Here is a 56,430-nt window from a genome sequence, read left to right on the forward strand (position 1 = left end):
GCGCCTCACGCGCTGACGCGCCGGCCCGCGCCTACGAGGTCAGCCAGTGGTCGATCCCGGCGAGCAGCTTTTCCTGTACGTCGGCGGGCGCGGCCGAACCGCGCACCGACTGGCGTGCCAGCTCGGCGAGCTCCGCGTCCGTGAAGGCGTGGTGGCGGCGGGCGATCTCGTACTGGGCCGCGAGGCGGGACCCGAACAGCAGCGGGTCGTCCGCGCCGAGGGCCATGGGGACCCCCGCATCGAAGAGGGTGCGCAGCGGGACGTCCTCGGGGCGCTCGTAGACACCGAGGGCGACGTTGGAAGCCGGGCAGACCTCGCAGGTGATCTGCCGGTCGGCGAGGCGCTGCAGCAGGCGGGGGTCCTCGGCGGCCCGCACGCCGTGCCCGATGCGGGCGGCGTGCAGATCGTCGAGGCAGTCGCGTACGGAGGAGGGGCCGGTGAGCTCGCCGCCGTGCGGGGCGGCGAGCAGGCCGCCCTCCCGGGCGATGGCGAAGGCCCGGTCGAAGTCCCGGGCCATGCCGCGGCGCTCGTCGTTGGAGAGGCCGAAACCGACGACGCCCCGGTCGGCGTAGCGGACGGCGAGCCGGGCCAGGGTGCGGGCGTCGAGGGGGTGCTTCATGCGGTTGGCGGCGATGAGGACGCGCATGCCGAGGCCGGTCTCGCGGGAGGCGGCGTCCACGGCGTCGAGGATGATCTCGACGGCCGGGATCATCCCGCCGAGGAGGGGGGCGTAGGAAGTGGGATCCACCTGGATCTCCAGCCAGCCGCTGCCGTCGCGCACGTCCTCCTGCGCGGCCTCGCGGACCAGCCGGTGGATGTCGTCGGGTTCGCGCAGGCAGGAGCGGGCGGCGTCGTAGAGCCGCTGGAAGCGGAACCAGCCGCGTTCGTCGGTGGCGCGGAGCTTGGGCGGCTCGGCGGCGGTCAGCGCGTCCGGCAGCCGGACGCCGTACTTGTCGGCCAGCTCCAGCAGCGTCGACGGCCGCATCGAGCCGGTGAAGTGCAGGTGGAGGTGGGCTTTCGGCAGAAGCGTGAGATCGCGTACGTGCTCCATTGGGTGATCCTGCCGTACCGCCGCCCCCGGCGGGAGGGGGTTTTACCGATCGGGGGCTTGCGCGAACGCATGAGCAGACCCGGAGAACGCCCGAGCGGCGGCCCCCCGAGGGGGAACCGCCGCTCGGAACCGGCTGCCGGGCCGCCCGGGCCTAGGCCTTGGCCTCCGCGAGGAGCTTCTGGATGCGGGAGACGCCCTCGACCAGGTCCTCGTCGCCCAGGGCGTAGGAGAGGCGGAGGTAGCCGGGGGTACCGAAGGCCTCGCCCGGGACGACCGCGACCTCGGCCTCGTCCAGGATCAGGGCGGCGAGCTCGACCGAGGTCTGAGGGCGCTTGCCGCGGATCTCCTTGCCGAGCACGTCCTTGACCGTCGGGTACACGTAGAACGCGCCCTCGGGGGTCGGGCAGAAGACGCCGTCGATCTCGTTCAGCATCCGCACCATCGTCTGACGGCGGCGGTCGAAGGCGGTGCGCATCTCGTGGACGGCTTCCAGGTTGCCGGAGACGGCGGCCAGCGCCGCGACCTGGGCCACGTTGGAGACGTTGGAGGTGGCGTGCGACTGGAGGTTGGTCGCGGCCTTGACGACGTCCTTCGGGCCCACGATCCAGCCCACCCGCCAGCCGGTCATCGCGTACGTCTTCGCGACGCCGTTGACGATGATGCACTTGTCGGCCAGCTCGGGAACGATCGCCGGGAGCGAGACGAACTTCGCGTCTCCGTAGACCAGGTGCTCGTAGATCTCGTCGGTCAGGACCCACAGGCCGTGCTCGACGGCCCAGCGGCCGATCGCCTCGGCGTCGGCCTCGGAGTAGACGGCGCCGGTCGGGTTCGACGGGGAGACGAAGAGGACGACCTTCGTGCGCTCGGTGCGGGCCGCTTCGAGCTGCTCGACGGAGACGCGGTAACCGGTGGTCTCGTCGGCGACGACCTCCACCGGGACGCCGCCGGCGAGACGGATCGACTCCGGGTAGGTGGTCCAGTACGGAGCCGGGACGATGACCTCGTCACCCGGGTCCAGGATCGCCGCGAACGCCTCGTAGATCGCCTGCTTGCCGCCGTTGGTCACCAGGACCTGGGACGCGTCGACCTCGTAGCCCGAGTCGCGCAGCGTCTTCGCGGCGATGGCGGCCTTCAGCTCGGGCAGGCCGCCGGCCGGCGTGTAGCGGTGGTACTTCGGGTTGCGGCAGGCCTCGACGGCGGCGTCGACGATGTAGTCCGGGGTCGGGAAGTCGGGCTCGCCGGCGCCGAAACCGATCACCGGACGCCCGGCGGCCTTGAGGGCCTTGGCCTTGGCGTCGACGGCGAGGGTGGCGGACTCGGAGATGGCACCGATGCGGGCGGACACGCGGCGCTCGGCGGAAGGCGTTTCAGAGGTCATGCGGCCAATCGTCCCAGACGCCAAAGAAGCGCCGCACGCCGTTTCACTTACCGGACGGGGCGCCCGCGGATGACGCTGTTCGACGTCAGGGCCCGGACCACGTACACTCAACCGTCGTTGGCCCTCGTCGGCCGCTGCAGAAGTGAGCACACCGTGCACTCGTCTGGATGCGGTAGGTTGGGGCACGCAAAGGGTCGTAGCTCAATTGGTAGAGCACTGGTCTCCAAAACCAGCGGTTGGGGGTTCGAGTCCCTCCGGCCCTGCTCCACACTCCTTCTCGGATGTGTGCGCAGGTACGTACTTAGATGCAACGCCGTGCGGCGCAACCGGGCGCGGCTACGGCCACGACCCGGATTCAGGTGAGAGACGTGACGGACGCCCTGGGCTCCATCGACATGCCTGACGCCGAGGATGACACTCGCGAGAAGAAGGCCCGCAAGGGCGGCAAGCGCGGCAAGAAGGGCCCTCTGGGTCGGCTCGCGCTGTTCTACCGCCAGATCGTCGCGGAACTCCGCAAGGTTGTATGGCCCACTCGCAACCAGCTCACGACGTACACCACTGTGGTGATTGTCTTCGTCGTCATCATGATCGGTCTGGTGACCGTGATTGACTATGGGTTCCAGGAAGCCATCAAGTTCGTCTTCGGCTGATCCCCGCGGAGGGCGGCGCCTTGATGGGTGCCGCCCGTTTTCGCATGTTCGACCACCTTTTGTATCCAGGAAGAAGCAGCCACCGTGTCTGACCCGAACCTGAACGCGAGCCCCGACTCCGTCGAGTCCGTCGAGGACGCGCTCGACATCGTCGAGGCGGCAGACGCTGTGGACCCCGACGAGGCCGAGCTCGCCGACGCCGAGGCGGGTGTCGCCGCCGAGGAGGCCGCGCTGCACGTCGAGGGCGAGGTCGACGCCGAGGCTGAGGACGACGCCGAGGCCGAAGAAGCCGACGACGACTCCGGCGAGACCGAGGACGAGGCCGTAGAGGCCTCCGACGAGGACCAGGCCGAAGAGGACGACGCCGCCGAGGCCGAGGCCGACGTGGAGGCCGAAGAGGCCGCCGACGCCGAGCCCGCCGAGCCCGTCGACCCCATCCAGGCCCTGCGTGACGAGCTGCGCCTCCTGCCGGGCGAGTGGTACGTCATCCACACCTACGCCGGCTACGAGAAGCGCGTGAAGGCGAACCTCGAGCAGCGCGCCGTCTCGCTCAACGTCGAGGACTTCATCTACCAGGCCGAGGTGCCCGAGGAAGAGATCGTCCAGATCAAGAACGGCGAGCGCAAGAACGTCCGGCAGAACAAGCTGCCCGGTTACGTTCTCGTCCGCATGGATCTGACGAACGAGTCCTGGGGCGTCGTGCGCAACACGCCTGGTGTCACCGGCTTCGTCGGCAACGCCTACGACCCGTACCCGCTGACCCTGGACGAGATCGTCAAGATGCTCGCCCCCGAGGCTCAGGAGAAGGCCGCCAAGCTGGCCGCGGAAGAGGCCGGCCTGCCCGCGCCCTCCGTCAAGCGCACCATCGAGGTCCTGGACTTCGAGGTCGGCGACTCGGTCACCGTCACCGACGGTCCGTTCGCGACGCTGCAGGCGACCATCAACGAGATCAACCCGGACTCGAAGAAGGTCAAGGGTCTCGTCGAGATCTTCGGCCGCGAGACCCCGGTCGAGCTGAGCTTCGACCAGATCCAGAAGAACTGATCCACAGTCTTCGGACCATGCTTCCGGACAGGTCAGATTGCCCGCTTGCGGGCGGTCTGACCTGCTCGGTTTTTAGCCCCGCGCCGATACCCGTTATCGTGGTGCGGTATGCCTCCATCCGGATGACCGGATTGGCGGCGCGAAACTCTCACTAGGACCCGGAGAGAGCAATGCCTCCCAAGAAGAAGAAGATCACGGGGCTTATCAAGCTCCAGATCAAGGCCGGTGCGGCCAACCCGGCTCCGCCGGTCGGCCCCGCGCTCGGTCAGCACGGCGTCAACATCATGGAGTTCTGCAAGGCCTACAACGCCGCGACCGAGTCGCAGCGTGGCATGGTCGTGCCGGTGGAGATCACGGTCTACGACGACCGCTCCTTCACCTTCATCACCAAGACGCCGCCGGCCGCGCGCCTCATCCTGAAGAGCGCGGGCGTGGAGAAGGGCTCTGGCGAGCCGCACAAGACCAAGGTCGCGAAGCTTACGCGCGACCAGGTCCGCGAGATCGCCACGATCAAGCTCCCCGACCTGAACGCCAACGACCTGGACGCCGCCGAGAAGATCATCGCCGGCACCGCCCGTTCCATGGGCATCACGGTCGAAGGCTGATTCAGCCACCCCCCAGCACCATCAGTGGTAGGGCCAAGCGCTGGTCCGCACCACGACTCCACGCCTGAAGTCACAACACAGGAGCAGAAGTGAAGCGCAGCAAGACTCTCCGCGCTGCGGACGCCAAGGTCGACCGGGAGAAGCAGTACGCCCCGCTCGAGGCCGTCCGTCTCGCCAAGGAGACCTCCGCGACCAAGTTCGACAGCACCGTCGAGGTCGCCTTCCGCCTGGGTGTAGACCCGCGCAAGGCCGACCAGATGGTCCGTGGCACCGTGAACCTCCCGCACGGCACCGGCAAGACCGCCCGGGTCCTGGTCTTCGCGACCGGTGACCGTGCTGCGGCCGCGGAAGCCGCCGGCGCCGACATCGTCGGCGACGACGAGCTCATCAACGAGATCGCCAAGGGCAACCGCCTCAACGAGTTCGACGCCGTTGTGGCCACCCCGGACCTCATGGGCAAGGTCGGCCGCCTCGGCCGCGTGCTCGGTCCCCGTGGCCTGATGCCGAACCCGAAGACCGGCACCGTGACCATGGACGTCGCGAAGGCTGTCACCGAGATCAAGGGTGGCAAGATCGAGTTCCGTGTCGACAAGCACTCGAACCTGCACTTCATCATCGGCAAGGTCTCCTTCTCCGATGAGCAGCTGGTCGAGAACTACGGCGCGGCCCTCGACGAGATCCTTCGTCTGAAGCCGTCCGCCGCGAAGGGCCGCTACATCAAGAAGGCCGCCCTGAGCACCACGATGGGCCCCGGCATCCTGCTGGACCAGAACCGCACCCGGAACCTCCTCGTCGAGGAAGACCCGGCCGCGGTCTGATCAGGCTCGGGCCCCAGGGCTCCGAGCTGAGCCCTACGGCTCGCTGATCGACTGAAAGGGCCCCTCGCCACCCCTCACCGGGCGGCGGGGGGCCCTTTCGCGTCACCGGGCCGCCCGTACGCCCGCGGGACCGCCGTGCCTGCCCGTACGCCTACCCGTAGCCCGCTCGGGCGCCCGAGGGGGCTCACGGGGCCTGTCGGGCGGCCCGGGCGGGCTTGAAGAGCGGCGCCCCGCGAGGGGGCTCCAGGGGCCTCCGGTGACCGATTTGCTCTGGACGGCACCGTTCACGTACTCTTCCGAGGAAGCCAAAGACCGCTGGTCGTTGCCGTGCCTGCAAGGGTGCGGTGGCCGAAGGATCCGCTAACTGCGGACGTCCTGCGCAGGTGACTGTGGAAAGTTCCCGGATTTTCGGTAGAGCTACGCCCTGGCGCCTGCGCCGGGGCGTTTTGTATTTATGCCCCTTCTGAGCGGTCCTCATCACCCGGAAGGAGGCCGACGCACTATGCCGACGCCCAACAAGGCTGCCGCGGTAGCCGAGCTCAAGGACGCGTTCCAGAGCTCGAACGCCGCCGTGCTGACCGAGTACCGGGGTCTCACCGTCGCGCAGCTCAAGACGCTGCGTCGTTCTCTCGGTGAGAACGCCCAGTACGCCGTGGTGAAGAACACGCTGACCAAGATTGCGGCCAACCAGGCCGGGATCACCGCGCTGGACGAGCACTTCGCTGGTCCGACCGCGGTCGCCTTCATCACCGGTGACCCGGTGGAGTCGGCGAAGAGCCTGCGTGACTTCGCCAAGGAGAACCCGAACCTCATCATCAAGGCGGGTGTCCTTGATGGTAAGGCGCTCACCGCTGATGAGATCAAGAAGCTTGCGGACCTCGAGTCCCGCGAGGTTCTGCTCAGCAAGCTGGCCGGCGCGTTCAAGGGCAAGCAGTCTCAGGCTGCCTCGCTCTTCCAGGCGCTGCCGTCGAAGTTCGTCCGCACTGCGGAAGCGCTTCGCGTCAAGCTCGCCGAGCAGGGCGGTGCCGAGTAATTCGGCTCGCGCATTGATCCACGCCGCCTAGTGCGTGGGTCGTAGCGGGCCGTTACGCCCGCCTCTATATACATCCGGCACCTGCCGAATTAGTGGAAGGATCGCCCATCATGGCGAAGCTCTCTCAGGACGACCTCCTCGCCCAGTTCGAGGAGATGACCCTCATCGAGCTCTCCGAGTTCGTTAAGGCGTTCGAGGACAAGTTCGACGTCACCGCCGCCGCGGCCGTCGCCGCCGCCCCGGCCGGTGGCGCTGCCGCCCCCGAGGCCGTCGAGGAGCAGGACGAGTTCGACGTCATCCTCACCGGTGCCGGCGACAAGAAGATCCAGGTCATCAAGGTCGTGCGTGAGCTGACCTCCCTGGGCCTCAAGGAGGCCAAGGACCTCGTGGACGGCGCCCCGAAGCCCGTCCTCGAGAAGGTCGCCAAGGAGGTCGCCGACAAGGCGGCCGAGTCCCTCAAGGGCGCCGGTGCGGCCGTCGAGGTCAAGTAACACCTCTGGGGCCCTCTAGGGCCCCAACCAAGGGCGATCACCCGTAAGGGTGGTCGCCCTTTGGCGTACCCGGAGTGCCTGACTTGCCCCTGTCTCGTTGGGGAGTAGGGTGATCTTCGTTGCTCTGGGGCAGGGTCCTTCGATGATCCGCACGGAGCAGGGGGCCTTGACGAACGGCACGCGGCGCGCAATTCTCAGATCCGTCGTGAGATCGGGCCGTTCGATCCGGGATCCGAGGCATGGATCGGGTCGGTATCGGGCATGGATCGACTACGAAGAGGGCAGTACTGTTACGCGCTCTGTATGCGGAGCCGAAGCGTTGGATGCAGTGTTCAAACGACATGGGGAAGGCCTGTTGCCGGTTTCCGGAAACCTGGTCTGGACATCAGTGAGCCAAGTGGCTACACTGACCCTTTGCGCTGCCTGTTAGCTGCCCCCTGCCCGTCGCCAGGGGCATGCCCACGCATGAGCACACTTGATTGTTCGCCCTGACCTGGTCTTTCGACCGGGGTGGAAGCGCCTGTCTTCTGTGTCAGCTGGGACCGGTACGCGCGTAGTGAGTCCGAGCCCTCGGAAGGACCCCCTCTTGGCCGCCTCGCGCAACGCCTCGACCAATACGAACAACGGTGCCAGCACCGCCCCGCTGCGCATCTCCTTTGCAAAGATCAAGGAGCCCCTCGAGGTTCCGAACCTCCTGGCGCTGCAGACCGAGAGCTTTGACTGGCTGCTCGGCAACGCCGCCTGGAAGTCTCGCGTCGAGTCGGCGCTTGAGAGCGGACAGGACGTTCCCACCAAGTCCGGTCTGGAAGAGATCTTCGAGGAGATCTCGCCGATCGAGGACTTCTCCGGGTCGATGTCGCTGACGTTCCGCGACCACCGTTTCGAGCCGGCGAAGAACTCGGTCGACGAGTGCAAGGAGCGCGACTTCACGTTCGCGGCGCCGCTCTTCGTCACCGCCGAGTTCACGAACAACGAGACCGGAGAGATCAAGTCTCAGACGGTCTTCATGGGCGATTTCCCGCTCATGACCAACAAGGGCACCTTCGTCATCAACGGCACCGAGCGTGTCGTGGTGTCGCAGCTGGTCCGTTCCCCCGGTGTCTACTTCGACTCCTCGATCGACAAGACGTCCGACAAGGACATCTTCTCCGCCAAGATCATCCCGTCCCGGGGTGCCTGGCTGGAGATGGAGATCGACAAGCGCGACATGGTCGGTGTCCGCATCGACCGCAAGCGCAAGCAGTCCGTCACCGTCCTCCTGAAGGCTCTCGGCTGGACCACCGAGCAGATCCTCGAGGAGTTCGGCGAGTACGAGTCCATGCGCGCCACCCTGGAGAAGGACCACACCCAGGGCCAGGACGACGCGCTGCTCGACATCTACCGCAAGCTGCGTCCGGGCGAGCCGCCGACCCGCGAGGCCGCTCAGACGCTGCTCGAGAACCTCTACTTCAACCCGAAGCGCTACGACCTCGCGAAGGTCGGCCGCTACAAGGTGAACAAGAAGCTCGGCGCGGACGAGCCGCTGGACGCCGGCGTGCTCACCACCGACGACGTCATCGCGACCATCAAGTACCTGGTCAAGCTGCACGCCGGTGAGACCGAGACGACCGGCGAGTCCGGCCGTTCGATCGTCGTCGAGACCGACGACATCGACCACTTCGGCAACCGTCGTCTGCGCAACGTCGGCGAGCTCATCCAGAACCAGGTCCGCACGGGTCTGGCTCGTATGGAGCGCGTCGTCCGCGAGCGGATGACGACCCAGGACGTCGAGGCGATCACGCCGCAGACCCTGATCAACATCCGGCCGGTCGTCGCCTCCATCAAGGAGTTCTTCGGCACCAGCCAGCTGTCGCAGTTCATGGACCAGAACAACCCGCTGTCGGGTCTCACCCACAAGCGCCGCCTGTCGGCGCTCGGCCCGGGTGGTCTGTCCCGTGAGCGGGCCGGCTTCGAGGTCCGAGACGTCCACCCGTCGCACTACGGCCGCATGTGCCCGATCGAGACCCCTGAAGGCCCGAACATCGGTCTGATCGGCTCGCTCGCGTCCTACGGCCGCGTCAACGCGTTCGGCTTCGTCGAGACCCCGTACCGCAAGGTCATCGACGGTGTCGTCACGGACGACGTCGACTACCTGACGGCCGACGAGGAAGACCGCTTCGTCATCGCCCAGGCCAACGCCGGCCTGAGCGACGAGATGCGCTTCACCGAGAACCGCGTGCTGGTTCGCCGTCGTGGCGGCGAGATCGACTACATCGCCGGCGACGACGTCGACTACATGGACGTCTCCCCGCGCCAGATGGTGTCCGTCGCGACCGCGATGATCCCCTTCCTCGAGCACGACGACGCCAACCGCGCCCTCATGGGCGCGAACATGATGCGCCAGGCCGTTCCGCTCATCAAGGCGGAAGCGCCGCTCGTCGGCACCGGCATGGAGTACCGCTGCGCGGTCGACGCCGGTGACTCGATCAAGGCGGAGAAGGACGGTGTCGTCCAGGAGGTCTCGGCCGACTACATCACCGTCGCCAACGACGACGGCACGTACACCACGTACCGCGTCGCCAAGTTCTCCCGCTCGAACCAGGGCACCTCGGTCAACCAGAAGGTCATCGTCAACGAGGGTGACCGGATCATCGAGGCCCAGGTGCTCGCCGACGGTCCGGCGACCGAAGAGGGCGAGATGGCCCTCGGCAAGAACCTGCTCGTCGCGTTCATGCCGTGGGAAGGTCACAACTACGAGGACGCGATCATCCTGTCGCAGCGCCTCGTGCAGGACGACGTCCTCTCCTCGATCCACATCGAGGAGCACGAGGTCGACGCCCGTGACACCAAGCTCGGCCCCGAGGAGATCACCCGGGACATCCCGAACGTCTCCGAGGAGGTCCTCGCGGACCTCGACGAGCGCGGCATCATCCGCATCGGTGCGGACGTCGTCGCCGGCGACATCCTGGTCGGCAAGGTCACGCCCAAGGGTGAGACCGAGCTGACCCCGGAGGAGCGCCTGCTCCGCGCGATCTTCGGTGAGAAGGCCCGCGAGGTGCGCGACACCTCGCTCAAGGTTCCTCACGGTGAGATCGGCAAGGTCATCGGTGTCCGCGTCTTCGACCGCGAGGAGGGCGACGAGCTTCCTCCGGGCGTGAACCAGCTGGTCCGCGTCTACGTCGCCCAGAAGCGCAAGATCACCGACGGTGACAAGCTCGCCGGCCGCCACGGCAACAAGGGTGTCATCTCCAAGATCCTTCCGATCGAGGACATGCCCTTCCTTGAGGACGGCACGCCGGTCGACATCATCCTCAACCCGCTGGGTGTCCCGTCCCGAATGAACCCGGGACAGGTCCTGGAGATCCACCTCGGCTGGCTCGCCAGCCGCGGCTGGGACGTCTCCGGCGTGGCCGAGGAGTGGGCCGAGCGGCTGAAGGTCATCGGCGCCGACCGCGTCGAGCCCGGCACCAACGTCGCCACCCCCGTGTTCGACGGTGCCCGCGAGGACGAACTCGCCGGCCTCTTCGAGCACACCATCCCGAACCGCGACGGGGACCGCCTGGTCCTCCCGACCGGTAAGGCGCACCTGTTCGACGGCCGCTCCGGCGAGCCGTTCCCGGAGCCGGTCTCGATCGGCTACATGTACATCCTCAAGCTCCACCACCTGGTCGACGACAAGCTCCACGCTCGGTCGACCGGTCCGTACTCGATGATCACGCAGCAGCCGCTGGGTGGTAAGGCGCAGTTCGGTGGCCAGCGCTTCGGTGAGATGGAGGTGTGGGCGCTCGAGGCTTATGGCGCCGCTTACGCCCTCCAGGAGCTCCTGACCATCAAGTCCGATGACGTAACCGGCCGCGTGAAGGTCTACGAGGCCATCGTCAAGGGCGAGAACATCCCCGAGCCGGGCATTCCCGAGTCCTTCAAGGTGCTCATCAAGGAAATGCAGTCGCTCTGCCTCAACGTGGAGGTGCTGTCCTCGGACGGCATGTCCATCGAGATGCGCGACACCGACGAGGACGTCTTCCGCGCGGCGGAGGAGCTCGGTATCGACCTGTCCCGGCGTGAGCCGAGCAGCGTCGAAGAGGTCTGACGGGCCTGACGGGGGGCTCGCTCAAGAGCCCCCCGTCATCCCCGGGACCGTTCAGACCATGATTGAGACTCGACCCCGAAAGAGGGATTGACGCACAGTGCTCGACGTCAACTTCTTCGACGAGCTGCGGATCGGCCTTGCCACCGCGGACGACATCCGAACCTGGTCCCACGGCGAGGTCAAGAAGCCGGAGACCATCAACTACCGCACCCTCAAGCCCGAGAAGGACGGACTCTTCTGCGAGAAGATCTTCGGTCCTACCCGGGACTGGGAGTGCTACTGCGGCAAGTACAAGCGTGTCCGCTTCAAGGGCATCATCTGTGAGCGTTGTGGCGTCGAGGTCACGCGCGCCAAGGTGCGCCGCGAGCGGATGGGCCACATCGAGCTTGCCGCTCCCGTCACCCACATCTGGTACTTCAAGGGCGTCCCGTCGCGCCTCGGATACCTGCTGGACCTCGCGCCGAAGGACCTCGAGAAGGTCATCTACTTCGCCGCGTACATGATCACGTTCGTGGACGACGAGCGCCGCACCCGCGACCTCCCGTCCCTGGAGGCGCACGTCTCCGTCGAGCGCCAGCAGATCGAGAACCGCCGCGACGCGGACCTCGAAGGCCGTGCCAAGAAGCTCGAGACCGACCTGGCCGAGCTCGAGGCCGAGGGCGCGAAGGCCGACGTACGCCGCAAGGTGCGCGAAGGTGCCGAGCGCGAGATGAAGCAGCTCCGTGACCGCGCCCAGCGCGAGATCGACCGCCTCGACGAGGTGTGGGCGCGCTTCAAGAACCTCAAGGTCCAGGACCTCGAGGGCGACGAGCTGCTCTACCGCGAGCTGCGCGACCGCTTCGGTACGTACTTCGACGGCTGCATGGGCGCCGCGGCGCTGCAGAAGCGTCTGGAGTCCTTCGACCTCGACGAGGAGGCCGAGCGCCTCCGCGAGATCATCCGTACCGGCAAGGGCCAGAAGAAGACCCGTGCGCTCAAGCGCCTCAAGGTCGTCTCCGCGTTCCTGCAGACCAGCAACAAGCCCAAGGGCATGGTTCTGGACTGCGTGCCGGTGATCCCGCCGGACCTGCGTCCGATGGTGCAGCTGGACGGTGGCCGCTTCGCGACCTCCGACCTGAACGACCTGTACCGCCGCGTGATCAACCGCAACAACCGCCTGAAGCGCCTTCTCGACCTCGGTGCCCCCGAGATCATCGTGAACAACGAGAAGCGCATGCTCCAGGAGGCCGTCGACGCCCTCTTCGACAACGGTCGTCGTGGTCGTCCGGTGACCGGTCCCGGCAACCGGCCCCTGAAGTCCCTCAGCGACATGCTGAAGGGCAAGCAGGGTCGATTCCGCCAGAACCTCCTCGGCAAGCGCGTGGACTACTCCGCGCGTTCCGTGATCGTCGTCGGTCCGCAGCTGAAGCTGCACCAGTGTGGTCTGCCCAAGGCCATGGCGCTGGAGCTCTTCAAGCCGTTCGTGATGAAGCGCCTGGTCGACCTGAACCACGCGCAGAACATCAAGTCGGCGAAGCGCATGGTCGAGCGCGGCCGCACGGTCGTCTACGACGTGCTCGAAGAGGTCATCGCCGAGCACCCGGTCCTCCTGAACCGTGCGCCCACGCTGCACCGCCTCGGCATCCAGGCCTTCGAGCCCCAGCTGGTCGAAGGCAAGGCCATCCAGATCCACCCGCTCGTCTGCACCGCGTTCAACGCGGACTTCGACGGTGACCAGATGGCCGTGCACCTGCCGCTTTCGGCAGAGGCGCAGGCCGAGGCCCGCATCCTGATGCTGTCCTCGAACAACATCCTGAAGCCGGCGGACGGTCGTCCCGTCACCATGCCGACCCAGGACATGGTGCTGGGTCTGTTCTTCCTCACCACCGACGGCGAGCTCCGTGACGTCAAGGGCGAGGGCCGCGCGTTCGGCTCGACCGCCGAGGCGACCATGGCGTTCGACAACGGTGAGCTGGCGCTCCAGTCGGCCGTCGACATCCGCTTCCCGGTGGGCACCATCCCGCCGCGGGGCTGGGTGCCCCCGGTCGCCGAAGAGGGCGAGCAGGAGTTCCAGCCGGGTGACAGCTTCCGTCTGCGCACCACCCTGGGCCGCGCGCTCTTCAACGAGCTGCTGCCCGAGGACTACCCGTTCGTCGACTACTCGGTGGGCAAGAAGCAGCTCTCCGAGATCGTCAACGACCTGGCGGAGCGCTACCCCAAGGTCATCGTGGCGGCGACGCTCGACAACCTGAAGGCGGCCGGCTTCCACTGGGCGACCCGTTCGGGCGTCACCGTGGCCATCTCCGACGTCGTCGTGCCCGAGGCCAAGAAGGCCATCGTCGCGGGCTACGAGGCGATGGACGAGAAGGTCCAGAAGCAGTACGAGCGCGGTCTGATCACCAAGGACGAGCGCACGCAGGAGCTCATCGCGATCTGGACCAAGGCGACCAACGAGGTTGCCGAGGCGATGAACGCGAACTTCCCCAAGACGAACCCCATCTTCATGATGGTTGACTCGGGTGCCCGAGGAAACATGATGCAGATGCGACAGATCGCCGGTATGCGTGGTCTGGTGTCGAACGCGAAGAACGAGACCATCCCGCGTCCGATCAAGGCGTCCTTCCGTGAGGGCCTCACCGTTCTGGAGTACTTCATCTCCACGCACGGTGCCCGTAAGGGTCTGGCGGACACCGCCCTGCGTACCGCCGACTCGGGTTACCTCACCCGTCGTCTGGTGGACGTCTCGCAGGACGTCATCATCCGCGAGGAGGACTGCGGCACCGAGCGCGGCCTGAAGCTGAAGATCGCCGTTCGCGGCGAGGACGGCACGCTGCGCAAGGCCGACGACGTCGAGACCTCGATCTACGCCCGCATGCTGGCCGAGGACGTCGTCATCGACGGCAAGGTCATCGCGCCGGCCAACGTCGACCTCGGTGACGTCCTGATCGACGCCCTCGTCGCCAACGGTGTGGAGGAGGTCAAGACCCGCTCGGTCCTGACCTGTGAGTCCGCGGTCGGCACCTGTGCCTTCTGCTACGGACGCTCCCTCGCCACCGGCAAGCTGGTCGACATCGGTGAGGCGGTCGGCATCATCGCCGCCCAGTCCATCGGTGAGCCCGGTACCCAGCTGACGATGCGTACCTTCCACACCGGTGGTGTGGCCGGTGACGACATCACGCAGGGTCTGCCGCGTGTCGTCGAGCTCTTCGAGGCCCGTACCCCGAAGGGTGTCGCCCCGATCTCCGAGGCCGCCGGCCGCGTGCGGATCGAGGAGACCGAGAAGACGAAGAAGATCGTCATCATGCCCGACGACGGCAGCGAGGAGACGGCCTTCCCGATCTCCAAGCGCGCCAAGGTCATCGTCGGCGAGGGCGACCACGTCGAGGTCGGCCAGAAGCTGACCATGGGTGCCACCAACCCGCACGACGTGCTGCGCATCCTCGGCCAGCGTGCGGTCCAGGTCCACCTGGTCGGCGAAGTCCAGAAGGTCTACAACTCGCAGGGCGTGTCGATCCACGACAAGCACATCGAGATCATCATCCGGCAGATGCTGCGCCGCGTGACGATCATCGAGTCCGGCGACGCGGAGCTCCTGCCGGGCGAGCTCGTCGAGCGGTCGAAGTTCGAGACCGAGAACCGTCGTGTGGTCACCGAGGGCGGTCACCCCGCCTCCGGCCGTCCGCAGCTGATGGGTATCACCAAGGCCTCGCTCGCGACCGAGTCGTGGCTGTCGGCGGCGTCCTTCCAGGAGACGACCAGGGTTCTGACGGACGCGGCGATCAACGCCAAGTCCGACTCCCTGATCGGCCTCAAGGAGAACGTCATCATCGGTAAGCTCATCCCGGCCGGTACGGGCCTCGCCCGCTACCGCAACATCCGGGTCGAGCCGACCGAGGAAGCCAAGGCCGCGATGTACTCGGCCGTCGGCTACGACGACATCGACTACTCGCCCTTCGGCACCGGCTCCGGCCAGGCTGTCCCGCTGGAGGACTACGACTACGGCCCGTACAACGGCTGAGTCCTAGGAAGTACGAGGAAGCCCCCCGCCGCTCCGAGAGGAGAGGCGGGGGGCTTCCTCGTACCCGGGGACCGGGCCCGGCCGGCGTCAGGCCCGGACGCGGCGGCGGCGGAGGGTGGCGATCGTGGCCGAGGTCAGGGCCAGGAGGGCCAGGGTGGCGGCGGCCAGGCCCGGGGTGAGGCCCCTCGGGGTGAAGGCGCAGGACACCTTGTCCGTGCCGGGGGGCAGGGGGACCGACACCAGGCCGTGGAAGGAGACCGGGCTGGCGGTCCCGCCGCCCGCGGTGCACTGCCAGCCGGGGACGTCGGTCATCGCGAAGACCGCGGTGCCGGAGGAGCCCTTCGGGAGGGTGGCCTCGATGGAGTGGCCGCCCGCGGAGACCGCCGTGGCGCCGGTGGCGGTGAGGCGGGTGACCGTGTCGGCGAGCGCCGCCCGGTCCAGGCAGCCGATGGGGTGCTCCCCGGCGGTGGCGTTCTGCGTAAGGGTCCTCACGGTCACGTCGAGCACGCCGGACGCGGGGACCTCGCCGAGGCGCAGGACGCCCGTCATCCGGTCTTCCAGGGGCTGCTCGGTGCCCGCGGAGGCGAGGGTGCCGTAGAGCGCGGGGGAGTACCAGAAGGCTTCGGAGCCGGGCGCGCACCGGGCGGCGTAGGTCTGCTCCGTGGCGCTGCCTCCCAGGGTGACCTGCGGGACCCGGTAGACGGTGGCGCCGAGGACGGACTCCTGGTGCGCGTAGACGCTGCCGGCCGGGTTGGGGGAGGCGTAGGCGCCGGCGCGGACGGTGACCAGGGGCGGGGCGGGGAACTTCGAGCCGGTCCAGGTGTCCTGGTCGGAGCCGGGCCGCACGCGCGCGCCGATCGAGAAGATCGCGTCGAGGACGGGGCTGTCGGCGCCGAAGATCGTCCGGCCGTCGTTCTTGTAGCCGTAGCCGAGCGGCTCCAGCGCCTGGAAGGTGACCGCGGGCAGATAGCTGCTGTAGTACTGCGGGCCTTCCGCCCGGAGCGCGAGCGCGTCGTTGTACGAGGTCCGGGGCGCGCCCGAGTCGGTCCGGTAGGCGGGCCAGCCGTCCACGGAGCGGACAGCTTCGAAGTGGCGGGTGATCGACTGGCTGGAGGTGACGACGGGCTTCGCCCAGCGTTCGCGCGAACGGCGGGCGTCGGCGTAGGCCGCGGCGGCCGTCGACTCGGCGAAGACGACGCCGACCATCAGGACCGCGGCCACGGGGACCAGTACGCGGCGCTTCTCGCCCAGCGCCAGCAGGACCAGGGCCAGCAGCGAGACCGCGCCGCCGCCGAGGACCGCGGGCCAGGTGGCGCCGCCGAAGTCGTCGGTGCGGCGGAGCACGAAGGTGGCGGCGACCAGCAGGCCCGCGGTCAGCGCCAGGTGCGGCGGGCGCGGCCGGTTGGCCAGCGACAGCCAGGCGAGGACCACGACCATCCCGCTGAAGACGAAGGCCTCGCGATAGGGATTGCCGTTGGGCACGGCCAGCCCGTGCCACACGTACTGGGTGGGCGGGAACTGGAAGGAGAGGACGACGAGGAGGCTCGCGGCCGCCCACACCAGGCGGGTCCTGCGCGCGACGGCCGTGTTCAAGAGGAAGGACCCGGCCAGGATCAGGCCCAGGGAGGCCACGTACAGCCGGGGCCGGCCGCCCCACAGGTAGGTGCCGGGGAGCATGCCCGTCAGGAACACCTCGATCCGCACCGGATCGAAGGCGGCGGCCTTGGTGGGCTGCGCGGCCCCGCTGGAGAGGAACGACGGCAGGAGGAGCGGGAGCGTGAGCAGGATGCCCGTCGCGGCGGCCGTAGCGGCCCGCCACACGGCGCGCAGCCGCTGCGCGCCGGTCATGTCGAGGACGATCAGGCGGACGGCGAGCAGGACGCAGGCGGCCATCGTCGCCATCATCGCGGTGTAGAAGTTCCCGAACCAGGCGAACGCGACCAGCAGCGCCACTCCGGGCCAGCGGCGCTGCTCCAGGCACCACTCGACGGCGATGCCGAGGAGCGGGAGCGCGACCAGGCCCCACAGCCACATGGGGATGTACGAGGCGTCGCTGAGCGCCCAGCCGCACAGCCCGTACACGGCTCCGAGCAGGCCCCGCTGCCACCACGGGCCGGGGTGCAGCTTGCCGAGGTAGACGCTCATCAGGGCGGCGGCGGTGCCCATCGTCACCGGGGTGACCGCGAAGACGGCGAGGTCCACCTGGGCGCGGGGGACGAGGACGGCCAGCCACGAGAAGGGGTTGCCGAGGTAGGTGTAGTAGTCGGACAGGAACTGCTGGCCGAAGCCGCCGCGCCAGGTGAACAGGACGTCTCCGGCGGCCTGCCCGTGCACGAGGTCCCACAACGCCTGGTGGAAGGGCACGTACTGGTTGGCCTGGTCGTTGATGGCGCGGCCGGTGGCGCCGAAGGGGTGGGAGCCCCGCGCGACCCAGGCCGCGCAGAAGGCGCCCGCGGTGACGAGGAAGGCGAGGACCGGGCCGCCGTACCGTCGCGCGGCGCGGCGACGCGGCGCCGGCCGGTCCTGATCGGGGGGTGGACTGCTTTGCTTCGCGGGCTCGACGGCCACGGTCCCCAATGCTCTGCTCCCTGCTGATCGGCTGTCAGGATCCGCCGCCGCATGCGGCGGTTCGTCCGAATCGTCAGTCTAAGTCGGTGAGGGCGGCGGACCCGTGCGGCCCCAACTCGGGTTGTGGCGGCCGGGATACGGATCCGTGTACCGGACGGGCCGGTTCCTTGCCGGTGCCGCGCGGTGCGCTGCTGGTCGCGGACCTGGCGGGCCGTCATGGCGGCGCCGGGCGTGCGGCGGGCGTTCCTGGCGAGCGACTTGACGGTTGGTCGGGTTGGCTGCGCCGGGGCAGGAGGGGCTGCGATCAGTCGGCGGCGGGTGTGGTGGGACTCCATCGCGTCGCGGAGGCAGGGCAGTTGGGGTGATGACAGTGCCTCGTGCGCCCTGCCCGCCCGCCGTGTCGGTGGCGCGCGCTCGTCCGCCGGGCGCTCGTCGTGGGGGAGGAGGGCGTGGGGGAGGGGGGCGCGGTGGCGGGCGGCGGTCGGCGTCGTGCGGGCACTCCGTGCGCGGCCCGCGGGCTGCACGGCCTCTACGCCGGCCAGGTGGCGGCGACACGGTGGCCCGGCGTGGACGCCGGGGGTGATCGCGTGGGGGACGGCGGGAGGGCCATCGCGAGCGCGGTGCGGACGAGTGTGTGCAGGGTGCGACTTTCGGCTCCGGAGGGGTGGTGCCTTCTTTCGGTCGAACGGTGAGGAGCGGTCGGCCGGTGTACGGGACCTCGGGCCTCCCGCCCCCGGAGGCGCGGCCAGGCCGGCCGGCGTGGGTGTCGGCGCCCTCGGTCCGCCGGGCGAATGCACCGTCCGGGGTGAGGGCGGGGTGCGCGGCGGAGACCACGTCCGGGGGGTGGCGGCCGGGAGGGCGGCGGCCGGGAGGGTGGCGCGCGCCGGAGGGCCACACCCGAGGGTCGGCACGCGCAGGAGCACGTTCCGAGGGCAGTCGGAGCACACGGAGTAGCCCCTCCGAGGGGAGGCGACCTGCGGGGATCACGCCCGAGGGGCTGGGAGATGCGGAAGATCAGGTCCGGGGGTGCGGTGCGCGCGGTGTGAGGCCACGCCCGAGGGGCTGGGGCACGCGCAGGAGCACGTTCCGAGAGCAGTCGGAGCACGTGGAGTAGCCCGTCCGACGAAAGTCGGCGCACGCGGAGGACCTCGTACGAGGGGAGGCGGGAACCCGAGGGCCTCGTACGAGGGGAGGCGGGGCAGGCACGCGGGGCCCACGGGCGGGGGAGGCGGCCCACGTGGCGCGCGGCGGCTGAGCACGTTGAGGGAACGCCGAGCGTGCCGGGGTGCGGGGCGGTGTCGGCGGGGGGTGTGGAACCCGGGTAGGGCGGCTCCTCCGGGGCCGCCGTGCGGGGTCGTCGGCGCGGCACTGGAGCCAGGCGGGGTCGGGGCGACGCAACCTCCGGCGGGCCGGGCCCCTGGACGGGGCCGGGGGTGGCGCATCCTGCGACGGGCCCGCCGCCGGGCAGCCGGGCAGCCGGGCCGCCGGGCCGCCGGGCCGTCGCGGTGGCGGGCGCTGCGCAGGGCCGGCCGTCGCCGGGCCGTCGGGGTGGCGCGGGCCGCCGGGCGGGGGGTGGCTTAGCACACGCGGGCCCCGTCCGCACATCGGAGGGGCCGGATGCCGGCTTCGCCTTGCGGCTACTGGACGGTGGGGCCTCCGGTGCCCCGGGTCAGGGGCTTTTGTTTTGACCGGAGTGGATGCGGTAGGTACGCTCAGACCTTGTGCCTGGGGTGTGCCTGGGCTCCTGTGCGTGTCCATCAACCGCGCTTGAGCCGTATCAGCCACCGCGATCCATGCGTCTCCGTGCTTGCGCGGAGGTCCGCTGGATCCGACACACCCGACCGCGTGGGTCGGCAAATGTTCCAGGTTAGCTTCACTACACGGCACACAGAAACCGGAGAAGTAGTGCCTACGATCCAGCAGCTGGTCCGTAAGGGCCGGCAGGACAAGGTCGAGAAGACAAAGACCCCCGCGCTTGAGGCTTCGCCCCAGCGTCGCGGCGTCTGCACGCGTGTGTTCACGACCACCCCGAAGAAGCCGAACTCGGCGCTCCGTAAGGTCGCGCGTGTGCGTCTGACCTCCGGCATCGAGGTCACGGCCTACATTCCGGGTGAGGGACACAACCTGCAGGAGCACTCGATCGTGCTCGTGCGTGGTGGCCGTGTGAAGGACCTGCCGGGTGTTCGTTACAAGATCATCCGCGGTGCGCTTGACACCCAGGCTGTCAAGAACCGCAAGCAGGCCCGCAGCCGCTACGGCGCCAAGAAGGAGAAGTAGAAATGCCTCGTAAGGGCCCCGCCCCGAAGCGCCCGGTCATCATCGACCCGGTCTACGCATCCCCCTTGGTGACGTCGCTCATCAACAAGATCCTCCTGAACGGCAAGCGCTCCACTGCCGAGCGCATCGTTTACGGCGCCATGGAAGGCCTCCGCGAGAAGACCGGCAACGACCCGGTCATCACGCTGAAGCGCGCGCTGGAGAACGTCAAGCCGTCCCTCGAGGTCAAGTCCCGCCGTGTCGGTGGCGCCACCTACCAGGTGCCGATCGAGGTCAAGCCCGGTCGCGCGGCGACCCTCTCGCTGCGCTGGATCGTGGGCTACTCCCGCGCCCGTCGCGAGAAGACCATGACCGAGCGCCTCATGAACGAGCTCCTCGACGCCTCGAACGGCCTCGGTGCGGCCGTCAAGAAGCGTGAGGACACGCACAAGATGGCCGAGTCCAACAAGGCCTTCGCGCACTACCGCTGGTAGTCCCAACCCACATCGAGACCGAGAGAAGACTGAGCCGATATGGCTACCACTTCGCTTGACCTGGCCAAGGTGCGCAACATCGGCATCATGGCTCACATCGACGCGGGCAAGACGACCACCACCGAGCGCATCCTGTTCTACACCGGTGTGTCTTACAAGATCGGTGAAGTCCACGACGGCGCTGCCACGATGGACTGGATGGAGCAGGAGCAGGAGCGCGGCATCACGATCACGTCCGCCGCGACGACCTGCCACTGGCCGCTCGAGGACGTCGACCACACCATCAACATCATCGACACCCCGGGTCACGTTGACTTCACCGTCGAGGTGGAGCGTTCGCTCCGCGTCCTCGACGGCGCCGTCACCGTGTTCGACGGTGTCGCCGGTGTGGAGCCGCAGTCCGAGACCGTTTGGCGTCAGGCGGACCGCTACGGCGTGCCGCGCATCTGCTTCGTCAACAAGCTGGACCGCACCGGCGCCGAGTTCCACCGCTGTGTCGACATGATCAAGGACCGCCTCGGTGCGGTTCCGATCGTCATGCAGCTCCCCATCGGTGCCGAGATGGACTTCCAGGGCGTTGTCGACCTGGTCACCATGAAGGCGTTCGTCTGGTCCGCCGAGGCGACCAAGGGCGAGATGTACGACATCGTCGACATCCCGGACACCCACAAGGAAGCCGCTGAAGAGTGGCACGCCAAGCTGGTCGAGACGGTCGCCGAGAACGACGACCAGATCATGGAGCTGTTCCTCGAGGGCGTCGAGCCCACCGTCGAGCAGCTGCACGCCGCTGTGCGTCGCATCATCATCGGTTCCAAGGGTGACAAGGGCGCCACGATCACCGCGGTGTTCTGTGGCACGGCGTTCAAGAACAAGGGCGTTCAGCCCCTGCTCGACGCCGTCGTCCGCTACCTCCCCTCGCCCCTGGACATCGAGGCCATCGAAGGCCACGACGTCCGGGACGCCGAGGTCGTCGTGAAGCGCAAGCCGTCTGACGAGGAGCCCCTCGCGGCGCTCGCGTTCAAGATCATGCGCGACCCGCACCTCGGCAAGCTCACCTTCGTCCGGGTTTACTCGGGCCGCCTGGAGGCCGGCACCTCGGTGCTGAACTCCGTCAAGGGCAAGAAGGAGCGCATCGGCAAGATCTACCGCATGCACGCCAACAAGCGTGAAGAGATCGAAGCGGTGGGCGCCGGTGACATCGTCGCCGTCATGGGCCTGAAGCAGACCACCACCGGTGAGACGCTGTGTGACGACAAGGCACCCGTGATCCTGGAGTCCATGGACTTCCCGGCTCCGGTCATCCAGGTCGCCATCGAGCCCAAGTCCAAGGGTGACCAGGAGAAGCTGGGTGTCGCCATCCAGAGTCTCGCGGAGGAGGACCCCTCCTTCCACGTTCACTCGGACGAAGAGACCGGCCAGACCATCCTCGGTGGTATGGGCGAGCTGCACCTCGAGGTGCTGGTCGACCGTATGAAGCGCGAGTTCAAGGTCGAGGCCAACGTCGGCAAGCCGCAGGTCGCGTACCGCGAGACGATCCGCCAGACGGTGGAGCGTCACGACTACACCCACAAGAAGCAGACCGGTGGTACCGGTCAGTTCGCCAAGGTGCAGATCGCGATCGAGCCGATCCTCGAGGCCGACGGTCCGGCGTACGAGTTCGTGAACAAGGTCACCGGTGGCCGCATCCCGAGGGAGTACATCCCCTCGGTCGACGCGGGTGCGCAGGAAGCCATGAAGTTCGGCATCCTCGCCGGCTACGAGATGACTGGCGTCCGCGTCATCCTTCTCGACGGTGGCTACCACGAGGTCGACTCCTCCGAGCTCGCGTTCAAGATCGCCGGTTCGCAGGCCTTCAAGGAGGCCGCGCGCAAGGCTTCTCCCGTGCTCCTCGAGCCGATGATGGCCGTCGAGGTCACCACGCCGGAGGAGTCCATGGGTGACGTCATCGGTGACATCAACTCCCGCCGTGGCCAGATCCAGGCCATGGAGGAGCGTCACGGAGCTCGCCTCGTGAAGGGCCTCGTGCCCCTCTCGGAGATGTTCGGCTATGTCGGAGACCTCCGCAGCAAGACCTCGGGTCGCGCCAGCTACTCGATGCAGTTCGACTCCTACGCCGAGGTTCCCCGGAACGTCGCCGAGGAGATCATCGCGAAGGCCAAGGGCGAGTAACTCTTCCGAGTACACGCTTTAGGCTTGTCACCGGAGCCTCTGGGGCAACAGGAGCAACCCTCCTTTGCCCCGGAGGAACCGGCTTTCCAGCAAAGATCACCTGGCGCCGATGAGCAAGGCGTACAGAACCACTCTCCAGGAGGACCCCGTGGCGAAGGCGAAGTTCGAGCGGACTAAGCCGCACGTCAACATCGGCACCATCGGTCACATTGACCACGGTAAGACGACCCTCACGGCCGCCATTACCAAGGTGCTGCACGACGCGTACCCGGACCTGAACGAGGCCTCGGCCTTCGACCAGATCGACAAGGCTCCTGAGGAGCGCCAGCGCGGTATCACCATCTCGATCGCGCACGTCGAGTACCAGACCGAGGCGCGTCACTACGCCCACGTCGACTGCCCCGGTCACGCGGACTACATCAAGAACATGATCACCGGTGCCGCGCAGATGGACGGCGCGATCCTCGTGGTCGCCGCCACCGACGGCCCGATGCCGCAGACCAAGGAGCACGTGCTCCTGGCCCGCCAGGTCGGCGTCCCCTACATCGTCGTCGCCCTGAACAAGGCCGACATGGTGGACGACGAGGAGATCCTGGAGCTCGTCGAGCTCGAGGTTCGCGAGCTCCTCTCCGACTACGAGTTCCCGGGCGACGACCTTCCGGTCGTCCGCGTCTCCGCGCTGAAGGCGCTCGAGGGCGACAAGGAGTGGGGCGAGAAGCTTCTCGGCCTCATGGCTGCCGTCGACGAGGCCATCCCGACCCCGCCGCGTGACACCGAGCTGCCGTTCCTCATGCCCGTCGAGGACGTCTTCACGATCACCGGTCGCGGTACCGTCGTCACCGGCCGTATCGAGCGTGGTGTCCTGAAGGTCAACGAGACCGTCGACATCATCGGTATCAAGGAGACCAAGACCACCACCACGGTCACCGGTATCGAGATGTTCCGCAAGCTGCTCGACGAGGGTCAGGCGGGCGAGAACGTCGGTCTGCTCCTCCGTGGCATCAAGCGCGAGGACGTCGAGCGCGGCCAGGTCATCATCAAGCCCGGTTCGGTCACCCCGCACACCGAGTTCGAGGCCCAGGCCTACATCCTGTCGAAGGACGAGGGTGGCCGTCACACCCCCTTCTTCAACAACTACCGTCCGCAGTTCTACTTCCGTACCACGGACGTCACGGGTGTCGTCACCCTGCCGGCCGGCACGGAGATGGTCATGCCGGGCGACAACACCGAGATGACGGTCTCGCTGATCCAGCCGGTCGCCATGGAGGAGGGCCTGAAGTTCGCCATCCGTGAGGGTGGTCGTACCGTGGGCGCCGGCCAGGTCACCAAGATCACGAAGTAATTCGTGTTCTGACCTGGTAGCTCGTGCGAGCGAGCACCATGTTTGACAGGAGGGCCCCTTCCCCGTCGTTCGCGCGACGGGGGAGGGGCCCTTCGTCGTACCCGCCGCGTCCGGGGGGCACGCGAAGAGGGCCGCACCCGTGGGGGTACGGCCCTCTCCTGTACGCCGTGTCGTGCGCGGCGGCGGTCAGTTCACCCGCAGGGACTCCGTGAACTCGATGCAGGCGCCGTGGTCGGGCAGCAGGCCCGACGCGATGGCGTCGGCCAGCGACGGGGCGGCCTCGTCGCGGGCGGACAGCAGCGGGACGTCCGCCGGCCAGTCGATGCCCAGGTCGGGGTCGAGCGGGTGCACCGAGTGCTCGCCCGTCGGGTTGTACGTCTCCGAGCAGAGGTAGGACAGCGTGGCGTCGTCGCTCAGCGCGCAGAAGCCGTGGCCCATGCCCTCGGGGATGTAGACCGCACGACGGTCCACGTCGTCCAGGCGGACGCCCTCCCAGCGACCGAAGGTCGGGGAGCCGACCCGCAGGTCCACGATGGCGTCGAGCACGGCGCCGCGCACGCAGGTGACGTACTTGGCCTGGCCGCGCGGGACGTCGGCGAAGTGGATGCCGCGCACCACACCGCGCTGGGAGACCGAGAGGTTCGCCTGGGCGAGGTTCAGCGGGTGTCCGACGACCTCGGCGAGGCGGTCGAAGCGGTACCACTCCATGAACATGCCGCGCGGGTCACCGTGCTGCTGAGGGGTGATCTCGAAGACGCCCCCGATGGAGAGTTCACGGAACTTCACCGGGCGGCCTCCTCTTCGAGCAGGCCGATCAGGTAGTCGCCGTAACCGCTCTTGGTGAGCGGCTCGGCCAGCGCGCGCAGCTGCGCGGAGTCGATCAGACCCGCACGCCAGGCGGCCTCCTCGATGCAGCCGATCTTGAAGCCCTGTCGCTCCTCGATCACGCGCACGAACTCCGAGGCCTGCACCATCGAGACGAAGGTGCCGGTGTCCAGCCAGGCGGTACCGCGGTCGAGGATGGTGACATTCAGCTCACCGGCCTGCAGGTACGCGTCGTTGACCGCGGTGATCTCCAGCTCGCCGCGGGCGCTGGGCTTCAGGCCGCGGGCGATCTCCACGACGCGGTTGTCGTAGAAGTAGAGACCCGGCACGGCGTAACGGGACTTGGGCTCGGCCGGCTTCTCCTCGATGGAGATGGCCTGGCCGTTCTCGTCGAACTCGACCACGCCGTACGCCGTCGGGTCCGCCACCGGGTACGCGAAGACCCGGCCGCCCTTGGAGTCGGTGTGCTCGGCCAGGCGGGTGCCGAGGCCACTGCCGTGGAAGATGTTGTCGCCGAGGATCAGCGCGACGGAGTCGTCACCGATGAAGTCGGCGCCGAGCACGAACGCCTGGGCGATGCCCTCGGGACGCTCCTGTACGGCGTATTCCAGCCGGATGCCGAACTGCGAGCCGTCGCCGAGCAGCCGCTCGAACTGGTCGCGGTCGTCCGGGGTGGTGATGACGAGGATCTCGCTGATCCCGGCCATGACCAGGGTCGAGAGCGGGTAGTAGATCATCGGCTTGTCGAAGACGGGGAGCAGCTGCTTCGAGACTGCCCGGGTCAGCGGCCAGAGTCGGGATCCGGTGCCACCGGCCAAGAGAATTCCACGCATGGGGCCAACCCTATGCGAGAGCGCCGGAGCTACGAGTTCCGGGCCGGTAACGGTGTGGGCGGGCGGCCTTGGCGCTGTGGGCGGGCGGCTAGACTGTTTGTATTATGCGCATCCTTGTGACCGGCGGCGCCGGCTTCATCGGTTCAGAATTCGTCCGCCAGCAGCTCGGTTCGGACCCCTCGGCCCAGATCACCGTCTTCGACAAGCTGACGTACTCAGGCGTCGAAGCCAACCTCGCCCCGGTCGCCGGTCACCCCGGCTACGCCTTCGTCAAGGGTGACATCTGCGACGCCGAGGCCGTCGACCAGGTGATGGCCGGCCACGACGTCGTCGTGCACTTCGCGGCCGAGTCCCACGTGGACCGCTCGATCGCCGGCGCGGGGCCCTTCGTGATGACCAACGTCGTGGGCACCCAGGTCCTCCTGGACGCCGCCCGCAAGCACGGCGTCGGCCGCTTCGTCCACATCTCCACCGACGAGGTGTACGGCTCGATCAGCGAGGGCTCCTGGACCGAGGAGTGGCCGCTGGTGCCCAACTCCCCGTACTCCGCCTCCAAGGCCTCCTCCGACCTGCTCGCGCTGGCCTACGCCCGCACGCACGGCATGGACGTCGTCGTCACGCGCTGCTCCAACAACTACGGGCACTACCAGTTCCCGGAGAAGGTCATCCCGCTGTTCGTCTCCAACCTGATGGACGGCAAGAAGGTCCCGCTGTACGGCAACGGCGGCAACGTGCGCGACTGGCTGCACGTCTCCGACCACTGCCGCGGCATCGACCTGGCGATGCGCAAGGGTCGCGCCGGCGAGGTCTACAACATCGGCGGCGGCGTCGAGCTCACCAACAAGGAGCTCACCGGCGTACTGCTGGAGGCCGCCGGCCTCGGCTGGGACATGGTCGAGCGCGTCGAGGACCGCAAGGGCCACGACCTGCGCTACTCGATCGACATCAGCAAGATCGGCTCCGAGCTGGGCTACGCCCCGCAGGTCACCTTCGAGGAAGGCATCGCGGCGACCATCGACTGGTACCGCGAGAACCGCGCCTGGTGGGAGCCGCTGAAGGCGAAGGCAGCGCTGCAGAAGTGACCTCGAACCCCGCCGGCGCGCGCTGGCTCGTCACCGGCGCGGCCGGCATGCTCGGCCAGGACGTCCTGGCCGTCCTCAAGGACGCCGGCATCGAGGCCGAGGGCCTGCGCCGCACCGATCTCGACATCACCGACCCGGCCTCCGTCCGGGCCGCCGTCGAGGGCGCGGCCGTGGTCGTGAACTGCGCCGCCTGGACCGACGTGGACGGCGCCGAGACGGCCGAGGAGGCCGCCACCGCCGTCAACGGCACCGGCGTGCGCGTACTGGCCGAGGCCTGCGCCGCGGCCGGAGCCCGCCTGCTGCACGTCTCCACCGACTACGTGCTGCCCGGCGACGCCTCGCAGCCGTACGCCGAGGACGCCGCGACCGGACCGGTCAACGCCTACGGCCGTTCCAAACTGGTCGGCGAACAGGCCGTCGCCGAACTGCTGCCGCAGGACGGCTACGTGGTCCGCACCGCATGGCTGTACGGCGAGCACGGCCCGAACTTCGTCGCCACGATGCTCAAGCTGGCCGCCCAGCGGGACACCCTGGACGTGGTCGACGACCAGCACGGCCAGCCCACCTGGTCCTACGCGCTGGCACGCCGCCTGGTCGAGCTCGGTACGGCCGCACTGGACGGCCGCGCCCCCGGCGGGGTCTACCACGGCACCGCGAGCGGCCGGACCACCTGGTTCGGGCTGGCCCGCGAGACCTACCGGCTGAGCGGGCTGGACCCCGAGCGGATCCGGCCGACCGACTCCACCGCGTTCGTGCGTCCCGCGGTCCGCCCGGCCTTCAGCGTGCTCGCGCACGAGCGCTGGGCCCGGGCCGGGCTGGCCCCGCTCGCCGACTGGCGAGAGCAGCTGGCCGAAGCCCTGACCCGCCCGTCCTTCGAGGCGCCCGCCGGCGCGGACCGCAGGGGCAGCGCGGAGTGAGGACCCTGCTGGGCAAGATCACCGCGGCCCTGCCGCCGGGCACCGTCGCGGTGGCCGGCGGCACCGTCGTGCTCGGCGCGGCCTCGTACGTCCACCTGGGCGTGGCCGGCCACAGCCTGTCGACGGAGGCCATGGCCAACGTCTCGGTGCTGTGGACGATCGTCATGGCGATCGGGCTCGGCATCTTCTTCCCCGTCGAGCAGGAGCTCACCCGGATCGTCGCCGCCCGCGCGGTCGACGGCCACGGAGCCGCCCCCGTCCTGCGGCGGGCCACCCTGCTCACCGCGGGCATGCTCGGCGCGACCCTGCTCGTACTCGCCGCCGGCGCGGGCCCCATCGCGGACCTGCTCTTCCACGGTGACCGCGGCCTGGTCGCCGCCCTCGGCGGCGCCTTCACCGGCATGGCCGTCTGCTACCTCACCCGCGGTGTCCTGGCCGGCCTCGGCCGGTTCGGCGCGTACGGCACCCAACTCGCCGTCGACGGCGGGCTGCGGATCGTCCTCGCCTTCGGCTGCGCCGTCTTCGGACTGCACACCGCGCTCGCCTTCAGCCTCGTACTGGCCGTCGCGCCCGTCGTTGCGGCCCTGGTCACGCTGCCCGCGCTGCTGCGCGCGGCGGAGCCCGGCGAGGAGATCGGCTGGCGCGAGCTGTCCGCCGGGCTGGGCCTGCTGATCTGCTCGACCCTACTCTCCCAGGTCGTGGTCAACGCCGCGGTGATGAGCACCAAGCTGCTGGCGCCCACCGACAGCGTGCTGATCGCGGCCCTGCTGAACGCGCTGGTGCTGGCCCGGGTGCCGCTCTTCGTGTTCGGCTCGCTCCAGGCCTCGCTGCTCAACGGCCTGAGCGCCGCCTACCAGGCGGGCGACCGGGCCGCGTTCTCCGCGATGCTGCGCCGGATCGGCGCCGTGGTCGGGGCGCTCGGCCTGCTCGGCGGCGTCCCCGCCACCGTGTTCGGCCCCTGGCTGATCGGTGTCCTCTTCGGCGCCGAACCGGCCCTGGGCTGCTTCGACTTCTTCCTGTTGTCCACGGGCACCGTGGCGTACATGTTCGCGATGGTGCTCGGCCAGGCGCTGATGGTATTCAAGCGGCACAACCTGCAACTGCTCTGCTGGGCCGTCGGTACCGCCGTGCTGGTCGGCGTCACCTTCGCCCCGGGTGACGTGGCTCTCCGTGTGATCCTGGCCTACGCTCTCGGATCTCTGGCCACAGTGCTCGCTATGCTGACGGCGCTGCGACTGGGGTTCCCGGGCGCGGCCTCGGGAGGCGCTCCCGAAGCCGCCGAAGGCCCCGGGCAGACGGATGCCGCGAGCCCCCTGGGCGCCGCCGCGGGCAGGGAGTGACCATGGCCGCCTCCGAAGTACCACCGATCCCCGGGCACTCGCATGTGCCACGTTCCGCTGGAGTTACCGTGTCTCAGTACGACGATGTCTGGCTGGTCATACCGGCCTATAACGAGGGCCAGGTGATCGCCGATGTCGTCGAGGGAGCGCGCAAGACCTTTCCGAACATAGTCGTCGTCGACGACGGCAGCTCGGACGACTCCGCCAAGCACATCGCGACCACGGGCGCCCACCTGGTGCAGCACCCGGTCAACCTCGGCCAGGGAGCTGCCCTGCAGACCGGCCTGAAGTACGCGCTCTCCCAGCCGGGTGCCCGCTACTTCGCCACCTTCGACGCGGACGGCCAGCACCAGACCGACGACGTCGAGAAGATGGTCGCGGTGCTGCGGGACGGCGAGGCCGACGTGGTGCTCGGGTCCCGCTTCATCGAGCAGAACGGCCAAGTCCCGTGGATCAAGCGGGTCGTGCTGCGCACGGCCGCGGCCGTCAGCCCGACCGCCCGCAAGCTCAACCTCACCGACTCGCACAACGGCCTGCGCGTCCTGGGCCGCGAGGCGGCCGAGCAGCTGCAGATCACCCACAACGGCATGGCCCACGCCTCCGAGATCGTCGGCTACCTGGCCGGGTCCGGACTGCGCGTCGTCGAGGTCCCCGTGGACATCCTCTACACCGAGTACTCGCGCGCCAAGGGTCAGTCCCTGATCAACGGCGTCAACATCCTCTTCGACATCACCCTGCGGGAGCGTGGCCGCCGATGAAGTACTTCTGGATCCAGCTGGTCCTCATCCTGGGCTCCGTCTCGCTGGCCCTCATGTTCATACGCAACTGGGACCAGGCCAAGACCCGCGCCTGGAAGCGCATCGCGTTCTCGGTCTTCGTCCTCGTCAACGTCTACGCCGTCCTGCGGCCGACCGACGTCACCTGGCTCGCACACCAGCTCGGCGTCGGCCGCGGCACCGACCTGGTGCTGTACGTGATGGTCCTTGCCATGGGCTTCCTCACCCTCAACACCTTCCTGCGTTTCCGCTCGCTGGAGAAGAAGATCACCGACCTGGCCCGGACGGTGGCCCTCAGCGAGGGCGCGCGGCACAACGACGAGCGCCTCGGCGGCGACGCCTCCAAGCCGGCCGCTCCGGCCGCGCCCGCGGTGTCCGCGGCACCCGCCGAGCCCGCGGCGGCCGAGCCCGCAGACTCCGTCAAGGCCTGAGGAATCGCCGTGGTGACCTTCGACTTCATGCTCCCCTACTACGGGGACGTCCAGCTGATGCAGGACGCCGTCCGCAGCGTCCTGGCGCAGACGGATCCGGACTTCCGGCTCGTCGTCATCGACGACGGCAAGGAGCCGGACGTCCCAGGCTGGTTCGCGGAGCTCGGCGACGAGCGGGTCCACTACACCCGCAACGAGCAGAACCTCGGCATCACCAAGAACTTCCAGAAGTGCGTACGGCTCTCCGAGGCCGACTACGTCGTCATCATGGGCTGCGACGACCTGCTGCACCCGCACTACCTGGAGACCGTCCGAGGGATCACCGCGGCCCACCCGGGCATCGGCATGGTCCAGCCCGGCGTCGAGGTGATCGACGGCGACGGCGTGGTGACGCAGGGCCTGGCGGACAACACCAAGAAGCGGCTGTACGCACCGCCGGTCAAGGGCAGCCGGCTGATGGCCGGTGAGGAGCTGGCCGCCAGCGTGCTGCGCGGCAACTGGCTCTACTTCCCCTCGATCGCCTGGCGCGGCGAGGCGCTGCGCGAGGTGAACTTCCGGGACGACTACTCGGTGATCCAGGACCTCGCGCTCGTGGTCGACCTGCTCGAAGGCGGAGAGCAGATGGTCGTCGACAACTCCACCACGGTCTTCCAGTACCGCCGGCACGCCGTCAGCGAGTCGTCGGTCCAGGCCTTCTCCGGCACCCGGTTCACCGAGGCCGAGCGGTACTTCTCCGCGGTGGCCGCCCGCATGGACGCCCGCGGCTGGCCGAAGGCGGCCCGCGCCGCACGCTTCCACAGCGCCTCCCGCCTGCACGCCCTCACGATGCTCCCCGGGGCGCTGCGCCGCGGACACCGCGACGGCGCCCGCACGTTGGCCCGGCACGCCTTCACCTCCGGCCAGAGCTGAGCCGTCCGCACCCGCGTGTGCGAGAGGTCCCAACCAGAACAGGATGTGCCAGGGGTGCAGTCGGGAACCGAAACGATGGACGTGGCCGGTGCCACCGGCCCGTCCGCTCCTGAACGGGCCGGGAAGCCCGCCAGGACCGAGCGGCTGCTCGCCCTGGGAGCCGACGCCGTCCGCCGCCGGTGGTTCTGGCCGGCGGCGCTGGCCGGCGGGTATCTGACGCAGGTGGTGTTCCGGCTCTTCCTGGTGTGGGGCAACAGCTACCCCTCGGTGCACGCGGACGAGTCCTCGTACCTCGTACTGGCCCGGGTTCTCGCGGGGCGGCCGACGACGGAGATGCCCGTCGGATCGGTCATTCCCGGCGGCTACGCGCTGCTGATCTCCCCGGCCCTGCGGTTCACGGACGACCCGGTCACCGCGTACCAGCTGGTCATGGGCATCAACACCCTGATCAACGCACTCGTCTTCCCCCTTGTCTTCGTCGCCCTGCGCAGGCTCGACGTGCCCAGGGGACTCTCGGTCCTGATCGCCATGGCGGCCGCGCTGATGCCGCCCGTGGTCTTCTACTCCGAGTTCGCGATGTCCGACACCCTGCTGCCCGTGGTCCTCCTCGGGTGGCTGATCACCCTGCACGGCTGGCTGAGCGAGGGCGAGCCGGGCCGCCGCGCCCGGTACGGCGTGGGAGCCGGCCTCCTGGCCGGCTTCTCCATGGCGGTGCACGACCGCGGCGGCGTGGTGGTGGCCCTCACCGCGGCCGTTCTGGTGGGCGCGCTCGTCTTCAAGTGGGCTCCGCTGCGGTCGACGCTCGCCGCGTGGGGCGGACTCGCCGTCTCCGTGCTGGGCGCCAAGCTGCTCTCCACCTGGCTGGAGGCGCAGTTCAAGGACCAGCCGCCGAGCTCGGTGGGCACGCAGGTCCTGGAGAACCTCGTCGACCCCGACCTGCTGCGCCGCACGGTGACCCGTGCGATCGGCCAGCTCTGGTACTTCTCGGTCTCGTCCTGGGGCTTCGGCGCGCTCGCCGTCGCCCTGTGCGTGTACGCGGTGTTCAGCCCCCGCTTCACCCGGGCCTCGCGGGTGGTCTCCTTCGTCATGGTCGCCCTGCTGTGCGGCATCGCGCTCGCCGCGGCCGCCGGACTGCCGACGGACGACCGGATCGACAACTGGGTCTACGCCCGCTACCTGGCCCCGCTCGTGCCGGCGTTCTTCCTGGTGGGCGTCACCGTGCTGTGGCGCGCGCGGCCCGGTGCGCTGCTGCGCCTGGTGCTGGGCGCGGTGGTGTTCACCGTGGTCACCGCCGAGTTCGTCATCCTGGTGGTCGGCAAGGGCCTCTACAAGCTGAACATCATCGAGTGGGCCATGCCGGACGCGCTGTTCCTGGCATCGGAGTGGACGAAGCTGCACATGTGGCGGACGATCGCCGGCGCGCTGCTGGTGCTCGGAGCCTGCGTGCTCTTCCGGCTGGCCGGCGGACGCCGGGTGGTCTGGGCCGTGGCGCTCTCGCTGGCCCTGTTCGCGACGTACGCGACGACCACGGTCACCGCGAACGTGGCCGTGCCCTACATGAAGCACCGCAAGCCCCTGGCCACCGGATTCACCGCGACCTCCGGCCTCAAGCCTGGGGAGAACCTGGTGATGGACTGGGACGTCGACTGGGGTCTGCGGATGGCCCAGACGTACGAGGTGTACGAGGGGCGGGTCTGGACGCGCGACCTGGAGCACGGCGAGGAGCCGCCGGCCGGGGCGGACGCGGCAGTGCTGCGGCTGACCTCGAAGGAGGCCAGGGCGGAGGACACCTGGCCGCTGGCGCCCGCGGGCTGGTACGTCGCCAAGGCCGACAAGGCGCACGGATGGGCGCTCTGGCGCCGTCAGTGACGGTTCCCGCACGACGAGGACCCCGGTCCGCCGATCGCGGCGGACCGGGGTCCTTCGCGTGGGGGAGGCGCCGGGGCCCGCTGGGTGCCCCCGCCGCATCCCTCGAGCACACGTGCCAGTAACATCCGGGCGGATCAGCTGTGTTGCCGGAAAGCTGGAAAACCAGGGGTTGGGGACAACTTGAGATTGGGTCGTGTGCGCGGTACCGCTCTGGCCACCGCACTCGGTGTGGCGGCGGTACTCGGTTTTCAAGGGATGGCAGGTGGATCCGGACCGGATTCCTCCGAGGCCAAGGGGTCGGGGAAGGTGAAGGCGTACAGCGCCGGAGCCGAGCAGACCGGACCGGTCAAGAGCGGGATCAGCAAGCTCGCCCTCCAGTCCAAGGGCGGCGGCGAAGCCGGACTGCCCCAGCAGGACACCAAGCTCTACGGCCTCCTCGGCGTGTCCTGGACGGACCCCGAGGCCGAGGTCAAGGGCACCATCGAGGCCCGCTCCCGTAGCGCGGAGACCGGGAAGTGGTCCAAGTGGATCACCCTGGAACCCGCGAAGCGCGGGCTCGACGGCAAGCGCCCCGGCGCGCTCGGCGCCACCGAGCCCGTATGGGTCGGCGCGTCGAACGGTGCCGAGGTGCGCGTGAAGGGCGGTGACCTGCCCGCCGGCCTGGAGCTGAACCTGGTGGACCCGGGTACCGGCGCCGCCAAGAAGAAGGGCGACCTGCCCGCCCAGCCGGTGGCCTTCGCCGCCCCCTCGGTGGAACCCGGACCGGTCTCCACCGCGCCGCAGCCGAAGATCGTCTCCCGGGCGGAGTGGGAGGCGGACGAGAGCCTGAACAACGAGGGCCCGCTCTACCTCCCCGGCCTCAAGGTCAAGGCAGCCTTCGTCCACCACACCGTGAGCGCGCCGTACGACTGCTCGCAGTCCGCGGCCATCGTCCGGGCCATGCACGTCTTCCACGTGACCGGCCCGGACAAGTGGCGCGACATCGGCTACAACTTCCTGGTCGACAAGTGCGGCACGATCTTCGAGGGCCGCCAGGGCGGCATCGACCAGGCGGTCCAGGGCGCGCACACCTACGGCTGGAACTCCGAGTCGACGGGTATCGCCGTGATCGGCGACTACCAGACCGCCGGAGCCTCCGACGCCGCGCTCGAGGCGGTCTCCCAGATCGCCGCCTACAAGCTCGGCCAGTACGACGGCGACATGAACGGCACGACCACGCTGCGGGCCGGCGCCACGCAGAAGAACAACTTCAACGACTCGTTCGTCGAGGGCCAGTCGTACACGTTCAAGGCGCTCTCGGGCCACAAGGACGGCTTCAACACCGTGTGCCCGGGCGGCGGGCTCTACGACCAGCTGGGCAGGATCCGTACCGCGGGTCCGGCGGCGCAGCTGAAGATCACCACGGTGAACGGGGCGGCGGCTACGCCGGGTGCCGACTACAAGTCCACCGGGCCCCTGACCCTCGGCTGGAACACCAGCACGGACAGCGGCCTGCTGAGCAAGTTCGACCTGCTGGTGGACGGGGTCTCGGCCGCGAGCACCCCGGGTACGGCCCGTAGCGCGTCCGCGGTACTGGCCACCGGCACCCACAAGGTCCAGGTGCGGGCGACCGCCGCGAACGGCAAGGTCTCCACGAGCCTCCCGGTCACCGTCGTGGCGGACGTCCCGGTGGCGAAGGAAGCCAAGTTCGTCCCGGTCACCCCGAAGCGCCTGATGGACACCCGTTCGGGTGAGGGTGTGGCGAAGGGGAAGGTCGGTCCGCAAGGTGTGGTGACCCTGCCGGTCGCGGGCACCAACGGCATCCCGGGGGCGGGCGTCACGGCGGTCGTGCTGAACGTGACCGCCACGAACCCGACGGCGTCGAGCTACGTGTCGGTGTACCCGAGCGGCACGGTCCGCTCCAGCGCATCGAACCTGAACGTCACGCCCGGCCTGACCATCCCGAACCTGGTGGTCGTGCCCGTGGTCGACGGCAAGGTCAGCTTCTTCAACAACGACGGCACCGTGGACCTGATCGCCGACATCACCGGCTACTTCACGTCGACCGATCCGGGCTCCACGCACCTCAACATCGGTCCGAAGCGCCTGATGGACACCCGTTCGGGTGAGGGTGTGGCGAAGGGGAAGGTCGGTCCGCAGGGTGTGGTGACCCTGCCGGTCGCGGGGACCAACGGCATCCCGGACTCCGGTGTGACCGCGGTGGTGCTCAACGTGACCGCCACGAACCCGACGGCGTCGAGCTACGTGTCGGTGTACCCGAGCGGTACGACCCGCTCCAGTGCCTCGAACCTGAACTTCACGCCGGGCAAGACGATCCCGAACCTGGTGGTCGTGCCCGTGGTCGACGGGAAGGTCAGCTTCTACAACAACGACGGCACCGTGGACCTGATCGCCGACATCACCGGCTACTTCACCTCGGCCGGTACGGGTGCCACGCACATCAACATCGGTCCGAAGCGACTGATGGACACGCGTGCGGGTCTGGGCGTGCCGCAGGCCAAGGTCGGCGCGCAGGGCGTGGTGACCCTCTCGGTCGCCGGCGCCAACGACATCCCGGCGACGGGCGTCACCGCCGTGGTGCTGAACGTGACCGCCACGAACCCGACGGCGTCGAGCTACGTGTCGGTGTACCCGAGCGGGACGGTCCGCTCCAGTGCCTCGAACCTGAACTTCACGCCCGGCCAGACGATCCCGAACCTGGTGGTCGTGCCCGTGGTCGACGGGAAGGTCAGCTTCTACAACAACGACGGCAGCGTCGACCTGATCGCGGACATCACCGGCTACTTCGCCAAGTAGTCCGAGGTTCCATCGGCGGGGGTTTCCCGGACTCGGTCCGGGGGACCCCCGCCGCCGTGTCCGGGGCGTCCGGGGCGCCGGCCCGGGTACGGATCCCCGCAGAGTGGTGCGGTTTGACCACGCAGCGTGGCGGGGTATTCTCTTCGGCCCGATTAGCCAGGTACGTGCCTCGTATGGCAGACTACTCAAGTTGCTCGGCTGAGTGCCGATGCTGCGCGCCTCCCGCCGGGAGGACCGGAAGCGAGTCCCACAGTACTCGTCGCCTTACCTGCCTCTCGGGGCAGCAATGGGGCGGACGTACGGGAATCTTCTGGGAAGCGTCAGCACGGTGCCTGCCAGGTACTCGGTGGGTGTTTGCCCCCGATCTGCGGTCTTGGGACCGCGCCCCCTTGGACGAGGGAATTTCCGTATGGGAATTTTCTGTAGAGGGAGCGCGACACGCCCGACCGCGTGGGTCGGAGGAAAGCGGCGGAGCGATCCGCAGCCGACCGAATGCCAGAGCGTTTCCACAACAGACAGGACTACGGAGTAGCCATGGCGGGACAGAAGATCCGCATCCGGCTCAAGGCCTACGACCACGAGGTCATCGATTCGTCGGCGAAGAAGATCGTCGAGACGGTGACGCGCACTGGTGCGTCGGTCGCGGGCCCGGTGCCGCTGCCCACTGAGAAGAACGTGTACTGCGTCATCAAGTCGCCGCACAAGTACAAGGACTCGCGCGAGCACTTCGAGATGCGCACTCACAAGCGCCTGATCGACATCCTCGACCCGACTCCCAAGACCGTTGACTCGCTGATGCGCCTGGACCTTCCGGCCGGCGTTGACATCGAGATCAAGCTCTGAGAGGCGTCGAGAAGATGGCAAAGCAGATCAAGGGCGTCCTGGGCGAGAAGCTCGGCATGACCCAGGTCTGGGACGAGAACAACCGTGTCGTCCCGGTGACCGTGGTCAAGGCCGGACCCTGCGTCGTGACCCAGGTCCGTAAGAACGAGATCGATGGCTACGAGTCGGTCCAGATCGCCTTCGGCGAGATCGACCCGCGCAAGGTGAACAAGCCCCTCAAGGGCCACTTCGCCAAGGCCGACGTGACCCCCCGCCGCCACCTGGTGGAGCTCCGCACCTCCGACGCCAGCGAGTACACGCTCGGCCAGGAGATCACCGCTGCTGTGTTCGAGTCCGGCGTCAAGGTCGACGTCACGGGCAACAGCAAGGGCAAGGGCTTCGCCGGTGTCATGAAGCGTCACAACTTCAAGGGCCTCGGCGCTGGTCACGGCGTCCAGCGCAAGCACCGCTCCCCCGGTTCGATCGGTGGCTGTGCCACCCCTGGGCGTGTCTTCAAGGGCATGCGCATGGCCGGTCGCATGGGTAACGAGCGCGTCACCACCCAGAACCTGACCATCCACGCGGTTGACGCGGAGAAGGGTCTGCTCCTCATCAAGGGCGCGGTCCCCGGTCCGAACGGCGGCCTCGTCCTGGTCCGTACCGCGGCCAAGGGGGCTTGAGGTAATGAGCACCATTGACATCCTTTCGCCGGCAGGCGACAAGGCCGGTACCGTCGAGCTCCCCGCGGAGATCTTCGACGCGAAGACCAGCGTTCCGCTGATCCACCAGGTCGTTGTCGCACAGCTGGCTGCTGCCCGTCAGGGCACGCACAAGACCAAGCGTCGTGGCGAAGTCCGTGGTGGTGGCCGCAAGCCGTACCGCCAGAAGGGCACCGGCCGCGCACGCCAGGGTTCCACCCGCGCTCCGCAGTTCGTAGGCGGTGGCGTCGTCCACGGCCCGCAGCCGCGTGACTACTCGCAGCGGACCCCGAAGAAGATGAAGGCCGCCGCCCTGCGCGGTGCCCTCTCGGACCGCGCGCGCCACTCCCGCATCCACGTCGTCACCGGCGTGGTCGAGGGTGCTGCCTCCACGAAGGCCGCCAAGACGCTGTTCGGCAAGATCTCGGAGCGCAAGAACCTGCTCCTGGTCGTCGAGCGCGCCGACGAGGCCGCGTGGCTGTCCGCCCGCAACCTGCCCCAGGTTCACATCCTGGAGCCGGGCCAGCTGAACACGTACGACGTGATCGTCTCTGACGACGTGGTCTTCACTCAGGCCGCTTTCGAGTCCTTCGTGTCTGGCCCCAAGGCCGATGAGACCGAAGGGAGCGACGCCTGATGTCTGAGGCGACCGTTACCAGCAAGACCTTCACTGACCCGCGCGACCTGCTGATCAAGCCGGTTGTCTCGGAGAAGAGCTACGCGCTGCTGGACGAGAACAAGTACACGTTCATCGTCGCGCCCGGCGCCAACAAGACCCAGATCAAGCAGGCCGTCGAGGCGGTCTTCTCGGTCAAGGTCACCGGGGTCAACACGATCAACCGTCAGGGTAAGCGCAAGCGCACCAAGACCGGTTTCGGCAAGCGCGCGAACACCAAGCGCGCCATCGTGACCCTCGCTGAGGGCGACCGAATCGACATCTTCGGCGGCCAGGCCTCCTAACGGAGGTCTAGTCGTCCGGAATCGGACGAGGACTGAGAAATGGGTATCCGCAAGTACAAGCCGACGACCCCGGGCCGTCGTGGCTCCAGCGTCGCCGACTTTGTCGAGATCACGCGGTCCACGCCGGAGAAGTCGCTGGTTCGCCCGCTGCACAGCAAGGGCGGCCGTAACAACACCGGTCGGATCACTGTTCGCCACCAGGGTGGCGGCCACAAGCGCGCCTACCGTGTGATCGACTTCCGTCGTCACGACAAGGACGGCGTGCCGGCCAAGGTCGCGCACATCGAGTACGACCCCAACCGCACCGCGCGCATCGCGCTCCTGCACTACGCGGACGGCGAGAAGCGCTACATCATCGCGCCGAAGAGCCTGAAGCAGGGTGACCGGATTGAGAACGGCCCCACGGCCGACATCAAGCCCGGCAACAACCTGGCGCTCCGCAACATCCCGGTCGGTACCACGATCCACGCGATCGAGCTCCGTCCCGGTGGCGGCGCGAAGTTCGCCCGCTCGGCTGGTGCCTCCGTGCAGCTGCTGGCGAAGGAGGGCACCATGGCCCACCTTCGTATGCCGTCCGGTGAAATCCGTCTCGTCGACGCGCGCTGCCGCGCGACCGTCGGTGAGGTCGGCAACGCCGAGCAGTCGAACATCAACTGGGGCAAGGCCGGCCGCATGCGCTGGAAGGGCGTTCGCCCCTCCGTCCGCGGTGTCGCGATGAACCCGGTCGACCACCCGCACGGTGGTGGTGAGGGTAAGACCAGTGGTGGTCGCCACCCGGTCTCCCCGTGGGGTCAGAAGGAGGGTCGTACTCGCTCGCCGAAGAAGGCTTCGAGCAAGTACATCGTCCGCCGCCGCAAGACGAACAAGAAGCGCTAGGAGCGGGTTTAGATGCCGCGCAGTCTCAAGAAGGGACCCTTCGTCGACGGACACCTCATCAAGAAGGTGGACGTACAGAACGAAGCCGGTACCAAGAACGTCATCAAGACCTGGTCCCGTCGCTCGATGATCATCCCGGCCATGCTGGGTCACACCATCGCGGTGCACAACGGCAAGATCCACGTCCCGGTGTTCGTCACCGAGTCGATGGTCGGCCACAAGCTCGGCGAGTTCTCGCCGACTCGCACCTTCCGCGGCCACGTCAAGGACGACCGGAAGTCGAAGCGCCGCTAAAGGCGGGGTGGTAACGACTATGACTTACACCGAAGGGACAACCATGGAAGCCAGGGCCCAGGCGCGGTACATCCGCGTCACGCCCATGAAGGCCCGCCGAGTGGTGGACCTTATCCGTGGCATGGATGCCACGGAGGCTCAGGCGGTCCTGCGTTTCGCCCCGCAGGCCGCGAGCGTGCCGGTTGGCAAGGTGCTGGACAGCGCCATTGCCAACGCCGCACACAACTACAACCACCCGGACGCCACTTCGCTGTTCATCAGCGAGGCGTTCGTGGACGAGGGCCCGACCCTGAAGCGGTTCCGTCCGCGTGCGCAGGGCCGTGCCTACCGGATCCGCAAGCGGACCAGCCACATCACCGTGGTCGTCAGCAGCAAGGAAGGTTCCCGGTAATGGGCCAGAAGGTAAACCCGCACGGGTTCCGGCTCGGCATCACCACCGACTTCAAGTCGCGTTGGTACGCCGACAAGCTGTACAAGGACTACGTCAAGGAAGACGTCGCCATCCGTCGGATGATGACGTCCGGCATGGAGCGCGCCGGCATCTCGAAGGTTGAGATCGAGCGCACCCGTGACCGCGTGCGTGTGGACATCCACACCGCTCGTCCGGGCATCGTCATCGGCCGCCGTGGCGCCGAGGCCGACCGCATCCGCGGTGACCTCGAGAAGCTCACGGGCAAGCAGGTCCAGCTGAACATCCTCGAGGTCAAGAACCCCGAGGTCGACGCTCAGCTGGTCGCGCAGGCCGTTGCCGAGCAGCTCTCCTCCCGCGTCTCCTTCCGTCGCGCCATGCGTAAGAGCATGCAGGGCACGATGAAGGCCGGCGCCAAGGGCATCAAGATCCAGTGTGGCGGTCGCCTCGGCGGCGCCGAGATGTCCCGCTCCGAGTTCTACCGCGAGGGTCGTGTGCCGCTGCACACGCTGCGCGCGAACGTGGACTACGGCTTCTTCGAGGCCAAGACCACCTTCGGCCGTATCGGTGTGAAGGTCTGGATCTACAAGGGCGACGTCAAGAACATCGCCGAGGTTCGCGCCGAGAACGCTGCGGCCCGTGCGGGTAACCGCCCGGCCCGTGGTGCGCAGGGCGCTGGCGACCGTCCCGCCGGCCGTGGTGGCCGTGGTGGCGAGCGCGGCGGCCGTGGTGGCCGCAAGCCGCAGCAGGCTGCTGGTGTCGAGGCCCCCAAGGCCGACGCTCCCGCCGCCGCTCCGGCCGAGAGCACCGGAACGGAGGCCTGACCGACATGCTGATCCCTCGTAGGGTCAAGCACCGCAAGCAGCACCACCCGAAGCGCAGCGGTATGGCCAAGGGCGGTACTGAGGTCTCGTTCGGCGAGTACGGCATCCAGGCGCTGACCCCGGCCTACGTGACGAACCGCCAGATCGAGGCGGCTCGTATCGCGATGACCCGCCACATCAAGCGTGGCGGCAAGGTCTGGATCAACATCTACCCGGACCGCCCCCTGACGAAGAAGCCTGCCGAGACCCGCATGGGTTCCGGTAAGGGTTCTCCCGAGTGGTGGATCGCGAACGTGCACCCGGGCCGGGTCATGTTCGAGCTGTCCTACCCGAACGAGAAGATTGCTCGTGAGGCGCTCACCCGCGCTGCTCACAAGCTTCCGATGAAGTGCCGGATTGTTCGGCGCGAGGCAGGTGAGTCGTGATGGCGACGGGAACCAAGGCGTCCGAGCTGCGTGAGCTCGGTAACGAGGAGCTCGTTGGCAAGCTGCGCGAGGCCAAGGAAGAGCTGTTCAAGCTGCGCTTCCAGGCGGCCACGGGTCAGCTGGAGAACAACGGCCGGCTCAAGTCCGTCCGTAAGGACATCGCTCGCATCTACACCCTGATGCACGAGCGTGAGCTCGGTATCGAGACGGTGGAGAGCGCCTGATGAGCGAGAACAACGTGACTGAGAAGACCGATCGCGGTTTCCGCAAGACCCGTGAGGGTCTCGTCGTCAGCGACAAGATGGACAAGACCGTCGTCGTCGCCGTCGAGGACCGCGTGAAGCACGCCCTGTACGGCAAGGTCATCCGCCGTACGAACAAGCTCAAGGCTCACGACGAGCAGAACGCTGCCGGCGTCGGCGACCGCGTCCTCATCATGGAGACGCGTCCGCTGTCGGCGAGCAAGCGCTGGCGCATCGTCGAGATCCTCGAGAAGGCCAAGTAATTATCTGAGGCCCCGGGCAGCATGCCCGGGGGCCCCTCAGGTTCGTTCCGCCAGGCTCGGTGGGGGCGGTAGCTCTTCGGAGTGATGCCCCCGCCGGGAACCGGCAGACAAACAGGAGATAGACGTGATCCAGCAGGAGTCGCGACTGCGTGTCGCCGACAACACTGGTGCCAAGGAGATCCTTTGCATCCGTGTTCTCGGTGGCTCCGGTCGCCGCTACGCGGGTATCGGTGACGTCATTGTCGCCACCGTCAAGGACGCGATCCCCGGTGGCAACGTGAAGAAGGGTGACGTCGTCAAGGCGGTCATCGTTCGCACCGTGAAGGAACGCCGCCGCCAGGACGGCTCGTACATCCGCTTCGACGAGAACGCCGCCGTCATTCTGAAGAACGACGGCGACCCTCGCGGCACCCGTATCTTCGGCCCGGTGGGCCGTGAGCTGCGCGAGAAGAAGTTCATGAAGATCATCTCGCTCGCGCCGGAGGTGCTGTAAGCATGAAGATCAAGAAGGGCGACCTGGTTCAGGTCATCACCGGTAAGGACAAGGGCAAGCAGGGCAAGGTCATCATGGCCATCCCTACTGAGAACCGTGTCCTCGTCGAGGGTGTCAACCGGGTCAAGAAGCACACCAAGGCCGGCCAGACCGCTGGTGGCTCGCAGACCGGCGGCATCGTGATCGTCGAGGCGCCGATCCACGTCAGCAACGTTCAGCTGGTTGTGGAGAAGGACGGCCAGAAGGTCGTTACCCGCGTCGGTTTCCGCTTCGATGACGAGGGCAACAAGATCCGCGTTGCCAAGCGGACGGGTGAGGACATCTGATGGCTACCACTCCGCGTCTCAAGACGAAGTACCGCGAGGACATCGCGGGCAAGCTGCGTGAAGAGTTCTCCTACGAGAACGTCATGCAGATCCCCGGCCTCGTGAAGATCGTGGTCAACATGGGTGTGGGCGACGCCGCCCGCGACTCCAAGCTGATCGACGGCGCCATCAAGGACCTGACGACGATCACCGGTCAGAAGCCGGCCGTCACGAAGGCCCGCAAGTCCATCGCGCAGTTCAAGCTGCGCGAGGGTCAGCCGATCGGCTGCCACGTCACCCTCCGTGGTGACCGCATGTGGGAGTTCCTGGACCGTACGCTGTCGCTCGCGCTTCCGCGTATCCGTGACTTCCGTGGTCTGTCGCCGAAGCAGTTCGACGGCCGTGGCAACTACACCTTCGGTCTCACGGAGCAGGTCATGTTCCACGAGATCGACCAGGACAAGATCGACCGTACCCGGGGTATGGACATCACCGTGGTCACCACGGCGACCAACGACGACGAGGGCCGCGCCCTCCTTCGTCACCTCGGCTTCCCCTTCAAGGAGGCGTAAGCGAGATGGCGAAGAAGGCTCTCATCGCGAAGGCTGCCCGCAAGCCCAAGTTCGGTGTGCGTGCGTACACCCGCTGCCAGCGCTGCGGTCGCCCCCACTCCGTGTACCGCAAGTTCGGCCTGTGCCGCGTGTGCCTTCGTGAGATGGCTCACCGTGGCGAGCTGCCGGGCGTGACCAAGAGCTCCTGGTAATTCCCTCTCGTCCGCAAGGACTTGGGAACTTCCAGGCACTCTCGGTAAGCATCTGGACGGCGGATGCCCGGCCGCGCATGCCTTAGGCTTGTGTGGTTGGGCGTCCGCCGCCCATAACGACTTACTACGCCGTAGGTCCCCGCACCGCACCCGTCCCGCCACTGAGTGGGGAGAGGGATGGCGCATACAGGAAACCCCGGCGAGAGAGGCCGAAGGCCACTTCATGACCATGACTGACCCGATCGCAGACATGCTCACGCGTCTGCGTAACGCTAACTCGGCGTACCACGACACCGTGGTGATGCCGCACAGCAAGATCAAGTCGCACATCGCGGAGATCCTCAAGCAAGAGGGTTTCATCACCGGCTGGAAGGTCGAGGACGCCGAGGTCGGCAAGAACCTCGTCCTCGAGCTGAAGTTCGGGCCGAACCGTGAGCGCTCCATTGCGGGCATCAAGCGGATCTCGAAGCCCGGTCTGCGCGTGTACGCAAAGTCCACCAACCTGCCGAAGGTGCTCGGCGGCCTGGGCGTGGCGATCATCTCCACGTCCCACGGTCTGCTCACCGGCCAGCAGGCAGGCAAGAAGGGCGTAGGTGGGGAAGTCCTCGCCTACGTCTGGTAGTCGGGAACGGAGGAAAAGCAATGTCGCGAATCGGCAAGCTCCCCATCCAGGTTCCCGCCGGTGTGGACGTCACCATCGACGGCCAGGCGGTCGCTGTGAAGGGCCCCAAGGGTTCCCTCGCGCTCACCGTCAAGGCTCCGATCGAGATCGTCAAGGGTGAGGACGGCGTTCTGAACGTCATCCGCCCCAACGACGAGCGTCAGAACAAGGCCCTGCACGGCCTGTCCCGCACGCTGGTGGCGAACATGATCACCGGCGTGACCACGGGTTACGTCAAGGCGCTCGAGATCAGCGGTGTCGGTTACCGCGTCGCCGCGAAGGGCTCCGACCTGGAGTTCCAGCTTGGTTACAGCCACCCGATCCTGATCGAGGCGCCCGAGGGCATCTCCTTCAAGGTCGAGTCGCCCACCAAGTTCTCGGTCGAGGGCATCGACAAGCAGAAGGTCGGCGAGGTCGCCGCCAACATCCGCAAGCTGCGGAAGCCCGACCCGTACAAGGCCAAGGGTGTCAAGTACGCCGGCGAAGTCATCCGCCGCAAGGTCGGAAAGGCTGGTAAGTAGCCATGGCATACGGTGTAAAGATCGCCAAGGGCGACGCGTACAAGCGTGCCGCCAAGGCCCGTCGCCACATCCGCATCCGCAAGAACGTCTCGGGTACGGCGGAGCGTCCGCGCCTCGTCGTGACGCGTTCCAACCGCAACATCGTTGCTCAGGTCATCGACGACCTCCAGGGTCACACCCTGGCGTCCGCGTCGACCCTGGACACCTCGATCCGCGGTGGCGAAGGCGACAAGAGCGCCCAGGCCCAGGCCGTCGGCGCGCTCGTCGCCGAGCGTGCCAAGGCTGCGGGTGTCGAGACCGTCGTGTTCGACCGCGGTGGCAACCGATACGCCGGGCGCATTGCCGCTCTGGCTGACGCCGCCCGCGAAGCCGGGCTGAAGTTCTAAGCCCCGGTTCCGGGACTCACGGACGTAACAGAGAGAGGTAATCCAATGGCTGGACCCCAGCGCCGCGGAAGCGGTGCCGGTGGCGGCGAGCGGCGGGACCGGAAGGGTCGCGACGGTGGCCCTGCCGCCGAGAAGACCGCTTACGTTGAGCGCGTTGTCGCGATCAACCGCGTCGCCAAGGTTGTCAAGGGTGGTCGCCGCTTCAGCTTCACCGCGCTGGTCGTGGTGGGCGACGGTGACGGCACTGTAGGTGTCGGTTACGGCAAGGCCAAGGAAGTTCCCGCGGCCATCGCCAAGGGTGTCGAGGAAGCCAAGAAGAACTTCTTCAAGGTTCCGCGCATCCAGGGCACCATTCCTCACCCGATCACGGGCGAGCGCGCTGCGGGCGTCGTGCTGCTGAAGCCGGCGTCCCCTGGTACCGGTGTTATCGCCGGTGGCCCGGTGCGCGCCGTTCTGGAGTGCGCCGGCGTTCACGACATCCTGTCGAAGTCGCTCGGCTCGTCCAACGCGATCAACATCGTGCACGCGACCGTTGCTGCGCTCAAGGGCCTGCAGCGTCCCGAGGAGATCGCGGCTCGCCGTGGTCTGCCCCTCGAGGACGTCGCCCCCGCGGCTCTGCTCCGTGCGCGTGCCGGGGCGGGTGCTGCGTAATGGCCCGCCTCAAGATCACGCAGACGAAGTCGTACATCGGTAGCAAGCAGAACCACCGTGACACGCTGCGTTCGCTCGGGCTCAAGCGCCTGAACGACGTGGTCGTCAAGGAGGACCGCCCCGAGTTCCGCGGAATGGTGCAGACCGTCCGCCACCTCGTGACGGTTGAGGAGGTTGACTAACATGGCTGAGAACAGCCCGCTGAAGGCCCACAACCTCCGTCCCGCCCCCGGCGCCAAGACCGCGAAGACCCGTGTCGGTCGTGGTGAGGCGTCGAAGGGTAAGACGGCCGGTCGTGGTACGAAGGGCCAGAAGGCCCGTTACCAGATCCCGGTGCGCTTCGAGGGTGGGCAGATGCCCCTCCACATGCGCCTGCCGAAGCTCAAGGGCTTCAAGAACCCGTTCCGCACCGAGTTCCAGGTCGTGAACCTGGACAAGCTCGGCGCTCTCTACCCCGAGGGTGGAGAGGTCACGGTGGCCGACCTGGTCGCCAAGGGCGCGGTTCGCAAGAACAGCCTCGTCAAGGTCCTGGGCCAGGGCGAGATCTCCGTGGCGCTGCAGGTTTCGGTTGACGCCGTCTCCGGCTCCGCCAAGGAGAAGATTGCCGCCGCTGGTGGCACCGTGACCGAGCTCGTCTAAGACGAACTCAGTGACAAATAGCTAGAAACCCGACCGGGGATGCCTCACATATGGGGCATCCCCGGTTGGTCGTTCCATGGGGGCCGCAGACGCCGGTATGGTGGCCTGCACCTTTGCTTGTACGTAATCGTCGATCCCTCAGACCGTCACCTCTGACGCAGTAGCGCGGGGGTCGCAGGAGGCACCGTGCTCACCGCGTTCGCCCGGGCGTTCAAGACGCCCGACCTGCGCAAGAAGCTGCTCTTTACGCTCGGCATCATCGTGCTGTATCGGCTCGGGTCCCACGTCCCGGTACCCGGCGTGAGCTACAAGAACGTTCAGATCTGTGTTGACCAGGCCGGCAGCAGCAATGGCCTCTTCGGTCTCGTCAACATGTTCAGCGGCGGTGCGCTGCTGCAGATCACGATCTTCGCGCTCGGCATCATGCCCTACATCACGGCGAGCATCATTCTGCAGCTGCTGACCGTGGTCATCCCGAAGCTGGAGACCCTCAAGAAAGAGGGTCAGTCCGGCACGTCGAAGATCACTCAGTACACGCGCTATCTGACGGTCGCGCTCGCGATCCTGCAGGGCACCGGCCTCGTCGCCACCGCCCGCAGCGGCGCCCTTTTCCAGGGCTGCCAGGTCAAAGACCAGATCGTCCCGGACCGATCGATTTTCACCACCGTCGTCATGGTGCTCACCATGACCGCGGGCACCTGCCTCGTCATGTGGCTCGGTGAGCTCATCACCGACCGCGGCATCGGCAACGGTATGTCGATCCTTATGTTCATCTCGATCGCCGCGGGCTTCGTTGGAGCCCTGTGGCAGATCAAGCTCCAGGGCAAGATCGCGGACGGCTGGGTCGAGTTCGGCGTGGTCATCCTGGTCGGTCTCGCGATGGTGGCCCTCGTCGTCTTCGTCGAACAGGCGCAGCGGCGGATCCCGGTCCAGTACGCGAAGCGCATGATCGGCCGGCGTGCGTACGGCGGCACCTCGACGTACATCCCGCTCAAGGTGAACCAGGCCGGTGTCATCCCGGTCATCTTCGCCTCGTCGCTGCTGTACATCCCGGCACTGATCGTCCAGTTCAGCGGTTCCACCGCCGGCTGGGCGAACTGGATCAGCAAGCACTTCGTCAAGGGCGACCACCCGTACTACATCGCGACCTACTTCCTCCTGATCGTTTTCTTCGCGTTCTTCTACGTGGCGATCTCGTTCAACCCCGAGGAAGTTGCGGACAATATGAAGAAGTATGGTGGGTTCATCCCGGGCATCCGCGCCGGTCGGCCCACCGCCGAGTACCTCAGCTACGTACTCAACCGGATCACCTGGCCGGGGTCGCTGTACCTGGGTCTCATCGCTCTTGTGCCGACGATGGCGTTGGCGGGCTTCGGGGCGAACCAGAACTTCCCGTTCGGCGGGACGAGCATCCTGATCATCGTGGGTGTGGGTCTGGAAACCGTGAAGCAGATCGAGAGCCAGCTCCAGCAGCGTAATTACGAAGGGTTCCTCCGCTGATGCGAATCGTCCTCGTCGGACCGCCCGGTGCGGGCAAGGGAACGCAGGCCACTGTCCTTGCCACGACCCTGTCGATCCCGCACATCTCCACGGGCGACCTGTTCCGGGCCAACATCAGTCAGGGCACCGAGCTGGGCCGGCGTGCCAAGGCGTTCATGGACGCCGGCGACCTCGTCCCGGACGAGATCACCATCGGCATGGCCAAGGACCGCATGGAGCAGCCCGACGCGGCGGCCGGCTTCCTGCTCGACGGCTTCCCGCGCAACGTGTCGCAGGCCGAGGCCCTCGACGTGATGCTCAAGGCCGAGGGCATGAACCTCGACGCCGTCCTCGACCTGGAGGTCGAGGAGGACGAGGTCGTCAAGCGCCTCGCCGGGCGCCGTACGTGCCGCAACGACAGCGCGCACGTCTTCCACGTCGCGTACCGCCCGTCGAAGGTCGAGGGTGTCTGCGACATCTGCGGCGGCGAGCTGTACGTGCGCGAGGACCAGTCCGAGGACGCGGTCCGCAACCGGCTGGACGTCTACCACACGCAGACCGAGCCGATCATCGACTACTACAAGGCCCAGGGCCTCGTGTCGACGATCCCGGCCCTGGGTGAGGTCAAGGACGTCACGCAGCGCGCGATGGACGCCCTGAAGAAGTAGCTCCCCCTGTAGTGCAGCCCCGGCCGCGGTGTCCCCAGGACGCCGCGGCCGTACTGTTGAGAAGACCCGAATCCGAAGGTGGAAGGCCCGTTCATGGTGCAGATCAAGACCCCCGAGCAGATCGTCAAGATGCGCGAGGCGGGACTGGTCGTCGCGGCGATCCACGCTGCGACTCGTGAGGCGGCCGTGCCGGGCGCGACGACGCGCGATCTGGACATGGTGGCCCGCAAGGTCATCGCGGACGCCGGCGCCAAGTCGAACTTCCTCGGCTACGGCGGCTTCCCCGCGACCATCTGCACTTCGGTCAACGAGGTCGTCGTCCACGGCATCCCCGACGACAAGACGGTCCTCAAGGACGGCGACATCATCTCGATCGACGCCGGCGCCATCGTCGACGGCTGGCACGGCGACGCCGCGTACACCGCCTTCGTGGGCACTGGGCACGCGCCTGAGCTCCTGGAGCTCTCCCGGGTGACCGAGGAGTCCATGTGGGCCGGCATCGCCGCCATGAAGGCCGGCAACCGCCTCGTGGACATCTCCAAGGCGATCGAGACCTACATCAAGCGCCAGCCGCGCCCGAGCAGCGGCGAGCACAGCCTCGGCAAGTTCGGGATCATCGAGGACTACGGCGGCCACGGCATCGGGACCGAGATGCACATGGACCCCCACCTGCTGAACTACGTCTCGCGCAAGCGGGGCAAGGGGATCAAGCTCGTCCCGGGCATCTGCCTGGCGATCGAGCCGATGGTCTCCCTGGGCACGGCCCAGACGGAGGTCCTGGCGGACGACTGGACCGTCATCACCACGGACGGGACCTGGTCCTCGCACTGGGAGCACTCCATCGCCCTGACCGAGGAGGGCCCGCTCGTGCTGACCTCGCCGGACTGCGGCAAGGCCAGGCTGGCGGCTTACGGCGTGTCCGTCGCGCCCGACCCGCTTGGTTAATGATCTAGTCTCTAGGGCACACTTTCCGGATTCGTCTTTCTGGGTGCCCTGACGTAGACTGACTCGTCGGCTCCTTTGCACCCGCATGTCCACATGCGAAGCGGGGAGCTGATCAAGGTAGCCGATTCGAAAGGCGAAGCGTGGCCAAGAAGCAAGGTGCCATCGAAATCGAGGGCACCGTGATCGAGTCCCTCCCGAACGCGATGTTCAAGGTGGAACTCCAGAACGGTCACAAAGTCCTCGCGCACATCAGCGGCAAGATGCGCATGCACTACATCCGCATCCTCCCTGATGACCGGGTCGTGGTGGAGCTGTCTCCGTACGACCTGACGCGTGGCCGGATCGTCTACCGGTACAAGTAGATCTTGTCTTCACTCCCGTCCGGACGTCCTGTCCTGACGCGGGTGGTGGCACTGACCCGGAGAACCTCACCAACATGAAGGTCAAGCCGAGCGTCAAGAAGATCTGCGACAAGTGCAAGGTGATCCGCCGTCACGGTCGGGTCATGGTCATCTGCGACAACCTGCGCCACAAGCAGCGCCAGGGCTGACGCACGCCGACCGACCTGCACTCCGCAGTTCTTCGCGCGACGTAAGAAAACGTACATACGCAGAACCCGCCCAGCCCTGACGGGGCCGGCGGCACCTCCGGCGGGGGCCGGGGACCCGGACGTACCACCACCCAGCAGGTGTGGTCGGCGGTCGGGGTCGGTTCTGCGGAAGACCCCCGAACACACAGGAGCCATTGAATGGCACGCGTTTCCGGTGTTGACATCCCGCGCGAAAAGCGTGTGGAGATCGCACTCACCTACGTCTTCGGTGTCGGTCGCACCCGGTCCAAGGAAATCCTTGAGGCCACCGGTGTGAACCCGAACACCCGCGTTCGTGACCTGGCCGAAGAGGACCTGGTCAAGATCCGCGAGTACGTGGACGCCAACCTCCGCACCGAGGGTGACCTCCGCCGCGAGATCCAGGCCGACATCCGCCGCAAGGTCGAGATCCAGTGCTACCAGGGTATCCGCCACCGTCGCGGCCTCCCGGTGCACGGTCAGCGCACCAGCACGAACGCCCGTACCCGCAAGGGTCCGCGTCGCGCGATCGCCGGTAAGAAGAAGCCGGGCAAGAAGTAGTCCTGTTCAGCGGTCTTGCGCTGTAGGACCGACCACCTCCCGTAGGAGATTTAGATGCCCCCCAAGGGTCGTCAGGGCGCTGCCAAGAAGGTGCGCCGCAAGGAAAAGAAGAACGTCGCTCATGGGCACGCCCACATCAAGAGCACGTTCAACAACACCATCGTTTCGATCACCGACCCCTCGGGCAACGTGATCTCCTGGGCCTCCGCCGGCCACGTCGGCTTCAAGGGCTCGCGCAAGTCCACCCCCTTCGCCGCGCAGATGGCCGCCGAGTCGGCCGCCCGTCGCGCGCAGGAGCACGGCATGCGCAAGGTCGACGTCTTCGTCAAGGGTCCCGGCTCCGGCCGTGAGACCGCGATCCGCTCCCTCCAGGCCACCGGCCTCGAGGTCGGCTCGATCCAGGACGTCACCCCCACCCCGCACAACGGCTGCCGTCCGCCGAAGCGCCGCCGCGTCTGATCCGGGGCGGCGCGATCCGCGCCGCCGCGCATGACGAAGCGGACGCACTGTGCGTCTTTGAGTGTCCGGGCGGTACGGACCCCCTCGCGGGGGACGTACCGCCCGTACCCTTGTAGTCGGCAGCGTCAAGCTGCACCCGTCGGGCGTCAAATAGTGGGCGTCCACGAATGAAGGAACACAGACATGCTTATCGCTCAGCGTCCTTCGCTGACCGAAGAGGTCGTCGACGAGTACCGCTCGCGGTTCGTGATCGAGCCGCTCGAGCCGGGCTTCGGCTACACCCTCGGCAACTCGCTCCGCCGCACGCTCCTGTCCTCGATCCCGGGTGCCGCTGTCACCAGCATCCGCGTGGACGGCGTCCTGCACGAGTTCACCACCGTGCCGGGTGTCAAGGAAGACGTCACCGACATCATCCTCAACATCAAGCAGCTGGTCGTCTCCTCGGAGCACGACGAGCCGGTCGTGATGTACCTGCGCAAGCAGGGTCCCGGCCTGGTCACCGCTGCCGACATCGCGCCCCCGGCCGGCGTCGAGGTGCACAACCCGGACCTGGTCCTCGCCACGCTCAACGGCAAGGGCAAGCTGGAGATGGAGCTGACCGTCGAGCGCGGTCGCGGCTACGTCTCCGCCGTCCAGAACAAGCAGCTGGGCCAGGAGATCGGTCGCATCCCGATCGACTCCATCTACAGCCCGGTCCTCAAGGTCACCTACAAGGTCGAGGCGACCCGAGTCGAGCAGCGCACCGACTTCGACAAGCTGATCGTCGACGTCGAGACCAAGCAGGCCATGCGCCCGCGCGACGCCATGGCGTCCGCAGGCAAGACCCTGGTCGAGCTGTTCGGCCTGGCGCGCGAGCTCAACATCGACGCCGAGGGCATCGACATGGGCCCCTCGCCGACGGACGCGGCCCTGGCCGCGGACCTGGCGCTGCCGATCGAGGAGCTCGAGCTCACGGTCCGCTCGTACAACTGCCTCAAGCGCGAGGGCATCCACTCCGTGGGTGAGCTCGTCGCCCGCTCCGAGGCCGACCTGCTCGACATCCGCAACTTCGGTGCGAAGTCGATCGACGAGGTCAAGGCGAAGCTGGCCGGCATGGGCCTGGCCCTCAAGGACAGCCCGCCCGGATTCGACCCGACCGCCGCCGCCGACGCCTTCGGCGCCGACGACGACGCGGACGCCGGTTTCGTCGAGACCGAGCAGTACTAAGCACCACCAGTACTTTCCCGCGGCATCCGCCCCGGGGGAACTGACACCGGTACCTGACACGGCCGGTGCAGATATGAAGGAGTATGACCATGCCGCGTCCCGCAAAGGGTGCCCGTCTGGGCGGCAGCGCCGCGCACGAGAAGCACCTCCTCGCGAACCTCGCGAAGGCGCTCTTCGAGCACGGCCGCATCACCACCACCGAGGCCAAGGCCCGCCGCCTGCGTCCCTACGCCGAGCGTCTGGTGACCAAGGCCAAGAAGGGCGACATCCACAACCGTCGCCTGGTGCTGCAGACGATCACGGACAAGAGCATCGTGCACACGCTGTTCACCGAGATCGCCCCGCGCTACGAGAACCGCCCCGGTGGTTACACGCGCATCACCAAGATCGGCAACCGTCGTGGCGACAACGCCCCGATGGCCGTGATCGAGCTGGTCGAGGCCCTTACGGTCGCCCAGCAGGCCACTGGTGAGGCCGAGGCCGCCACCAAGCGCGCGGTCAAGGAGGCGGAGGCTGTCGAGACCCCCGCCGAGGAGACCAAGGAGGCCTGATCCCGCTTCGGGATCGAGCTTGCTTGAACGGCTCTGAACGGGCCCGCCCCTTCCCGGGGCGGGCCCGTTCTGGCGTAGTAAGAAGATTTCGCCTGAGAGGATCTGTCACGTGAGTGACGAGGTGGAGCCCGGACACGTCCGGGTCCGGCTGGACCTGAGCTACGACGGCAAGGACTTCTCCGGCTGGGCGAAGCAGCGGGTGCTGCGCACGGTGCAGGGCGAGCTGGAGTCGGCGCTGCAGACCGTGATGCGGCTGCCCGACCCGGTCGAGCTGACCGTGGCCGGCCGTACCGACGCGGGCGTGCACGCGCGCGGACAGGTCGCGCAGTTCGACGTACGCGACGAGGTGTGGGCCGAGCACCACGACAAGCTGCTGCGCCGTCTCGCGGGGCGGCTGCCGCACGACATCCGGGTGTGGAAGGCCGCCGAGGCCCCCGCGGGATTCAACGCGCGGTTCTCCGCCATCTGGCGCCGCTACGCCTACCGCGTCGGTGACCACCAGGCGGGCGTCGACCCGCTGCGCCGCGGCCACGTGCTGTGGTACCAGTGGCCGCTCGACGTCGACGCCATGAACGAGGCCGCGGCCGCGCTGGTCGGCGAGCACGACTTCGCCGCGTACTGCAAGAAGCGCGAGGGAGCCACGACGATCCGTACGCTCCAGCAGCTCAGCTGGGAGCGGGGCGAGGACGGGATCATCACCGCCACCGTCCGCGCCGACGCCTTCTGCCACAACATGGTCCGCTCGCTCGTCGGCGCCCTGCTGCACGTGGGCGACGGACACCGGACGGCCGACTGGCCCGGGAAGGTGCTGGCCGCGGCCGTACGGGACTCCTCGGTGCACGTGGTCAAGCCGCACGGGCTGACGCTGGAGGAGGTCGGCTACCCCGCCGACGAGCTGCTGGCGGCCCGCAGCAAGGAGGCGCGGAACCTGCGCACCCTGCCCGGGGCCGGCTGCTGCTAGCCCGACTGCGCGGAGGTCACCGGTGCGGGGTCCGCTCCGCGGTCAACCCGTTTGGGCGGAGCGGCACCGGACCGGGACAATGCCCCGCATGGGACATCTCGAAGCCAGCCACCTGGAGTACTACCTTCCCGACGGGCGGGTCCTGCTCCCCGACGTCTCCTTCCGGGTGGGGGAGGGGTCGGTCGTCGCCCTCGTGGGGGCGAACGGGGCCGGCAAGACCACCCTGCTGAAGCTGATCTCCGGTGACCTCCAGCCGCACGGCGGCGGGGTCACCGTGAGCGGCGGCCTGGGCGTGATGTCGCAGTTCGTGGGCTCGGTCCGGGACGAGACGACCGTGCGGGACCTGCTGGTCTCGGTGTCCCAGCCGCGCATCCGGCAGGCCGCCGAGGCCGTCGACCGCGCCGAGCAGCTGATCCTGACCGTCGACGACGAGGCCGCACAGATGGCCTACGCGCAGGCGCTGAGCGACTGGGCCGACGTGCAGGGCTACGAGGCGGAGACCCTGTGGGACGTCTGCACGATGGCCGCGCTGGCGGTCCCCTACGACACCGCGCAGTTCCGCGAGGTGCGCACCCTCTCGGGCGGTGAGCAGAAGCGCCTCGTGCTGGAGGCGCTGCTGCGCGGACCGGACGAGGTCCTGCTGCTCGACGAGCCGGACAACTACCTGGACGTCCCGGGCAAGCGGTGGTTGGAGGAGCAGCTGAAGGCCACCCGCAAGACGGTCCTCTTCATCTCGCACGACCGGGAGCTGCTGACCCAGGCCGCCCAGAAGATCATCAGCCTGGAGCCGGGCCCCATGGGCACGGACGTCTGGGTGCACGGTGCGGGCTTCGGCACCTACCACGACGCCCGCAAGGAGCGCTTCGCGCGCTTCGAGGAGCTCAAGCGGCGCTGGGACGAGGAGCACGCCCGGCTGAGGGCGCTGGTCCTGCGGCTGCGGAACCAGGCGGCGAGCAGCCCCGACATGGCCTCGCGCTACCGGGCGATGCAGACGCGCTTCCAGAAGTTCGAGGAGGCGGGCCCGCCGCCGGAGCCGCCGCGCGAGCAGGACATCCGGATGCGGCTCAAGGGCGGGCGTACGGGCGTGCGCGCGCTCACCGTCGAGAACCTCGAGCTGGTCGGCTTGATGAAGCCGTTCTCCCTGGAGGTCTTCTACGGGGAGCGGGTCGCGGTCCTCGGTTCGAACGGCTCCGGGAAGTCGCACTTCCTGCGCCTGATGGCGGGCGAGGACGTCAAGCACACGGGTACGTGGAAGCTCGGTGCCCGCGTGGTCCCCGGCCACTTCGCGCAGACCCACGCCCACCCCGAGCTGTTCGGCCGTACGCTCGTCGACATCCTGTGGACGGAGGCGGCGAAGCCGCTCGGCGCGGCGATGGGCGCCCTGCGCCGCTACGAGCTGGAGCGCCAGGCCGACCAGGCCTTCGAGAAGCTCTCGGGCGGCCAGCAGGCACGTTTCCAGATCCTGCTGCTGGAGCTGGCCGGGACGACGGCGCTGCTGCTGGACGAGCCGACGGACAACCTGGACCTGGAGTCGGCCGAGGCACTGCAGGACGGCCTGGAGGCGTACGAGGGCACTGTGTTGTGCGTCACGCACGACCGCTGGTTCGCCCGCACATTTGACCGTTACCTGGTCTTCGGTTCAGACGGTGTTGTGCGGGAGACTACGGAGCCCGTCTGGGACGAACGTAGGGTCGAACGCAAGCGCTAGGGGGAGACCGCCCCCTGCTGGTCGAGGGGACGTCGTTGTGGGGCTGCGGCCTAGTGTCTGGGTCATGAAGTGGGACAGCCCGTCCTCATGGGACCGGCGGGTGGAATGGCTGTTGCGGCCGGCCCCCCGGTCCTGGCGGGCCGTGGGCCTGGTGATCCTGCTGTCCGTCGCGGTCTCGGCCAGCCTGCGGGCGAACTGGGGCTCGGACAACGCCTTCGTGGTCAAGGCGGCGGACGCGCTGCTCGCCGGGGTCTCCCCGTACGAGGACAAGCGGTTCCTCTACCTCCCCAGCGCCGTGGTCATGGCGATTCCGGAGGCGCTGCTGCCGGCTCCGCTGCTGCGCTGCGTGCTGCCGCTGGGGATGACCGGGCTGGTGGGTCTGGGCTGGTGGGCCTCGCTGCGGCTGTTCTCGGTGCCGGTGCGTTCGCGGCTCGCGGTGGGCGGTTTCGGACTGTTCGCGCTGGCCTACAAGCCGTACATCAACCTCGTGCTGATCGGGAACTGGACGGCCATCTCCGCCGCGGCCCTGCCGGTGGCGCTGCTGCTGGCGCATCGGCGGTCGTGGGCGGCGGCCGGGCTCGTGGTGGGGCTCGCCATCGCGTGCAAGCCGATGCTGGTGCCGATAGGGCTGCTCTTCGTACTGGCGCGGCAGTGGCGGGGGCTGGCCGTGGCGGTGGGCGTGCCGGTGGGGCTGTCGCTGGCGGGGGCGCTGATGATGCCGCGCCCGACGCTGTTCTTCACCAAGACCCTGCCGTTCCTGCTTCAGGGCCAGGACTCCTACGCGCTGCCCTGGGACGCCTCGCCGATCGCGGCGCTGCCGCGGCTGGGCGTGCCGGAGCCGCTGGCGGTGCTGGTGGCCTTCGCGGGGGCCGGCTGCGGGCTGTGGGCGGCCTGGCGGCGCTGGCGGCGCCCGGTGGCCGTGGACGGCGACGGGGGCGAGCTGAGGCTGGTGGAGACGGCGTGCATGGTGATGCTCGCCGCATTCCTGGTGTCGCGGCCGTCGTTCGACCACTACCTGCTCGTGGTGCTCCCGCTCCTCCTGGCGTCGGGGGTGCGGGAGGGCTCGATGCCGCGCTCGCCTTGGTTCTGGGCGGCCCTGCTGCCCCAGACGGCGGGCATTCCGTGGCCGTCGGAGTTCGAGCACAAGCGGCGGGCGTTCAAGGACATGGTGACCCTGTGCGGACTGGCCGGGCTGCTGGCGCGGCACTGTCTGCGCTCGCGGCGGGTTACCCTGGAAGTCGTACGAACTGCGGGGTCCCCACCCAGGACCGATCCGGAGTGCACCGCGACCCCCGTTGATACGGGGTCGCGGACCGCGTTTTGACCCTTCCAGGTCTTCACGGGTATCC

The 56,430-nt window shown here is 68.0% G+C and carries 59 protein-coding genes and 1 tRNA gene (1 of these 60 cut by a window edge); 55 read left to right on the forward strand and 5 right to left on the reverse strand.

Annotation, left to right across the window (positions count from 1 at the left end; translation table 11 throughout):
- Positions 1–16, forward strand: the end of a protein-coding gene (locus ACFWBY_RS08235) for a hypothetical protein (protein ID WP_385340703.1). 401 nt of this gene lie to the left of the window's left edge; only the last 16 of its 417 coding nucleotides appear in the window; the start codon falls outside the window, past its left edge; its stop codon occupies positions 14–16.
- A 15-nt stretch (positions 17–31) separates the two neighbouring features.
- Here the strand turns inward: ACFWBY_RS08235 and ACFWBY_RS08240 are convergent, their stop codons facing one another.
- Positions 32–1,051, reverse strand: a complete 1,020-nt coding sequence (locus ACFWBY_RS08240; RefSeq protein ID WP_385340705.1) for an adenosine deaminase — start codon at positions 1,049–1,051, stop codon at positions 32–34.
- Between the two features lie 151 nt (positions 1,052–1,202).
- Positions 1,203–2,429: a pyridoxal phosphate-dependent aminotransferase gene (locus ACFWBY_RS08245; protein ID WP_385340707.1), complete on the reverse strand. Its 1,227-nt coding sequence runs from the start codon at positions 2,427–2,429 to the stop codon at positions 1,203–1,205.
- A gap of 190 nt (positions 2,430–2,619) precedes the next feature.
- Here ACFWBY_RS08245 and ACFWBY_RS08250 point away from each other — a divergent pair.
- The 9 genes from ACFWBY_RS08250 to ACFWBY_RS08290 all read left to right on the forward strand — a co-directional run bounded on the left by ACFWBY_RS08250 (position 2,620) and on the right by ACFWBY_RS08290 (position 15,136).
- A tRNA-Trp gene (locus tag ACFWBY_RS08250) sits at positions 2,620–2,692 on the forward strand.
- Between the two features lie 105 nt (positions 2,693–2,797).
- The gene (secE, locus tag ACFWBY_RS08255; protein WP_030298162.1) at positions 2,798–3,079 is read left to right on the forward strand and encodes a preprotein translocase subunit SecE; all 282 of its coding nucleotides are present in this window, start codon (positions 2,798–2,800) and stop codon (positions 3,077–3,079) included.
- A gap of 84 nt (positions 3,080–3,163) precedes the next feature.
- Positions 3,164–4,123, forward strand: a complete 960-nt coding sequence (gene nusG, locus ACFWBY_RS08260; protein ID WP_385340709.1) for a transcription termination/antitermination protein NusG — start codon at positions 3,164–3,166, stop codon at positions 4,121–4,123.
- Between the two features lie 170 nt (positions 4,124–4,293).
- Entirely contained in the window at positions 4,294–4,728 is a 435-nt protein-coding gene (gene rplK, locus ACFWBY_RS08265) for a 50S ribosomal protein L11 (protein WP_385232894.1), read from the forward strand.
- An 89-nt stretch (positions 4,729–4,817) separates the two neighbouring features.
- Entirely contained in the window at positions 4,818–5,546 is a 729-nt protein-coding gene (rplA, locus tag ACFWBY_RS08270) for a 50S ribosomal protein L1 (RefSeq protein WP_385340711.1), read from the forward strand.
- 502 nt (positions 5,547–6,048) lie between these two features.
- On the forward strand, positions 6,049–6,579 hold the full coding sequence (gene rplJ / locus ACFWBY_RS08275) for a 50S ribosomal protein L10 (RefSeq protein ID WP_112450591.1): 531 nt from the start codon (positions 6,049–6,051) through the stop codon (positions 6,577–6,579).
- Positions 6,580–6,689: 110 nt separating this feature from the next.
- The gene (gene rplL / locus ACFWBY_RS08280; protein WP_385340714.1) at positions 6,690–7,070 is read left to right on the forward strand and encodes a 50S ribosomal protein L7/L12; all 381 of its coding nucleotides are present in this window, start codon (positions 6,690–6,692) and stop codon (positions 7,068–7,070) included.
- A gap of 586 nt (positions 7,071–7,656) precedes the next feature.
- A complete protein-coding gene (gene rpoB / locus ACFWBY_RS08285) occupies positions 7,657–11,139 on the forward strand; it encodes a DNA-directed RNA polymerase subunit beta (RefSeq protein ID WP_385340716.1) in 3,483 nt (1,160 codons plus the stop codon).
- Positions 11,140–11,236: 97 nt separating this feature from the next.
- Positions 11,237–15,136: a DNA-directed RNA polymerase subunit beta' gene (locus ACFWBY_RS08290; RefSeq protein WP_385340718.1), complete on the forward strand. Its 3,900-nt coding sequence runs from the start codon at positions 11,237–11,239 to the stop codon at positions 15,134–15,136.
- An 87-nt stretch (positions 15,137–15,223) separates the two neighbouring features.
- Here ACFWBY_RS08290 and ACFWBY_RS08295 read toward each other — a convergent pair whose 3' ends face one another.
- On the reverse strand, positions 15,224–17,704 hold the full coding sequence (locus ACFWBY_RS08295) for a YfhO family protein (RefSeq protein WP_385340719.1): 2,481 nt from the start codon (positions 17,702–17,704) through the stop codon (positions 15,224–15,226).
- 1,905 nt (positions 17,705–19,609) lie between these two features.
- Here ACFWBY_RS08295 and rpsL point away from each other — a divergent pair.
- The 4 genes from rpsL (at position 19,610) to tuf (ending at position 23,965) form a co-directional block, all read left to right on the forward strand.
- The gene (gene rpsL, locus ACFWBY_RS08300; RefSeq protein WP_007265893.1) at positions 19,610–19,981 is read left to right on the forward strand and encodes a 30S ribosomal protein S12; all 372 of its coding nucleotides are present in this window, start codon (positions 19,610–19,612) and stop codon (positions 19,979–19,981) included.
- A gap of 2 nt (positions 19,982–19,983) precedes the next feature.
- Positions 19,984–20,454 carry a 30S ribosomal protein S7 gene (rpsG, locus tag ACFWBY_RS08305; RefSeq protein WP_214946861.1) on the forward strand — a complete coding sequence of 157 codons (471 nt, stop codon included), beginning with the start codon at positions 19,984–19,986 and terminating at the stop codon, positions 20,452–20,454.
- Between the two features lie 39 nt (positions 20,455–20,493).
- Complete coding sequence (fusA, locus tag ACFWBY_RS08310; RefSeq protein WP_385335912.1) at positions 20,494–22,623, forward strand: elongation factor G; 2,130 nt, start codon at positions 20,494–20,496, stop codon at positions 22,621–22,623.
- A 148-nt stretch (positions 22,624–22,771) separates the two neighbouring features.
- Positions 22,772–23,965: an elongation factor Tu gene (tuf, locus tag ACFWBY_RS08315; protein WP_385335910.1), complete on the forward strand. Its 1,194-nt coding sequence runs from the start codon at positions 22,772–22,774 to the stop codon at positions 23,963–23,965.
- Between the two features lie 186 nt (positions 23,966–24,151).
- Here the strand turns inward: tuf and rfbC are convergent, their stop codons facing one another.
- Both rfbC and rfbA read right to left on the reverse strand, forming a co-directional pair.
- On the reverse strand, positions 24,152–24,751 hold the full coding sequence (gene rfbC / locus ACFWBY_RS08320; RefSeq protein WP_385335908.1) for a dTDP-4-dehydrorhamnose 3,5-epimerase: 600 nt from the start codon (positions 24,749–24,751) through the stop codon (positions 24,152–24,154).
- Positions 24,748–25,623: a glucose-1-phosphate thymidylyltransferase RfbA gene (gene rfbA, locus ACFWBY_RS08325; protein ID WP_385335906.1), complete on the reverse strand. Its 876-nt coding sequence runs from the start codon at positions 25,621–25,623 to the stop codon at positions 24,748–24,750. Before rfbA ends, rfbC begins: the two co-directional genes overlap by 4 nt.
- Before the next feature lie 104 nt (positions 25,624–25,727).
- Between rfbA and rfbB the strand changes: the two genes are divergently transcribed.
- The 41 genes from rfbB to ACFWBY_RS08530 all read left to right on the forward strand — a co-directional run bounded on the left by rfbB (position 25,728) and on the right by ACFWBY_RS08530 (position 56,405).
- On the forward strand, positions 25,728–26,705 hold the full coding sequence (rfbB, locus tag ACFWBY_RS08330) for a dTDP-glucose 4,6-dehydratase (protein WP_385335904.1): 978 nt from the start codon (positions 25,728–25,730) through the stop codon (positions 26,703–26,705).
- A 47-nt stretch (positions 26,706–26,752) separates the two neighbouring features.
- Positions 26,753–27,622: a dTDP-4-dehydrorhamnose reductase gene (gene rfbD / locus ACFWBY_RS08335; RefSeq protein ID WP_385335924.1), complete on the forward strand. Its 870-nt coding sequence runs from the start codon at positions 26,753–26,755 to the stop codon at positions 27,620–27,622.
- Complete coding sequence (locus ACFWBY_RS08340) at positions 27,619–28,962, forward strand: lipopolysaccharide biosynthesis protein (RefSeq protein ID WP_385335902.1); 1,344 nt, start codon at positions 27,619–27,621, stop codon at positions 28,960–28,962. The genes rfbD and ACFWBY_RS08340 overlap by 4 nt, the downstream gene beginning before the upstream one ends.
- A 68-nt stretch (positions 28,963–29,030) precedes the next feature.
- On the forward strand, positions 29,031–29,720 hold the full coding sequence (locus ACFWBY_RS08345; RefSeq protein WP_385335900.1) for a glycosyltransferase family 2 protein: 690 nt from the start codon (positions 29,031–29,033) through the stop codon (positions 29,718–29,720).
- Complete coding sequence (locus tag ACFWBY_RS08350) at positions 29,717–30,169, forward strand: DUF2304 domain-containing protein (RefSeq protein WP_385335898.1); 453 nt, start codon at positions 29,717–29,719, stop codon at positions 30,167–30,169. Before ACFWBY_RS08345 ends, ACFWBY_RS08350 begins: the two co-directional genes overlap by 4 nt.
- Before the next feature lie 9 nt (positions 30,170–30,178).
- Positions 30,179–31,078 carry a glycosyltransferase family 2 protein gene (locus ACFWBY_RS08355; protein ID WP_385335896.1) on the forward strand — a complete coding sequence of 300 codons (900 nt, stop codon included), beginning with the start codon at positions 30,179–30,181 and terminating at the stop codon, positions 31,076–31,078.
- A gap of 54 nt (positions 31,079–31,132) precedes the next feature.
- Positions 31,133–32,947 carry a hypothetical protein gene (locus ACFWBY_RS08360; RefSeq protein WP_385335894.1) on the forward strand — a complete coding sequence of 605 codons (1,815 nt, stop codon included), beginning with the start codon at positions 31,133–31,135 and terminating at the stop codon, positions 32,945–32,947.
- Between the two features lie 306 nt (positions 32,948–33,253).
- Positions 33,254–35,743: a peptidoglycan recognition protein gene (locus ACFWBY_RS08365; RefSeq protein WP_385335892.1), complete on the forward strand. Its 2,490-nt coding sequence runs from the start codon at positions 33,254–33,256 to the stop codon at positions 35,741–35,743.
- Positions 35,744–36,277: 534 nt separating this feature from the next.
- Positions 36,278–36,586, forward strand: a complete 309-nt coding sequence (gene rpsJ / locus ACFWBY_RS08370; protein WP_003948644.1) for a 30S ribosomal protein S10 — start codon at positions 36,278–36,280, stop codon at positions 36,584–36,586.
- Between the two features lie 14 nt (positions 36,587–36,600).
- A complete protein-coding gene (rplC, locus tag ACFWBY_RS08375; protein WP_112447750.1) occupies positions 36,601–37,245 on the forward strand; it encodes a 50S ribosomal protein L3 in 645 nt (214 codons plus the stop codon).
- Positions 37,246–37,249: 4 nt separating this feature from the next.
- On the forward strand, positions 37,250–37,900 hold the full coding sequence (gene rplD, locus ACFWBY_RS08380; RefSeq protein WP_030008466.1) for a 50S ribosomal protein L4: 651 nt from the start codon (positions 37,250–37,252) through the stop codon (positions 37,898–37,900).
- Positions 37,900–38,223: a 50S ribosomal protein L23 gene (gene rplW, locus ACFWBY_RS08385; protein ID WP_037792012.1), complete on the forward strand. Its 324-nt coding sequence runs from the start codon at positions 37,900–37,902 to the stop codon at positions 38,221–38,223. The genes rplD and rplW overlap by 1 nt, the downstream gene beginning before the upstream one ends.
- A gap of 39 nt (positions 38,224–38,262) precedes the next feature.
- Positions 38,263–39,099, forward strand: coding sequence for a 50S ribosomal protein L2 (gene rplB / locus ACFWBY_RS08390; RefSeq protein ID WP_069921522.1), 837 nt, complete (start codon positions 38,263–38,265; stop codon positions 39,097–39,099).
- Positions 39,100–39,111: 12 nt separating this feature from the next.
- A complete protein-coding gene (gene rpsS / locus ACFWBY_RS08395; RefSeq protein WP_023539342.1) occupies positions 39,112–39,393 on the forward strand; it encodes a 30S ribosomal protein S19 in 282 nt (93 codons plus the stop codon).
- Between the two features lie 43 nt (positions 39,394–39,436).
- On the forward strand, positions 39,437–39,784 hold the full coding sequence (gene rplV / locus ACFWBY_RS08400) for a 50S ribosomal protein L22 (RefSeq protein WP_266938741.1): 348 nt from the start codon (positions 39,437–39,439) through the stop codon (positions 39,782–39,784).
- A complete protein-coding gene (rpsC, locus tag ACFWBY_RS08405; RefSeq protein WP_214946846.1) occupies positions 39,784–40,626 on the forward strand; it encodes a 30S ribosomal protein S3 in 843 nt (280 codons plus the stop codon). Before rplV ends, rpsC begins: the two co-directional genes overlap by 1 nt.
- Before the next feature lie 5 nt (positions 40,627–40,631).
- Positions 40,632–41,051: a 50S ribosomal protein L16 gene (rplP, locus tag ACFWBY_RS08410; RefSeq protein WP_112447745.1), complete on the forward strand. Its 420-nt coding sequence runs from the start codon at positions 40,632–40,634 to the stop codon at positions 41,049–41,051.
- On the forward strand, positions 41,051–41,275 hold the full coding sequence (rpmC, locus tag ACFWBY_RS08415; RefSeq protein WP_008739703.1) for a 50S ribosomal protein L29: 225 nt from the start codon (positions 41,051–41,053) through the stop codon (positions 41,273–41,275). The genes rplP and rpmC overlap by 1 nt, the downstream gene beginning before the upstream one ends.
- On the forward strand, positions 41,275–41,556 hold the full coding sequence (gene rpsQ / locus ACFWBY_RS08420; protein WP_136229680.1) for a 30S ribosomal protein S17: 282 nt from the start codon (positions 41,275–41,277) through the stop codon (positions 41,554–41,556). The genes rpmC and rpsQ overlap by 1 nt, the downstream gene beginning before the upstream one ends.
- A 124-nt stretch (positions 41,557–41,680) precedes the next feature.
- Complete coding sequence (gene rplN, locus ACFWBY_RS08425; protein WP_003956455.1) at positions 41,681–42,049, forward strand: 50S ribosomal protein L14; 369 nt, start codon at positions 41,681–41,683, stop codon at positions 42,047–42,049.
- 2 nt (positions 42,050–42,051) lie between these two features.
- On the forward strand, positions 42,052–42,375 hold the full coding sequence (rplX, locus tag ACFWBY_RS08430; protein ID WP_214946845.1) for a 50S ribosomal protein L24: 324 nt from the start codon (positions 42,052–42,054) through the stop codon (positions 42,373–42,375).
- The gene (rplE, locus tag ACFWBY_RS08435) at positions 42,375–42,926 is read left to right on the forward strand and encodes a 50S ribosomal protein L5 (protein WP_030388859.1); all 552 of its coding nucleotides are present in this window, start codon (positions 42,375–42,377) and stop codon (positions 42,924–42,926) included. The genes rplX and rplE overlap by 1 nt, the downstream gene beginning before the upstream one ends.
- Before the next feature lie 5 nt (positions 42,927–42,931).
- Positions 42,932–43,117 (forward strand): type Z 30S ribosomal protein S14, encoded by a 186-nt coding sequence (locus tag ACFWBY_RS08440; protein ID WP_003956452.1) that lies wholly within the window; start codon positions 42,932–42,934, stop codon positions 43,115–43,117.
- Positions 43,118–43,340: 223 nt separating this feature from the next.
- The gene (gene rpsH / locus ACFWBY_RS08445; protein ID WP_007265911.1) at positions 43,341–43,739 is read left to right on the forward strand and encodes a 30S ribosomal protein S8; all 399 of its coding nucleotides are present in this window, start codon (positions 43,341–43,343) and stop codon (positions 43,737–43,739) included.
- A 20-nt stretch (positions 43,740–43,759) separates the two neighbouring features.
- Positions 43,760–44,299: a 50S ribosomal protein L6 gene (rplF, locus tag ACFWBY_RS08450; RefSeq protein WP_385335889.1), complete on the forward strand. Its 540-nt coding sequence runs from the start codon at positions 43,760–43,762 to the stop codon at positions 44,297–44,299.
- A 2-nt stretch (positions 44,300–44,301) separates the two neighbouring features.
- On the forward strand, positions 44,302–44,685 hold the full coding sequence (gene rplR, locus ACFWBY_RS08455) for a 50S ribosomal protein L18 (RefSeq protein WP_008739696.1): 384 nt from the start codon (positions 44,302–44,304) through the stop codon (positions 44,683–44,685).
- Between the two features lie 45 nt (positions 44,686–44,730).
- Complete coding sequence (gene rpsE / locus ACFWBY_RS08460) at positions 44,731–45,336, forward strand: 30S ribosomal protein S5 (RefSeq protein ID WP_030298218.1); 606 nt, start codon at positions 44,731–44,733, stop codon at positions 45,334–45,336.
- A complete protein-coding gene (gene rpmD, locus ACFWBY_RS08465; RefSeq protein ID WP_053682614.1) occupies positions 45,336–45,518 on the forward strand; it encodes a 50S ribosomal protein L30 in 183 nt (60 codons plus the stop codon). Before rpsE ends, rpmD begins: the two co-directional genes overlap by 1 nt.
- Before the next feature lies 1 nt (position 45,519).
- The gene (gene rplO, locus ACFWBY_RS08470; protein ID WP_214946842.1) at positions 45,520–45,975 is read left to right on the forward strand and encodes a 50S ribosomal protein L15; all 456 of its coding nucleotides are present in this window, start codon (positions 45,520–45,522) and stop codon (positions 45,973–45,975) included.
- A gap of 186 nt (positions 45,976–46,161) precedes the next feature.
- Entirely contained in the window at positions 46,162–47,475 is a 1,314-nt protein-coding gene (secY, locus tag ACFWBY_RS08475) for a preprotein translocase subunit SecY (RefSeq protein WP_385335886.1), read from the forward strand.
- Positions 47,475–48,122, forward strand: a complete 648-nt coding sequence (locus ACFWBY_RS08480; protein WP_385335884.1) for an adenylate kinase — start codon at positions 47,475–47,477, stop codon at positions 48,120–48,122. Before secY ends, ACFWBY_RS08480 begins: the two co-directional genes overlap by 1 nt.
- A 93-nt stretch (positions 48,123–48,215) precedes the next feature.
- Positions 48,216–49,067: a type I methionyl aminopeptidase gene (gene map, locus ACFWBY_RS08485; protein WP_385335882.1), complete on the forward strand. Its 852-nt coding sequence runs from the start codon at positions 48,216–48,218 to the stop codon at positions 49,065–49,067.
- Positions 49,068–49,207: 140 nt separating this feature from the next.
- On the forward strand, positions 49,208–49,429 hold the full coding sequence (gene infA, locus ACFWBY_RS08490; RefSeq protein WP_003956442.1) for a translation initiation factor IF-1: 222 nt from the start codon (positions 49,208–49,210) through the stop codon (positions 49,427–49,429).
- Between the two features lie 74 nt (positions 49,430–49,503).
- Complete coding sequence (gene rpmJ, locus ACFWBY_RS08495; RefSeq protein ID WP_003956441.1) at positions 49,504–49,617, forward strand: 50S ribosomal protein L36; 114 nt, start codon at positions 49,504–49,506, stop codon at positions 49,615–49,617.
- 198 nt (positions 49,618–49,815) lie between these two features.
- Positions 49,816–50,196, forward strand: coding sequence for a 30S ribosomal protein S13 (gene rpsM / locus ACFWBY_RS08500; RefSeq protein WP_214936437.1), 381 nt, complete (start codon positions 49,816–49,818; stop codon positions 50,194–50,196).
- A 54-nt stretch (positions 50,197–50,250) separates the two neighbouring features.
- Positions 50,251–50,655 carry a 30S ribosomal protein S11 gene (gene rpsK, locus ACFWBY_RS08505; RefSeq protein WP_003956432.1) on the forward strand — a complete coding sequence of 135 codons (405 nt, stop codon included), beginning with the start codon at positions 50,251–50,253 and terminating at the stop codon, positions 50,653–50,655.
- Between the two features lie 183 nt (positions 50,656–50,838).
- Entirely contained in the window at positions 50,839–51,861 is a 1,023-nt protein-coding gene (locus ACFWBY_RS08510) for a DNA-directed RNA polymerase subunit alpha (RefSeq protein ID WP_008739666.1), read from the forward strand.
- An 89-nt stretch (positions 51,862–51,950) separates the two neighbouring features.
- Positions 51,951–52,412, forward strand: coding sequence for a 50S ribosomal protein L17 (rplQ, locus tag ACFWBY_RS08515; RefSeq protein WP_030154710.1), 462 nt, complete (start codon positions 51,951–51,953; stop codon positions 52,410–52,412).
- Between the two features lie 109 nt (positions 52,413–52,521).
- Positions 52,522–53,373, forward strand: a complete 852-nt coding sequence (truA, locus tag ACFWBY_RS08520) for a tRNA pseudouridine(38-40) synthase TruA (protein ID WP_385335879.1) — start codon at positions 52,522–52,524, stop codon at positions 53,371–53,373.
- An 88-nt stretch (positions 53,374–53,461) separates the two neighbouring features.
- The gene (locus ACFWBY_RS08525; protein WP_385335877.1) at positions 53,462–55,081 is read left to right on the forward strand and encodes an ATP-binding cassette domain-containing protein; all 1,620 of its coding nucleotides are present in this window, start codon (positions 53,462–53,464) and stop codon (positions 55,079–55,081) included.
- 64 nt (positions 55,082–55,145) lie between these two features.
- A complete protein-coding gene (locus ACFWBY_RS08530; protein ID WP_385335875.1) occupies positions 55,146–56,405 on the forward strand; it encodes a glycosyltransferase family 87 protein in 1,260 nt (419 codons plus the stop codon).
- Positions 56,406–56,430: the final 25 nt, after the last annotated feature.

The organism is Streptomyces sp. NPDC060049, from assembly GCF_042736715.1.
In the GTDB taxonomy this organism is placed as follows: domain Bacteria; phylum Actinomycetota; class Actinomycetes; order Streptomycetales; family Streptomycetaceae; genus Streptomyces.

Bases quoted from the DNA above. Each gene is read 5' to 3' on its own strand.
- rplJ (WP_112450591.1), top strand. From the start codon at position 6,049: ATGCCGACGCCCAACAAGGCTGCCGCGGTAGCCGAGCTCAAGGACGCG.
- ACFWBY_RS08440 (WP_003956452.1), top strand. From the start codon at position 42,932: ATGGCGAAGAAGGCTCTCATCGCGAAGGCTGCCCGCAAGCCCAAGTTC.
- rpsM (WP_214936437.1), top strand. From the start codon at position 49,816: ATGGCACGCGTTTCCGGTGTTGACATCCCGCGCGAAAAGCGTGTGGAG.
- rplE (WP_030388859.1), top strand. From the start codon at position 42,375: ATGGCTACCACTCCGCGTCTCAAGACGAAGTACCGCGAGGACATCGCG.
- fusA (WP_385335912.1), top strand. From the start codon at position 20,494: ATGGCTACCACTTCGCTTGACCTGGCCAAGGTGCGCAACATCGGCATC.
- rpsG (WP_214946861.1), top strand. From the start codon at position 19,984: ATGCCTCGTAAGGGCCCCGCCCCGAAGCGCCCGGTCATCATCGACCCG.
- ACFWBY_RS08245 (WP_385340707.1), bottom strand. From the start codon at position 2,429: ATGACCTCTGAAACGCCTTCCGCCGAGCGCCGCGTGTCCGCCCGCATC.
- rplB (WP_069921522.1), top strand. From the start codon at position 38,263: ATGGGTATCCGCAAGTACAAGCCGACGACCCCGGGCCGTCGTGGCTCC.
- rplX (WP_214946845.1), top strand. From the start codon at position 42,052: ATGAAGATCAAGAAGGGCGACCTGGTTCAGGTCATCACCGGTAAGGAC.
- rplK (WP_385232894.1), top strand. From the start codon at position 4,294: ATGCCTCCCAAGAAGAAGAAGATCACGGGGCTTATCAAGCTCCAGATC.
- rpsJ (WP_003948644.1), top strand. From the start codon at position 36,278: ATGGCGGGACAGAAGATCCGCATCCGGCTCAAGGCCTACGACCACGAG.
- rplV (WP_266938741.1), top strand. From the start codon at position 39,437: ATGGAAGCCAGGGCCCAGGCGCGGTACATCCGCGTCACGCCCATGAAG.
- rplQ (WP_030154710.1), top strand. From the start codon at position 51,951: ATGCCGCGTCCCGCAAAGGGTGCCCGTCTGGGCGGCAGCGCCGCGCAC.
- rpmC (WP_008739703.1), top strand. From the start codon at position 41,051: ATGGCGACGGGAACCAAGGCGTCCGAGCTGCGTGAGCTCGGTAACGAG.
- ACFWBY_RS08350 (WP_385335898.1), top strand. From the start codon at position 29,717: ATGAAGTACTTCTGGATCCAGCTGGTCCTCATCCTGGGCTCCGTCTCG.
- rplW (WP_037792012.1), top strand. From the start codon at position 37,900: ATGTCTGAGGCGACCGTTACCAGCAAGACCTTCACTGACCCGCGCGAC.
- rplC (WP_112447750.1), top strand. From the start codon at position 36,601: ATGGCAAAGCAGATCAAGGGCGTCCTGGGCGAGAAGCTCGGCATGACC.
- ACFWBY_RS08240 (WP_385340705.1), bottom strand. From the start codon at position 1,051: ATGGAGCACGTACGCGATCTCACGCTTCTGCCGAAAGCCCACCTCCAC.
- rplR (WP_008739696.1), top strand. From the start codon at position 44,302: ATGGCATACGGTGTAAAGATCGCCAAGGGCGACGCGTACAAGCGTGCC.
- rpsS (WP_023539342.1), top strand. From the start codon at position 39,112: ATGCCGCGCAGTCTCAAGAAGGGACCCTTCGTCGACGGACACCTCATC.
- rplD (WP_030008466.1), top strand. From the start codon at position 37,250: ATGAGCACCATTGACATCCTTTCGCCGGCAGGCGACAAGGCCGGTACC.
- rfbA (WP_385335906.1), bottom strand. From the start codon at position 25,623: ATGCGTGGAATTCTCTTGGCCGGTGGCACCGGATCCCGACTCTGGCCG.
- rplF (WP_385335889.1), top strand. From the start codon at position 43,760: ATGTCGCGAATCGGCAAGCTCCCCATCCAGGTTCCCGCCGGTGTGGAC.
- rfbB (WP_385335904.1), top strand. From the start codon at position 25,728: ATGCGCATCCTTGTGACCGGCGGCGCCGGCTTCATCGGTTCAGAATTC.
- ACFWBY_RS08530 (WP_385335875.1), top strand. From the start codon at position 55,146: ATGAAGTGGGACAGCCCGTCCTCATGGGACCGGCGGGTGGAATGGCTG.
- rpmJ (WP_003956441.1), top strand. From the start codon at position 49,504: ATGAAGGTCAAGCCGAGCGTCAAGAAGATCTGCGACAAGTGCAAGGTG.
- ACFWBY_RS08510 (WP_008739666.1), top strand. From the start codon at position 50,839: ATGCTTATCGCTCAGCGTCCTTCGCTGACCGAAGAGGTCGTCGACGAG.
- rpsH (WP_007265911.1), top strand. From the start codon at position 43,341: ATGACCATGACTGACCCGATCGCAGACATGCTCACGCGTCTGCGTAAC.
- rplO (WP_214946842.1), top strand. From the start codon at position 45,520: ATGGCTGAGAACAGCCCGCTGAAGGCCCACAACCTCCGTCCCGCCCCC.
- rpsQ (WP_136229680.1), top strand. From the start codon at position 41,275: ATGAGCGAGAACAACGTGACTGAGAAGACCGATCGCGGTTTCCGCAAG.
- ACFWBY_RS08525 (WP_385335877.1), top strand. From the start codon at position 53,462: ATGGGACATCTCGAAGCCAGCCACCTGGAGTACTACCTTCCCGACGGG.
- rpsE (WP_030298218.1), top strand. From the start codon at position 44,731: ATGGCTGGACCCCAGCGCCGCGGAAGCGGTGCCGGTGGCGGCGAGCGG.
- rpsC (WP_214946846.1), top strand. From the start codon at position 39,784: ATGGGCCAGAAGGTAAACCCGCACGGGTTCCGGCTCGGCATCACCACC.
- rpsK (WP_003956432.1), top strand. From the start codon at position 50,251: ATGCCCCCCAAGGGTCGTCAGGGCGCTGCCAAGAAGGTGCGCCGCAAG.
- rplL (WP_385340714.1), top strand. From the start codon at position 6,690: ATGGCGAAGCTCTCTCAGGACGACCTCCTCGCCCAGTTCGAGGAGATG.
- rplP (WP_112447745.1), top strand. From the start codon at position 40,632: ATGCTGATCCCTCGTAGGGTCAAGCACCGCAAGCAGCACCACCCGAAG.
- rpmD (WP_053682614.1), top strand. From the start codon at position 45,336: ATGGCCCGCCTCAAGATCACGCAGACGAAGTCGTACATCGGTAGCAAG.
- ACFWBY_RS08480 (WP_385335884.1), top strand. From the start codon at position 47,475: ATGCGAATCGTCCTCGTCGGACCGCCCGGTGCGGGCAAGGGAACGCAG.
- map (WP_385335882.1), top strand. From the start codon at position 48,216: ATGGTGCAGATCAAGACCCCCGAGCAGATCGTCAAGATGCGCGAGGCG.
- rfbD (WP_385335924.1), top strand. From the start codon at position 26,753: ATGCTCGGCCAGGACGTCCTGGCCGTCCTCAAGGACGCCGGCATCGAG.